Source organism: Pseudoflavonifractor sp. HCP28S3_F10 (assembly GCF_052065415.1).
Taxonomy (GTDB): Bacteria; Bacillota; Clostridia; order Oscillospirales; family Oscillospiraceae; genus Pseudoflavonifractor_A.
In genome coordinates this window covers 1-55183 of record NZ_JBQHUB010000008.1, presented here as the reverse complement: position 1 = coordinate 55183, position 55183 = coordinate 1, and the positions used below count along the sequence as shown (strand labels likewise).

The window sequence follows — 55183 nt, the reverse complement described above, 5'->3', positions numbered from 1 at the left end:
CCTGGCCGGCGCTGTGGCCGCCGCCTCCTCCAAGACCGGCAAGGTCGTCATGCTGGGCGGTGAGGACACTCCCTCCATCGCCGAGCTGGTGGACGCTTTTGAGCCCGGCGCCAAGTACATCAACCCCGACATCGAGGTCGCTACCGCTTATATCGGCACCCTGACCGACGCCGACCGGGCCAAGGAAGTGGCTCTGGGCTACACCAAGCAGGGCTATGACGTTCTGTGCGCCAGCGCCAACAACGCCGGTCTGGGCGTCATCCAGGCCGCCGATGAGGCCGGTGTCTACGCCATCGGCTACAACGCCGACCAGTACAGCCAGGCTCCCGACGCCGTGGTGGTCAGCGTGCTGCGCAACTTCGAGGGCATGTTCGAGAACGTGTTCAAGGAGATCGCCGCCGGCACCTTCGAGGCCAAGATCTACTCTTACGGCCTGAAGGACAACGGTACCGTCCTCTCCGATTGGCACGGCTGGGATGAGAAGATCCCCGAGGCCAAGGCTGCCATGGATCAGCTCTTCGCCGATCTGGAGGCCGGCAAGCTGGACAAGTAAACAAGTGGATGAAAAAAGCGGAGGGCGCGCCCGCCCTCCGCTTTTGCTACCACTAAGAAGCTAGAGAGTAAGATTGGAGCGTGTACTATGCAGAAATTTGACAAGATCAAATTCCGCAACAACATGTCCACGGCGGCCCGGCAGGCGGTCATTTCCGTGTCGGCGGTCGTAGTGGCTCTGGTCATCAGCATGCTGATCATCGCCGCCATGGGCGTGGATCCCTTCAAGGCCATGAGCAAGATCATCAGCGGCGCGCTGGGTGGAAAGAACGCCATCGCTGAGACCCTGGTCAAGATGACTCCCCTGATCTTCACCGGTATCAGCTATGCCCTTGCCAGCCGCTGCGGCCTGACCAACCTGGGCATGGAGGGCCAGCTCTATATGGGCGCCCTGTTCGCCACCATCGCCGGCGTCTATATCCCCGGTCTCCCCATGGCTATCCATCTGCCCCTGACCATGTGCGCCGGCTTCCTGGGCGGCGCCATCTGGGGCTGGATCGTGGGCGTGCTGAAGGTCCGCTTCGACGCCAGTGAGCTCATCACCACTGTTATGCTCAACACCGTTGCCATCCAGCTGGTGCAGTACATGGTCAACGGCCCCATCACCGAGCCTCCCGGAAACGACGCCCAGAGCTCGCCGCTGCTGGAGAGCGCCAGCCTACCGGTGATCCTGAAAGGGACCCGGGCCCATCTGGGCATCATCATCGCGCTGGTGTTTGTCTGGCTGTTCTGGATGTTCCTCTGGTCCAGCAAGAAGGGCTATGAGATCCGGGTCTCCGGACAAAACCCTGACGCTGCCATCTACTCCGGCATCAATACCAAGAAAAATATCGTCCTGGTCATGCTGCTGGCCGGCGGCGTTGCCGGTCTGGCCGGCGCCACCGAGGTCATGGGCGTGCAGGGACGTCTGTTCCCCACAGTCTCTCCCGGATACGGCTTCGACGGTATGGCCGTCGCCCTCATCGGCGCCAATACGCCGCTGGGCATCGTGGCCGGCGCCTTCCTGTTCGGCATCCTGCGCGCAGGCGGCAACTCCATGCAGCGGGCCACCGGCGTCCCCGTGGCCATTATCAAGGTTATCCAGGCCATCGTTATCATCATGGTGGTGGCTACCGCGATCCTGCGCGAGACCAGCTTCAAGCGCAAGAAGCGTAACGCCAAGACGGCCAAAGCGGCGTAAGGAGGAGAGCGTATGGACTTTATCAGTATCGTAGGCGGCCTTCTGGCCTCCGATATCCGTATGGCGACCCCGATCCTTCTGGGCGCTCTGGGCCTGCTGATCATGAACCGGGCGGGCCTTATCAACATCGGCTGCGAGGGCATCATGCTCATCGCCACCTTCGTGGCCATCGCCGCTACCTATTATATGCACAACGTGTGGCTGGGTATGCTCTGTGCCATGCTGGTGGGCGCCCTGTTGGGCCTGCTTTTCGCCTTCCTCACGGTCAGCCTCCGGGCCAACCAGGTGGTGGTGGGCGTGGCGTTCAACACTTTGGGCGCCGGCGTGAGCACCGTGCTCTACCGCATGATCTTCGGCATGGACTTCGTGTCCGTTAAGGAGTATGCCTTCCAGCGCATCTCCATTCCCGTCCTGAAGGGCATCCCCCTCATCGGCGAGGCCCTGTTCGACCAGATGCCCGTGGTGTACATCGCGTTCCTGCTGGTGCCCGTGGTGTCCTACTTCCTGTTCCGCACCCCCACCGGCCTGAATCTGCGCTCGGTGGGTGAGAACCCCAAGGCCGCCGACACGCTGGGCATCGACGTGTACCGGATGCGGTATGCCGCCACTATCGTGGGCTGCATGCTCATGGCCATGGGCGGCGCATTCCTGTCCACCGGCCTGCTCAACTCCTTCCAGGAGGACATGACGGCCAACCGCGGCTTTATCGCCCTGGCCGCCGTCATCTTCGGCCGCTATAAGCCCACCGGCGTCATGCTGGCCACCCTGCTCTTCGCCTTTGGTCTGGCCGTGGCCAACCTGCTGCCCTCCATCAATTCTCCCATCCCCTACAACTTCGTGACCATGATCCCCTATATCCTGACCATCGTGGTCCTGGCTGGCTTTGCCGGTAAGACTGTGGCCCCCGCCGCGGCTGGCAAGCCCTATAAGAAAGGCTGAGGAGGTGCGTACATATGTCTGAAATGATCCTGGAAATGAAGCATATCACCAAGCGCTTCCCCGGCGTGCTGGCCAACGACGACGTGAACCTCAGTGTGGCCAAGGGCGAGGTCCATACCCTGCTGGGCGAGAACGGCGCGGGCAAGTCCACCCTGATGAACGTGCTCTGCGGATTGTACCACCCCACCTCCGGCGAGATCTGGCTGGAAGGGCAGAAAGTCAAATTCAGCTCCGCCAAGGACGCTATGAACCGGGGCATCGGCATGGTGCACCAGCACTTCATGCTCATCCCCACCCTCAGCGTGGTGGAGAACTGCCTCATCGGCGCCAAGTCCAAGAGCCTGCTCAAGCTGGACCTGGAGGGCGCTGCCAGGGAGATCAAGGCCCTGGCCGACGAGTACAACATGGGCGTGGACCCCATGGCCAAGGTGGAGACTCTGCCTGTGGGCGCCCGCCAGCGGGCTGAGATCATCAAGGCCCTGTACCGGGGCGCCAAAATCCTGATCCTGGACGAGCCCACCGCCGTGCTCACTCCCCAGGAGACGGAGGAGCTCTTCAACATGGTGCGCAAGCTGACCAAGAGCGGCTACACTGTCATTTTCATCAGCCACAAGCTCAACGAGGTGCAGGAGATCAGCGACCGTATCACCGTCCTGCGGCAAGGCAAGAGCATCACCACCGTGAACAACGACGGCATCTCGGTCAACGAGCTGGCCCGCCTGATGGTGGGCCGTGAGGTGGATATGACGGTTACCCGCAAGGAGACCGACCAGTCCAAAGCCATGCTCACCGTCTCCCATCTGACTCTGGGCCAGAAGGACGGCAACCGCCTGCTCAACGATGTGTGCTTTGAGGTCCACAAGGGCGAGATCTTCGGCATCGCCGGCGTGGACGGCAACGGCCAGGGCGAGCTGGTGGAGTGCCTCACCGGCCTGAAGAAAGCCACCTCGGGTACTGCCATCTATAAGGACCTGGACCTGGCCAAGGCCACTACCCGTGAGATCATGAAGAGCGGCGTCTCCCACGTACCTCAGGACCGCCAGAAAAGCGGCCTGATCCTCTCCATGAATCTGGCTGAGAACATGATCCTGCAGGATTATTATCAGCCTGAGTTCGGCAAGGGCCCCCTGCTGGACTGGAAGTATATCAACGACTTTACTGACCGCCTGATCCGGGACTTCCAGGTCAAGGCGCCCAGCCGCTTTGAGCTGGCCCAGAACCTGTCCGGCGGCAACCAGCAGAAGGTCATCATCGCCCGGGAGGTGAGCCGGGAGCCCGGCCTCCTCATCGCCATGCACCCCACCCGCGGCGTGGACGTAGGCGCCATCGAGTACATCCACAAGCGCATCGTCCATGAGAGGGACGAGGGCCGTGCGGTCCTGCTGGTCTCCACCGAGCTGGAGGAGGTCATGAAGCTCTCCGACCGGGTGGCCGTCATGTACGAAGGCGAGATCATGGGCATCGTCAAGCCCGGTGAAGTCACCGTGGAAGAGATGGGCCTGATGATGGGCGGAAAGCGGCTGGAAGAGATCCGCGTGAAGGCGTAATAACTCAATATACTGTGGAGCCTCTCCTTTCTGGGAAGCCGGAAAGGAGAGGCTCTTTATCCAGATATATCATTCTCTTTGTAATAAAGGGGCGGACACACATGTGCTCCGCCCCTTTACTTAATCCGGTAGCTGCAAAGTCGCGTCAGCAACCCTTTCGGACAACTGTCTCTTATTCTTCGATGATGGCCCGATGTCCCTCTTCGGGGATCTTTTCCAGCATTTCCAGAGCCCGGAGGACATGGGCCTCCCGGTATGCTTTCTCACTGGGAAGGGGCAAGGAGGGATCTCCGAACACATGCAGGACGCTGTTGCCCCGCAGGATACGGTTGGCGCCAATGCCCTCGGCGATCTTTGTCAGATTGGTCACCTGGATGACCGGGATACCAGCACGCTGGATTTCTTTGGTAATCATGGACCCGCCACGACTGCTGGTCCCTCACGTAGAGGTCTCAATAGCGGCGTCACAGAGGTCATCCTTGAGGGCCTGAGCGATCCCTTCGCCAAACTCCTTGCATTTTTCCATGGGTGTCATGACGCCTGCGGTGGAGTAGAAACAGTCGTTGAGACTGCCGATAACGCCTTCCTTTACCAAGTGGCGCAGGGCATCTACCGGTACCAGGCGATTAGGATCCTGGAGAACAAAGGCATTGTTATAGCCCTGGTGGCTGACCTCCCAATCAGCAGGGTCCAGCGTCTCCATTCCCTCGATGGAGTATCTGCGGAAGAACTTGGAATTTGTGGGGACCTGATGATCAGGATTTCCCTTGGGCACCAGGCCGCCGTCGGTCACAAGACCGATCCTGCACTCGGAGAGAGGCTTGGTAAGCACGGGAATGGGGATCTCCTCATGATTGGGCATCATGACCTCAGTATGGAAAGCCTGCTTGTGGAACTTGGACAGCAGCAAGATTTATGGCAAACGGATCGCCGCGTCAATCGGCGCGAATGGGGTGGACGAGGATATATCGCAAAAATATGTTTGACAAAGCGTTGCGTCTGCTTGATTCGGTCCCCGCCGATAACGCCAGCTTGGTGGTCCGGGGATAAAAAGTAAAACCAGTAGTTTCCGACCGGAAACTGCTGGTTTCTTTAAGTGCGGCGTCAATTCGGAACGAAGTGGAGAATTGTCATAGGCGGAATTCACTTCCGCCGTTAAATGGTGAGATGGTGCTTCGGCCCGCTCCACCGGGCCGAAGCCCAATAAAAATACCACGACATATGTCGTGGTATTTTTATTGTCAGGTGGCTTTAATCTGGATATTTTTGCTTCTTAACCCGAATTGAAGCCCAGCGCAGCGGGTCGCGGCCGAAAGCGAAGAAAAAGCACGTCCGGCGTATGAAAAGGCCCTGAGGCCTTTTCGTCGCCTCAGGGCTTTTTCTGAGCTGGTACGGCTGAAGGGATTCGAACCCCCGACCTACTGGTTCGTAGCCAGTCACTCTATCCAGCTGAGCTACAGCCGCGTACCGAACAAATGATATTATATAATAGAGGAAGCTAAAAGTCAAGGAAAAAATGGAATAATAAAAAAGCGCACCGAATCGGGTGCACGTCACAAGTAGTCTGTACCTCCGGCAGGGAACTGACATCCCTGCCGGAGGACAGGACCAATAAAGAGAGGGAAGAGAGAGGAGGAGTTACAATTGATCTTCTGGTTCCTGACAATGATAGGATATCAGCTTTTTCGGCAAAAAGGATGTACAGATTTCGAACTTGATATGAATTTTCTGTAAACGAAAGTTCAAATCAGGGTAACAAAGTCGGAGCTGGCCCAGCCTACCACACTGCCAAAACGTACCACATACCATCCCTGCCACTGATTCAGGACGGTCAGGGGAGCGCCGTCGTAAGCCCGGGCAATGACGGCGGAGGAGGTATCCGGCCGGTCCCGGATATTGAGATATCCCCAGCTCACATCCACGACGGCCGAACGGGGCGGGCGGGGTTCCAGGAAGGGAAGCCCAAAAAATTCGGTGAGGGCCAGCACAATGCTGCGGGCGGCGGGTTCCAGATTGCTTTTGATCCAGGCGGCATCATCCGGATTGTCGTGGTAGCCCATCTCGATAAAAACAGAGGGCGCGCGTACCAGGCGGACTTCACCTACAGAAGTGGTAGGCTGTGCCCGGACCAGATTGGGCAGCGGGTAAATGGCCTTCAGATTGTCAGCCACCAGATTGGCTGCCTCCTGTCCCTCTGTGCTGCCGGGAAAATAGAAAACCAGGATGCCTCTGACCTGGCCATACCGGCCCTCCGGCGCGGCATTGGAGTGGAGCGCCAGATGCAGGTCATAGTTTCCGGAATTAGAGGCACGGATGGCGGCAGCGGCCGACATATCGGGTGTGTTGCGGGTGTAGCGGATGCCGTTGGCCGAGAGATAGGGTTCCATGGCGTCGGCCAGGCGGTTCATCCATTCCTCCTCGGTACCGCCGTTGACATAGAGGTTGTTTTCCTGCGTAGAAGGGGAGAGATAAATAATGGGCATAGTATAAGACCTCCTTTTGCACCATTCTATGTGAAAGGGCAAAAAGAGTGATTAAAAGGAGCGGATCGTCTGTCAGATGGTAATGTCGATGCGTTCGGGGCAGGTGTAGAGGTTGACCCGTTCTCCCCGGACGAAGCCTGCCAGTGTGACACCGTTCTCCTGGGCAATACGGATGGAACGATCGGTGGGGGCTCCTTTGGAGAGAACGACAGGGATACCGGCGCGGACAGCCTTTTCCATCATATCAGCGGAGAGCCGTCCGCTGACAGCCAATACAGAGCACTCCAGCGGGAGATCATGGAGCAAAGCGTAGCCGATCACCTTATCCACCGCGTTGTGCCGGGCCAGGTCCTCCATGGACAGAATGGGGCTTTCAGGCAAGCTGAGCGAAACGCAGTGCATCCCGCCGGTGCGCCGGAAAAGGGAGGAGGCAGTGAGATTGCGCTCCATCAGGCCGCAGAGATGAGAATACTTCAGCCGCAGCACGCCGGAGCCGGGATGACTCCGGGGAGCCGGAGCTCCTGGGGTCAGTTCTGCCCGGACATACCCCAGATCTTCTGAAAAGGAGAGGGACTTTACATCGGATGCGGCAGAGATCAGGCTGCGGCTGAAGAGTGCGCCGGTTACCAGTTCTTCCAGATGGGCGGGGGAACAGGACAGGGTGAAGGCAGCTTCACCGGCCACATCCACACGGAGAAGATGCTCGGAGACGACCTCTTCCAAAATGGGAGCGGCGGCGCCGGCATCGATCCGCAGGACCGCATGACTGCGGGAGAGAGAAAGATGAGACATAAAACTACTCCATGAAAAACGGAGCCGCGGGAGCCCCAGGACCCCCCGCGGCCGGAGATCAGAGTTTTTCTACCTTGACAGCGCAGACCTTGTATTCCGGAGCGCGGGCGATCCGGTCCAGCGCGGCGTGAGTGAGCCAGTTGCAGCTGCCCTCCAGGTAATGGAAGGGCATCCAGCACTCGCCCGGAGAGGTTTTGCCGCTGACACGGGCGCGCGTGAAGATCGTTCCCCGGCGGGAGGAGACGGATACCATTTCACCGTCCGCTGCGCCCAGGCGGGCCGCGTCCCGGTCGTTGAGCTCGATAAAGGATTCGCCGCCGGCCTCCACCAGACCGGGAGTCTTGTCAGTCATGGCACAGGCGTTATAGTGGTAAAGAATGCGGCCGGTCATCATCAGAAGGGGATACTCTTCATCGGGCAGCTCCACAGAGGGGATATACCGGGCAGGGTAGAACCAGCCCTTTCCGCGGCTGAACCGGCCCACATGGAGAATGGGAGTGCCGGGGTGGTCCCCGGCAGGGCAGGGCCACTGAAGACCCTGTCCGTTTACAGCAGGGCCGTCCAGACGCCGGTGACTGACGCCTGCGTAAATGGGTGCCAGTGAGGCGATCTCGTCCATGATCTGGGCAGGGGTGAGGCAGGGCTGAGAGTAGCCCATACGGTTCATCAGATCCATGAAGATCTCGGCATCCGGACGGGCGGCGCCGGGAATGGTGACGGCCTTGCGGACACGCTGGATCCGGCGCTCACTGTTGGTAAAGGTTCCCTCTTTTTCCGCATAGCTGACGCCGGGGAGCACCACATCGGCCAGTTTGGCGGTCTCGGTCATAAAGAGCTCCTGGACCACCAGAAAATCAAGAGAGCGAAGGGCTTTGAGCACATGGCCGGTATCGGGATCGGTACGGACCGGATCCTCTCCGAAGATAAAGAGGCCGCGAAGCCTGCCCTCCAGCATGGCGGGGAAGCAGTCGGTGGCGAACATGCCGGGTTTGGGGTTGAGGGACACACCCCAGGCCTGCTCAAATTTGGCCCGCACGGCAGGATCGGAGACCTTCTGATAGCCGGGAAGATCGGTGGGGGAGGCGCCCATGTCGCAGGCGCCCTGCACATTGTTCTGACCGCGGATGGGATTGACGCCGCAGCCCTCCCGGCCCAGCTTGCCCACCAGCATGGCCAGGTTGGACAGGGACATGACGCCCTCGGTACCGGTGGAGTGTTCCGTGACGCCCAGACAGTAACAGATGGGGGCGCGCTCCGCCGTGGCGTACAACCGGGCAGCGGCCCGGAGGTCATCGGCGTCGATATGACAGATCTCAGCCACCCGTTCGGGGGTATAATCCTTGACGGCCTCGCGGAGGGCTTCAAAGTTCTCCGTGCGCTCGGCGATGAAGTCCTTGTCCTCCAGACCTTCGGACAGGATAATATTCATCATGCCATTGGCAAAGGCCACGTTGGTGCCGGGCCTGAGCTTGAGATGGATGGCGGCCTGCCTGGACAGGCCGATGTCGCGGGGGTCTACGACGATCAGCCGGGCGCCGCGCTGGACCGCCTGGCGGATCTGCATGCCGAAAACGGGGTGTGCCTCCTCAGGATTGGAACCGACGAGCATGATCACGTCGGAGCACTGGCTCACATCGGCGAAGGTATTGGTCATCGCACCGGAGCCCAAAGTGGTTGCCAGACCGGCAACTGTGGGAGCGTGTCACACACGTGCGCAGTTGTCGGTATTGTTGGTACCGAAACAGGTGCGCACCATTTTCTGCAGCATGTAGATGTCTTCGTTGGTGGAGCGGGAGCAGGCAAAACCGGCCAGTGCATCAGGGCCGTACTCTTTTTTGATGTCCATCATGCGGTTGGCCACCAGGTCCAGGGCCTCGTCCCAGGAGGCCTCCCGGAACTCATTGGTAGCCCGGTCCCGGATCAGGGGAGCCGTGAGGCGGCGGCCGGAGTGGACAAAATCGAAGGAACCCGAGCGGCCTTTGACGCAGAGGAGCCCTTTGTTGGAGGGGCCGTCGGCGGCCCTGGTGTCCACCACACGGCCGTCCTTTACCAGAAGGTCAAACTGACAGCCCACCGCGCAGTGGGGACAGGTGGTGCGGACGGCTTTCTCCACCTGCCAGGGGCGGTAATCCCTCTTACGCTTGGAAGTAAGGGCGCCGGTGGGGCAGGCGGCCACGCAGTTGCCGCAGGACTCGCAGGAGCTCTCGCTCCAGGGCATGCCGAAGGGTGGACTGATGACGGATTCAAAGCCCCGCTCCATAGTGTCGATGGCGCCGCAGCCGGTGAGCTTGTGGCAGACATTTACGCAGCGGTGGCACAGGATACACAGGTTGGGATCGTAGGTAAAGAAGGGATTGGAGTCATCCACCGGCAGATCGGACATCTCACCGGGACAGGAGGTCTCCCTCACGCCGTACTCGTAGCACAGGTCCTGCAGCTTGCAGTCACCGTTGGAGGGACAGGAGAAGCAGTTGGTGGGGTGATTGGAGAGCAGCATATCCAGAATGCCGCGGCGGGCCTTAACTACAGCTTCGCTTCGGGTCTGGATATGGTCGCCCTCAGAGCAATGGGCGGAGCAGGCGGTATCCATTTTGCTGCGGCCCCGGTTTTCGATCTCCACCGTACAGATGCGGCAGGAGCCGTCGGGCATCAGGCCCTTGAGATAGCACAGGGTGGGGATCTTCACACCGATCTGCTCGGCGGCCTCCAGGATGGTGGTGCCCTGTTCCACCTCGATGGGGATACCATCGATGGTAACATGGATCAAATTCATGACAGTGGTTATCCTCCTTTATTCCACGGAAATGGCGTCCACGGGACAGCCCGCCTGGCATGCGCCGCACTTGATGCACTTGGCGGCGTTAATGGTGTGGGGCTGCCTGGCCGCGCCGGAAATGGCCCCCACGGGGCAGTTCCGGGCGCACTTGGTGCAGCCGATACACTTGTGGGGGTCCACCTGATAGATCCGCAGGGCCTCGCAGACATGGGCGGCGCATTTTTTCTCTGTAATATGCTCCTCGTACTCCTTGTGGAACCGCTTGAGGGTGCTGATGACGGGAAGGGGAGCGCTCTTGCCCAGACCGCACAGAGAGTTCTGGCGGACGAACTGGGCGATCTCCTCCAGCTTGTCCAGGTCCTCCATGGTACCCTTGCCGGCCACGATGCGCTCCAGAATCTCCAGCATCCGCTTGGTGCCGATGCGGCAGGGGGAGCACTTGCCGCAGCTCTCCCGCTGGGTAAAGCTCATAAAGAAGCGGGCCACCTCCACCATACAGGTGTGCTCGTCCATGACCACCAGGCCGCCGGAGCCCACGATGGCGTCGTATTTTTTGACTGAATCGAAGTCCAGGCCGACGTCCAGGTGCTCCTGGGTAAGACAGCCGCCGGAGGGACCGCCGATCTGGACGGCCTTGAAGGTTCCGCCGCTCTTGATGCCGCCGCCGATGTCATAGATGATCTCCCGCAGGGTGGTGCCCATGGGGACCTCGATCAGGCCGGTGTTGGCGATCGCGCCGGTGATGGAGAAGGTCTTGGTGCCGGGGCTGTTGTCCGAGCCGATGGTGCGGAACCAGTCCGCGCCCCGCAGGACGATATTGGGCACGTTGGCATAGGTCTCCACGTTGTTGAGAACAGTGGGCTGGCCCCAAAGGCCCTGATCCACGGTGCGGGGCGGCTTGGTGCGGGGCATACCGCGGCAGCCCTCGATGGAGGCGGTGAGGGCGCTGCCCTCGCCGCAGACAAAGGCGCCGGCGCCCCGGTTGACATGGAGGTGGAAGCGGACGCCGCTGCCCATGATGTCGTCGCCCAGCAGGCCGGCCTCCTCGGCCTGGCTGATGGCGTACTGGAGTCGGGCTACCGAGTTGGGGTACTCGGCGCGGACGTAGATGTAGCCCTCGGTGGCGCCTACTGCGTAGCCGGCAATGGTGAGGCCCTCGATGAGCTTGTAGGGATCGCCCTCCATCACCGAGCCGTCCATAAAGGCGCCGGGGTCGCCCTCGTCGCCGTTGCAGACCACATATTTGACGGGCGCGTCCTTGTGGGCGGCCACCTGCTTCCACTTCCGTCCGGTGGGAAAGCCGCCGCCTCCGCGGCCCCGGAGGCCGGAACGGTCCACCTCATCGATTACCTGCTGAGGGGTCATTTCGAAGAGTGCTTTGGACAGGGCGTCATAGCCTCCCACGGCGATATATTCGTCCAGGGAGACCGCATCGATGCTGCCGCAGTGCTCCAGTACCAGCCGGGTCTGGCCGGCCATGAAGGGAATGTCCTCCGGCTTCTGGCAGGACTTGCTGTTCCGATCTTTGTAAAACAGCCGCTCCACGGGCTCGCCCTTGAGAACGGTTTTTTCAAAAATCTCGCGGCAGTCCTCGGGCTGGACTCTGATGTACTGGTAATGATAAGGCTCGATCCGGACCAGGGGGCCCAATTCACAGATGCCCTGGCAGCCGGTATTGGCGATGCCGATATGAGGCACGTGGCCATTGGATTCTACTGAAACATTGGAAAGGCCGGCGCACAGCTCCCGCATAGTCTCATAAATGACCTGAGAACCGGAAGCGAGGCATCCGGTGCCGGAGCAGACCAGGATACGGCAGTGGCAGGCGCTCAGAGCGGCCTGGGCAGCCTCACGGCGGGTCAGGAGGGTTTCTCTGCTTTCAATATTCATCGCGCGGCACCTCTCAATTCCTGCAGCAGTGCGACCGCTTTTTCCGGCGTCATCTTGGGATGCACCTCATCGTTGACGGTCAGGGTGGGAGCCAGCCCACAGGCGCCCAGACAGGATACGGTCTCTATGGTAAAGAGCATATCGTCGGTGGTATGCTGATTGGGGCTCAGGCCCAATTCCTTCTGTATGGCAGCCAGAATGGGGGCGGAATGCCGGACGTGGCAGGCGGTGCCGTCGCATACCTTAATCACATATTTCCCTTTGGGCTCAAAAGAAAAATTTTTATAAAAAGTGGCGATACTGTATGCCTTGGATTCTTTGATCCCCAGTTTATCTGCCGCATAAGTGAGAAGTTCCCGCGGAATGTAGCGGTATTCCTCCTGGATATCCTCCAGAACGGGAATAATGGCGCTGGGCTTTTTACCATATCGGGCGATGAATTCATCTGCCCTGGCAAAATAGGACGGATCTAACATGAATGCTCCTCCTTGCTTGCTGATTTGCACTGGTCGAATGTTCTGTGGATCGGGCAATGCAGCCGGCGTCTGTTTTGTACGTCAGACGGAAATAGAATTATTATGTCTAATAGGATACACCATTTAGCTTCGGTTGGCAATAAAAATTGTCCTGATAAGTTTAAAATTATAAGTCTATATTACAAACGATTTATATCAAAGAAGAAACGTGAGATTATAAAAAGAAAATGTACGGGCTCAAATTATATTTGAGCCCGTACATTTCGATTTGATCTGTATTCAGCAAAGCAGAGAGGAAGTAGATCAGTTGAGACGGCTATCCAGCTCGTCCAGCTCATCAGCCAGCTTCTTGGGCAGCTTGTCGCCGAATTTGCCGTAGAACTCGCGGATAGCGGCGGCTTCCTGCTTCCACAGGTCCACATCCACGCCCAGCATGGCCTTCAGGTCGTCCACGGTGATATTCAGGCCGTCAATATTGATGTCCTCGGGACGGGGCTGATAGCCGATAGCGGTCTCCACAGCGTCCACCTCGTCGAAGGCGCGCTTCATGATCCACTCCAGAACACGCAGGTTGTCGCCGAAGCCGGGCCACACAAAGTTGCCCTGGTCATCGGTGCGGAACCAGTTGACGTTGAAGATCTTGGGAGCCTTGTCGCCCAGCTTCTGGCCCATGTCCAGCCAGTGCTGCCAGTAGTCGGCCATGTGGTAGCCGCAGAAGGGGAGCATGGCCATGGGATCGCGGCGGACCACGCCCACAGCGCCGGCGGCGGCGGCAGTGGTCTCGGAGGCCATGGTGGAGCCTACGAACACGCCATGGTCCCAATCGCGGGACTGATAGACCAGGGGAGCGGTCTTGGCGCGGCGGCCGCCGAAGATGATGGCGGAGATGGGCACGCCCTGGGGATTTTCAAACTCGCTGGACAGGCAGGGGCAGTTGCGGGCGGGAGCGGTGAAGCGGCTGTTGGGGTGAGCGGGCTTCTTCTCGTCGCCGCGGTGCCACTCCAGACCGTTCCAGTCGATCAGGGACTCGGGGATGGCGTCGCCCTTGGTCAGGCCGTCCCACCACACGGTGCCGTCAGCGGGATTATAGGCCACGTTGGTGAAGATGGTGTCCTTCTTGGTGGACTCCAGAGCGTTGAAGTTGGACTTGGCATTGGTGCCGGGGGCCACGCCGAAGAAGCCATACTCGGGGTTCACGGCATACAGGCGACCGTCCGCGCCCACGCGGAGCCAAGCGATATCGTCGCCCACACACCAGACCTTCCAGCCGGCCTTGCGGTAGCCCTCGGGAGGAATGAGCATGGCCAGGTTGGTCTTGCCGCAGGCAGAGGGGAAAGCGGCAGACAGGTAGCGGACCTCGCCCTTGGGATTCTCGATGCCCAGGATCAGCATATGCTCGGCCATCCAGCCCTCGTCACGGCCGAGGTTGGAGGCAATGCGCAGGGCGAAGCACTTCTTGCCCTGAAGCACGTTTCCGCCATAATTGGAGTTGAGGGACACAATGGTGTTGTCCTGGGGGAAATGAACGATGTACTTGCCGTCCTTGTCCAGGTTGAGCTGGCAGTGCAGGCCCTTGATGAAGCCCTCGTCATCACCCAGAGCATCGCAGACGGCCTCGCCGATCCGGGTCATGATGTTCATGTTCAGGACCACATAGATGGAATCGGTAAGCTCAAAGCCGTATTTGGCAAAGGGAGAGCCGATGGGGCCCATGGAGTAGGGGATGATGTAGCAGGTGCGGCCCTTATAGGCGCCGGAAGCCATCTCGTTGATCTTGGCGTACATCTCGGCGGGCGCCATCCAGTGGTTGGTGGGGCCGGCGTCCTCTTCCTTCTCACAGCAGATGAAGGTGCGGTCCTCAACACGGGCCACGTCGTTGGGATCGGTGCGGTGCAGGTAGCAGCCGGGCAGCTTTTCCTGGTTGAGCTCGGTCAGGATGCCCTCCTGAACGGCCTGCTCCCGCAGCTGGGCCAGCTGGCTCTCGCTTCCGTCGATCCAGACGATCTGGTCAGGACAGGTCAGAGCGACCATCTTGTTGATCCACTCCAGAGCCGCCTTGTTATTTGTAAGTTCCAAAGCAATTACCTCCCTGTATCACGATTGGCTTCATTTTACAAGAAACAGCGCCGAAAAGCAAGTAGATTTTCTGTTTCTTGCAAAAAAGAGAAGGGGAAAAGAGGAAAAACCGGGAAATAGGCGAAAATACAAATTATTTTGGGGCCGTTACCGTCATTTGAGACAAAGAGAAAAAGACGAAGCCGTAAGCACCGGCTTAATGCTGCTTCAGCGGGAAGAAGTACTCAAAAAGTGCCTGCAGAATAGAGATAAGCTGCCAGCGCGGCGAATTCCGGGATGCCCAACCGCTCTCCGCGGACCGTTTCCGGCAGCCCGCAGGCGGCAAGAGCGGAGCGTACCATATTTTTGTCATAGCCTGAGCTGCTGAGACTGTTGATCAGGGTCTTGCGCCGCTGTGCAAAGGCGGCCCGGACCACCCGGAAGAAGGTCTGGTCATCCACCAGTGTCTGAGGAGGAGAAGAGCGGGGAATCAGGCGGATCACTGAGGAGGTCACCTTGGGCGCGGGGAGGAAGCACTCGGGGGGCACGTCGAACAGAAGTTCAGGTTCCGCATAGTACTGGCAGAACACAGAAAACGCTCCATAATCCGGAGAACCGGGAGCGGCGCAGATGCGCCGGGCCACCTCCCGCTGGATCATGACGGTAATAGCGGAAAACACATGGGCCTCCAGAAAGGCGGTGATCACCGGAGTAGTAATGTTGTAGGGCAGATTGGCGCACACCATGGGGGTGAGGCCGGGCAGTTTTTCCGCCGCCAGGGCCGCCAGGTCCAGCTTCATCACGTCGCCGGGCACTACCTCCACATTGGGGTGCTCTGCCAGGGTCTCGGCCAGGACGGGGAGCAGGGTACGGTCCAGCTCCACGGCCACCACTTTTTTGGCCCGGCCGGCCAGCTGTACCGTCAGCGGGCCGATGCCGGGGCCCACCTCGATGACGCCGCAGGTCTCATCGGCACCCGACGCCTCGGCAATGTTCCGGGGCACCCAGCTCTCGATGAGGAAATTCTGCCCCATGGATTTGGAAAAATGAAAACCGTGCCGGCCCAGCAGGGCCTTGATATCCCGGATATTGCAGAGATCCATGTCTTTGACCGCCTTTTCGGTGTAATAAATATCAGTATACCATTTCCTGTGCCGTTTGTCATCCCGGGATGGGGAAAAGTCTGCTGTCCCGAAAAAGCTCCGCCCCCACATCATGTGATATGGGGGCGGGCGTCGGTTCAGAACTGCTCAGCGAGGGAGAAAAAGGGCTCCGTATCTCTGGTCGGAGGGAGACTCAGCCCTTCCGCCAGCGCAGCAGCATGGGGAAGAACTGGCGCATCTGGGTTTTTGCCTGCTCGGCGGTCATCTCCGGGTGGCCCTGGACCATGAAGGGTGTGCAGAAGTCAATCATCTCCTCCATGGTCATGTCGCCGGTGAAGGCGCCGTTCTGATAGCAGTACTTGCAGTAGTGGGGGCTGGCGGAGCCATCCTGCTCGGTGCCGTGGAGGTTGGGGTCGGTAATGGGCATGCCGCAGGACTGACAGAAGTCGTTGGGATCGAATGACATGAGAGATTCCTCCTTTTGATTGGATAAGCTCATGATACCATGACAAACCTGACAACTGCTGTCAAGGCCGGAACAGCCCCGCCAGATCTCCCGGGCCAGCAGTCCCAGCCGGGCCTTGAGCGCGGCAGGGGAGAGGACCTCCACCGCCGCGCCGAAGGAGAGCAGATAGCCGTAGAGCCACTGGTCCTCAGGAAAGGTGACGCGCACGAGGAAAGAGCCGTCCTCCTCCGCCGTGATGCAGCTCTCATCAAATTCGTCGTACACCCGGTAGGCCATCCAGGGCGCAAAGCGCAGCGTCACGGAGACCAGAAAAGGGGGCGGGGAGCCGCCCGCCTCGATGGGCGGCGGTTCCGGCATCTGGCGGGACTGCTCCTCCAAAACGGTGAGGCGCAGCATACGGCTGATCTTGAAGGTGCGGTAGTCCTGCCGCTCCAGGCAGAAGGCCTGGAGATACCAGGCCTGCCCCTTGAAGCAGAGACGGGCGGGCAGGGCAAGACGCTGTGTGGTCTGCCCGGCGGAGCTGACGTAGGTGAAGGAAATGACCCGGCGTTCCAGGATGGCGGTACGCAGCTGCCGGAACTTTTCGTGGTCGGGGCCGGACTGCCCCCAGTGGGACAGGTCCACCTGAAGCCAGTCCGGAGGCCGCCGGCGGAAAAGGGCGGAGAGCTTGGACAGGGTGTGCTCCGATTCCGCACGGACCGATTCGGGCAGGCTCTGAAGGGCAGTCATGATCTGAGTCTGTTCCTGTTCGCTGAAGGAGGAGCGCTCCAGAATACAATTATCCAGCAGGGATATCCCGCCGCCGTGGCCGGGGACGGCATATACGGGCACGCCGGCGGCTGAGAGCGCGTCAATGTCCCGGTAGATGGTGCGGACAGATACCTCGAACCGGGCGGCCAGCTCAGGTGCGGTGGCCTGCCCATGGTCCAGCAGGTAATAGAAAATGCCAAAGAGACGGCTGGCAGACATCCCGGCACCTCCCGAAATTTTGTTCGATTCCAGTATAGCACAGGCGAGGGGCCGCTGTAAACAGAAAGAGTCCCTTCCGGGCATGCCCGGAAGGGACCTGGCCAGCGTGGGATTGGGATCAATATGCCGCAATAACGCCGCCGTCGTTGGCGTAGACGGTGGAGATGCCGTGAGTCTCGCAGAGGATGATATCCCGGAAGCGGCAACTCTTGAGCACCATCTCCTTGAGAGAGAAAGCCCGCTCCAGACAGTTGCAGTGAGTGATACAGAGGATGCGGCCCTGGTGCTTCTCATCCGCAGCCATGAGGGATACCATTTTTGAAAGGGCCTGCCTGACGGACAGGGCCTGCCCCCGCTTGCAGATCTCGCCCTCGGGGGTGGCGCCCATGAGCAGCTTGATCTTCAGTGTGCCGGTAACGATGCTCTGGAGCCGGGAGAGACGGCCGTTTTTCCGCAGATTGTCCAGAGTCTCCAGCACGAACAGGGTCTCCATCTCGCTGATGAAGCGGGAGACCTGATCCACCACGGAGGAGAAGTCCATGCCGGACTGGGCCAGCTCCCGGATCTTCAGGGCGGGCAGTACCTCTCCGGAGGAGGCGGAGCAGGAGTTGAAGATGTGGACATTGGCATTGGGATGCTCCTCCAGGAACATGAGCCGCGCCTGGGCGGCGCTGTTGTGGGAACCCGAGAGGAGGGCGGAGAGGGTGACCACATAGATATCGTCCTCCCCGGTGCCGAAAGCCTCCAGATAGGCGGCGGGAGAGGGGCAGGAGGTGGTGGGAGCGTCCTCGCTCTCCTTCATGCGCCAGAGCAGGGTGGCCTGATCAAAGGCGGCGTCATCCACAAAAGAGTGGGGGCCCACCTGGATGGTGAGGGGGACCTTGACGAAGCAGGGATCGGCCAGCATGGCGGGGGTCAGGTCGCAGCAGCTGTCCACGACGATCCTAAAACTCATGAACATCATTCCTTGATATCATATTTAAAATCAGATTCAAATCTTGTGACCATTGTAGCATGCCCGACACAAAAAGTAAAGCAATATGTGAAGCAGTCAGAAAAACAGGAAGCCCCGCGGGTCTGCGCCCTGCGGGGCCTGTCTGGACAGAAACGGATCATTCCCCATCCCGGCGTGCTTTGCGCTCTTCCTCTTCGATCTCCCGCAGCAGTTTCTGGTCGGCCTTGGAGCTCAGGTCCAGTCTGGCGTAGAGGTCGGGGCGGCGGTCCCGGGTGCGGATAATAGACTGCTTGCGCCGCCACTTGGCGATGTTGGCGTGGTGGCCCGAGAGCAGAATGGAGGGAACCTTGCGGCCGTGCCACTCCTCAGGGCGGGAGTACTGGGGATACTCCAGCATGCCGTTCCAGTGGCTCTCGTCCTCAAAGCACTCAGGGTCAGCCAGCACGCCGGGCACCAGCCGGGCCACCGCGTCGGCCACCGCCATGGCCGGGATCTCGCCGCCGGTGAGGACAAAGTCTCCCAAGGAGATCTCCTCGTCCACGCACTCCTCAATGAAGCGCTCGTCGATGCCCTCGTAGTGGCCGCAGACCAGGATCAGATGGTTATAGTCATCCCGCAGGCGGCGGGCGTCGGCCTCGGTAAAAGTCTTGCCGGCGGGGGAAAGGTAGATGGTGCGTACCGGCCCTTCGCCCAGGGACTTCGCGTGCTCCCAGCAGCGGTAAAGGGGATCGGCCTGCATGACCGCCCCCCGTCCGCCGCCGTAGGGGTAGTTGTCCACCTGCTTCTGCTTGTCCACGGTGTAGTCCCGGATCTGGTGGGCCTCGATGCGCAGGATGTCCCGCTCCTGGGCCCGGCCCAGGATGGACTCGCTCATCATATCGCCCACGGTCTCATCAAAGAGGGTGAGGATGTCGATATGGTACATCACAGCTCCATCCCTTCGATGAGGTGGACCCGGACCCAGCCCTCTTCCACACTGGTGCCCCGGAGGAAGGCGTCCACCGCGGGGATCATATAGGATTTCTCCCCGCCCTTCACCACATAGACCTCATGGGCGGGCGGGGTGAGCACGTCGGCGATGACGCCCAGCTCGGCGCCGGTGTCGTCGTCAATGACGGTGAGGCCCATCAGGTCGGCGATGAAGTGCCGGCCGTCGGGCAGCTCCACACCGCTGCGGTCGATGCTGACCACCTTGTTTTTCAGGCGCATGGCGGCGTTCACGTCGTCCACGCCCTCCAGCCGGGCCAGCACATTGCCCTTGTGGGCCCGGGCGGCGCGGACCTTTACCGGCGCGCCGTCGATATACAGCGTATCAAAGCCGCAGAGGAACTCCGGGGAGTCACACCAGGGGACGATCTTGACCTCGCCCTGAATGCCGTGGGTGTTTACGATCTGTCCGGCCTCAAGAAATGGATGTTTCATGGCGTTTTCCTCCTGAACGGTGGATGGTACAAAAAAACAGCGGGGGAGACCCCGCCGTTTTTGTTTAGTCGACGATCTCGACAGAGACCTTGCCGCCCTGGCGCTGGGCCACCGAGCGCATCAGCGCCCGGATCTCCTTGGCGATGCGGCCCTGACGGCCGATTACCTTGCCCATGTCCTCAGAGGCGACCCGGAGCTCCAGGACGGTCTCGCCATCGCCGGCATGCTCGGTGACCTCCACCGCGTCGGGGTGGTCCACCAGATTCCGGGCGATGTAAGTGAGCAGTTCCTTCATGCGGTCAAAGACCTCCATTAAAGGGCGCCGGCTTTTTTCAGCAGGGCCTTGACGGTCTCAGTGGGCTGAGCGCCGGTCTTGATCCAGGCCTGAGCGCGCTCGGCATCCACCTTCAGCTCGGCGGGGTTGGTCAGGGGATTGTAAGTGCCGATCTCCTCGATGAAACGGCCGTCACGGGGATAACGGGAGTCAGCGACCACGATGCGGTAGAAAGGAGCCTTCTTGGCGCCCATACGACGCAGACGGATTTTAACCATGGTAGATTCACCTCCATAATATTGTACATCTCTCTATGGTCAACGCGAAGCGTGTACCAACTTGCTCAGAAGGGGAACCTGCGTCCGCCCTTCATTTTGCCAAACATCCCGGCCCGGCGCTTCATCCGCCCGCCGGAGAACTGCTTGGTCATCTGCTGCATCAGATCAAACTGCTTGAGCAGGCGGTTGATGTCCACCACCTGGGTGCCGGAGCCGGCGGCGATGCGCTTTTTCCGGCTGTTGTTCAGCAGGGATGGGTTCTCCCGCTCCTGGGGGGTCATGGAGAGGATGATGGCCTCGGTACGGGCCAGGGCCTTCTCATCCACAGAGGCCCCCTCCAGGGCCTTGGCGTTGACGCCGGGCAGCATACCGGCGATATCGCTGAGCGAGCCCATGTTCTTGATCTGGGAGAGCTGCTCGTAAAAGTCGGCCAGGGTGAATTTGTTGGTGCGGAGCTTCTGCTCCATCTCCTTGGCCTTCTGAAGATCAAAATTTTCCTGGGCTTTTTCGATGAGGGAGAGCATGTCGCCCATGCCCAGGATGCGGGAGGCCATCCGGTCGGGGTGAAAGACCTCGATCTGGTCCAGCTTCTCGCCCAGGCCCACGAACTTGATGGGCTTTCCGGTGACCGCCTTGATGGAGAGAGCCGCGCCGCCCCGGGCGTCACCGTCCAGCTTGGTGAGCATGACGCCGGTGATGTCCAGCGCCTCGTCAAAGGCCTTGGCGGCGTTCACCGCGTCCTGGCCGATCATGGCGTCCACGATGAGCAGGATCTCGTCGGGCTCGACGGCGGCCTTCATGTCCTTGAGCTGGCCCATCAGTTCTTCATCCACATGGAGCCGGCCGGCGGTGTCGATAAACACCATGTCGTTGCCGTGCTTGCGGGCGTGCTCAATGCCGGCCTTGGCGATGTCGATGGGGTCGTTCTGGCCCATCTGGAAGACGGGCACATCCACCTGGCTGCCCACCACTTCCAATTGGGTGATGGCGGCGGGACGGAAGGTGTCGCAGGCCACCAGCAGGGGGCGCTTGCCGCTGCGGCGCTTCATGTAGCCGGCCAGCTTGGCGCCGTTGGTGGTCTTGCCTGCGCCGTTGAGGCCCACCAGCATGACCACGGTGGGGGGCGCGGGGGAGATATTGAGCTTGGCCGCCTCGCTGCCCATCAGGGCGGTGAGCTCTTCATTGACGATCTTGACAATCATCTGGGCGGGGGTCAGGCTCTCCAGCACGTCGGAGCCGACGGCCCGCTCGGTGACGGTGGCCACGAACTGCTTGACGATCTTGAAGTTGACGTCGGCCTCCAGCAGAGCCACCCGGATCTCCCGCATGGCCTCCTTCACGTCGGCCTCGGTGAGACGGCCCTTGCCCCGCAGCTTTTTAAAGGCGGCGGAGAGCTTTTCGGTTAATCCTTCAAACGCCATTGCTTACTCCTGCTTCAGCTGATCGAGAACGGCCTGGATATCGTTGCAGCGGCTCTCGATGGTGTTGTCGTAATAGCGGCGCTCCTCGTTGACGGAGCGGATGCCGTCCACCGCCTTCTGGATCTCGGAAAACTGCTCCTGCATCTTGTGGAAGCGGCGGATGATGCCGGTCTTGTCCTCCAGCTCGGTGAGGATGGCCTCGGCCCGGACGATCACGTCCCGGACGCCCTGACGGGTGATGCCGTAGTTCTCGGCGATCTCGGCCAGGGAGAGGTCCTCGTTGTAATAGAGGTCGTAGAATTCCTTCTGCCGGTCGGTGAGCATGTCACCGTAGAAGTCGAAGAGCATGGCCATACGGTACGCCTGATTCTTCAATTCCGACGCCTCCTTCCGGGACTGTTTGTAAAGGTGAGCCGCTTTGTAAAGTTTGAGAGCTTTACAACATGATTGATGATACAATATTCTGCCGGGTTTGTCAAGAAAAAATGCGGCATCCGCAATAAAATTTGCGGCCATCCATGGGCGCCTTTTCGTCTAAAACAACAGAGAAAGCCCCGCCCGGCCGTTTTTGCGGCGGGGCGGGGCGAAAGCGCGGTCACTGGCCGGCGCCCTCCTCCGGGGCGGGCGGGGCGTAGCGGTTGACCCACAGCTCCTCCGGCGTATGGCGGCGGAACTTCAGGTTCCAGACCAGCAGCGCGATCCCCACCAGACCGGAGGCGAAGCCCAGAAGCTGGGAGACCCGGATGCCGGTGGAGAAAAGGTAGAGGCTGTCGGTGCGCAGGCCCTCGATCAGGCCCCGGCCGATACCGTACCAGGCCAGATAGCTGAAAAAGATCTGACCGTCGAAGGTCCGCCATTTCCGGGCGATGAGGATGAGAAGGGCCAGTCCCACCAGATTCCAGAGAGATTCGTAGAGGAAGGTGGGGTGGACTTCCCGAAAAACCTCGGCGCTGCCTGCCCACTCGATGATGCCCATGCGCCAGGGAAGCGTGGTGTCTCCGCCATAGGCCTCCACGTTGACGAAATTGCCCCAGCGGCCGATGGCCTGGCCGATGAGCAGACCGTTGACCCCCAGGTCGGCAAAGGCAAGAAAAGAGATTTTCCGGGAGCGGCAGAATACGAACAGGGTCACTGCCGCGGCGATGACGGCGCCGTAGATGGCCAGGCCGCCGTCCCAGATGCGCACCATCTGCATGAAGTCCAGCGAGCCGTCCTCACGGCGGAAGAGGTCCAGGTAAAACACGATGTAGTAGAGCCGGGCCCCCAGAATAGCCAGGGGCGCGGCATAGAGAAGCATATCCAGAATGTCGTCTTCCTTGATGCCAAAGCGCTTGGAGACGCGGGTACAGTAGGCCACCGCCAGCAGGAAGCCGGCGGCGATGATCACGCCGTACCAGTGGATGGGCCAGCCGAAAACCGTAAAAGCGATGGGGTTGAGATGAAATTCCAGGCCCAGGCCCGGAAAGGTGACGGTACGGATCATACGCCCTCCTTGGGCCGGACCACGGCCAGGGCGGCACGCTCCGGGGTGCACCAGCGGCGGATGGCGGACTCCACATCAGACTGGGAGATGGAATCGAACACGGCGGGGAAGTCCAGATAGTCCACGCCCGCGAAATGGGACTGAGCAAGGGTGACGCAGGTGTGCTCAAAGGAGTTGAGGGCCCGTACCTGGCTGCCGTAGGCGGCCTTTTTCAGCCGCCGGAACAGGGCGGGGTCCACGCCCTCCCGGCCCAGGCGTCCGGCCTCGGCGAGCACCGCGTCCCGCACAGCCTCCGGGTCCCGGCTCTCGCCGCCGGCAGCCAGGAAGGCGCAGCCGGGATAGGCCTCGTACCCGCAGCCGAAGTTTTTGTTGATGAGTCCCTCCCGGTAGAGCCGGGCGTACAGGGGACTGGAGGAACCGGCCAGCACCTCGGTGACCAGCTCGCCGATGAGCTCCTGCCGCAGGTGCTCCTGTCCGTGGGGAGCGGGGTCGGCTTTGAATCCCAGCTGGAAGATGGGGGTGGAGACCTCCATCCGCAGCTCCCGCAGGGGCTCGTTGGCGGTCTCGGGCTCGTCCTTGCCGTAGTCCCGGGGGATGGCGGGACGGCCCTGGGCGGGCAGGATCTCCCGGGCCAGGGCGGCTACCCGCTCCGGATCCACGTCGCCGGCCACGCACAGCACCATGTTGGAGGGGTTGTAAAAGGCCTTGTGGCAGGCGTAGAGGGTGTCGGCGGTGATGTGGGAGATGGACTCCCGGCTGCCCGCCACCGATACCCGGACAGGATTGTGTGCATAGAGGGCGGAGAGCAGGTTGGTGAACACCTGCCACTCCGGGTCGTCCTCGATCATCTGGATCTCCTGGCCGATGATGCCCTGCTCCTTGTTCACGCTCTCCGGGGTGAACCAGGGGACGGAGACAAAGGAGAGGAGGATACGCAGGTTCTCCTCGAATTTCTCGGTGCTCTCGAAGTAATAACCGGTAATGGCCGTGCTGGTGAAGGCATTGGGGGAAGCGCCGTTGGCGGCCAGGTCCTGAAGGGCATTTCCGTCCCTAGTGTCAAACATTTTGTGCTCCAGGAAATGGGCTACGCCGGCGGGAGTGTCCTGCCATACGCCGTCCAGCTCAAAGCGCATATCCATGCCGCCGTAGTTGGTGGCGAAGAAGGCGTAGCTCTTCTGAAAGCCGGGCTTCACATCCACGTAGATGGGAAGGCCGTTATCCAGATGGGTGGTCCAGACGGTCTCGCCCACCCGGGAATAGATCTGTTTCTCCATGCGATCAGGCCTCCTTGCCTTTCAGGAAATAGACGGTGTCCAGCTCCAGAGTGTTGAGGGCCCGGACCACCTGCTCACGGGTGACCTGTTCCACCCGGTCGGCCAGGGCGTCAGGCCCCTCGGTGAGACCGGCTACCGCCTGTCCCAGCCAGAAGTCCTCCAGCCGGCCCTGGGCGTCCATGGCGCTCTTCAGCGCGCCCACTACCGAGCGGCGGGCGCCCTCCAGCTCCCAGTCCTCAAAATCCCCCGCCTTGCAGGCGGCCAGCTGAGCCAGGACCTCGTCCCTGGCCGGAGCAAACTGGTCAAACTCCACGCCGGAGGACACCAGCATCACGCCCTTGAACTTCTCCAGCTGAGAGCTGGCGTAGTAGCACAGGGAGAGCTTCTCCCGCACGTTGAGGAAGAGCCTGGAGGTGGTGGTGCCGCCATAGATGGCGTTGGCCAGCACGAGGGCGGGGTACTGCTCGCTCCACACGTCGGCCCCGGCCCGGAAGCCCATGGTCAGCTTGCCCTGGGTCACGTCCAGCGCCTCCTCCACATAGCGGGGCTGGGCGGGGGCCTCCTGCCGGACGGGCCGGGGAGGGACGGCGCGGACGCCGGACCGGGGCAGGTCGGAGAGGGCGGCGCGCAGGGCGCCGGCCACCCGCTGGGGCTGGGCCGAGCCGCAGTAATAGAGCTCCAGGGGGGCGGAGGCGAGCAGGGCGCGGTACTGGTCCCACAGGGTTTGGGCCGTGATGGCGGAGGCGTGGGCCTCGTCGCCCAGGCGGTCCACACCGAAGGGCTCCCCGGCGCACATCTCCTGCTTCAGGCGGGAGAGGGCGTAGCTGCGCTTTTCGTTGACCTGGGCCCGGATGCGGTCCACCAGGTTGTCCCGCTCGCCCCTGGTGTAGTCAGGACAGAAGACGCCGTCCACAGTATAGGGCCGGAGGAGCAGCTCTCCCAGCAGACCGGCGGCAGGCTCCAGAATGGAGGCGCCGTCCAGGGTATAGGCGTCGTCCAGAAAGCTGCCCAGAAAACCCACGCACTGGGTCTCACCCCGGGTGCGGACCATGGGCTCGATGGAGCCGCCGTACAGCTCGTCCAGCGCGGCGGAGAGGGATTCCATATCAGGATGCATCTGTGTGCCCCGGCGGAGCACGGAGGGGATGAGGGCGTTGAGGGAGGCGGTTTCCCGGTCCAGCGGCGAGAGCAGCGTGGCGCCCAGGACACAGGACTTGAATTTTTCGGTATGGACCGCCGTCAGATGGACGCCGGGCGACAGTTCGATTCGGGTCATATCGGCCATAGGCCACCGTTCCTTTCCAATATGTGAGAGGGGAGACGCAAAGCGCCGTCCTCTTATTATGACGATCTTACAGATATTTTATCATACCACATTTTTCATAAGTTGACAGCATGGTCGCAAAAAATTTACAAATTCTCCCCCTGTAGGCGACCCGCGCCGGCAGAGGCCCGGAAAAAAACGGACATGCCCGTCATAAAGCGGGACGTGCCCTCATAGAATGTGCCAGTAATTCCAAAGACAAGGAGCGTGAGCGATATGACCACTGGGCAGGAAGAGAGAGCGGCGGAGCGGTTCCGTCAGGCGGCGGCGCTGCTCCCGGCGTGGCTGCGGGGGCCTCTGGAGCGGCTGCCCCGGGAGGAGCAGGCCATGACCGAGGAGATCCGCCTGCGGGCGGGACGGGCCATGACGGTAGGGAGCCCGGCAGGGGAGAAACAGGTGCCGGGGGCCGGAGAGATCGTCCGCAGCAGCGATCTGTCCCTGGTGCTGGAGGTGGCCACCCGCGCCTCGGCCCATACGGCGCTGGACCGGGTGCAGAATGGGTTTTTCACCGTCCGGGGCGGGCACCGCATCGGCCTGTGCGGTTCCGCGGTGGTGCGGGAGGGCGCGGTACATAATCTGCGGCAGCTCTCCTCACTGTCCATCCGGGTGGCCCGGGAAGTGCCCGGTGCGGCGGAGGCCGTTCTGGATGTGCTGCGGCGTCCCGGCGGCGTCCACAGCACGCTGATCCTCTCGCCCCCCGGCGGCGGAAAGACCACGCTGCTGCGGGACCTGGTGCGCTCCCTGTCCGACGGCGTGGAGGGCCCCGCTCTGCGGGTGGGCCTGGCGGATGAGCGCAGCGAGGTGGCCGCCCTGTGGGAGGGAATGCCCCAGCTGGACGTGGGCGGGCACACGGACATTCTGGACGGATGTCCCAAGGCGGCGGCGCTGATGATGCTGCTGCGGGGGATGAATCCCCAGGTGCTGGCCGCCGACGAGATCACCGCCCCCGAGGATGCGGAGGCGCTGGAGGCCGCCGCCAACTGCGGCGTGGCTCTGCTGGCCACCGCCCACGGTACGGGGCCGGAGGACCTGCGTATCCGCCCCCTCTACCGGCGGTTGCTGGAGCGGAAGGTGTTTCAGCGCCTGGTGGTCATCCGGCGGGTTGGACCGGGCCGGGTATGCGAGGTGCGAAGTCTGGAGGGAGAGAGATGCTGAAGCTCCTGGGGGCGGTGCTTCTCACCGCAGGGGCGGCCGCCATGGGCTTTTCCGCCTCGGCCCAACTGGGGCGGAGAGTGAAGAGTCTGCGCGCGCTGCTGGGCGCACTGGAGCTGGCCGAGCGGGAGCTCTCCTTTCGCCTGACCCCTATCCCGGAGCTGCTGGACGAGCTTTCCCGCCGCAGCCAGTCCCCGGCATGCGGCTTCTTCGGCCGCTGCCTGGACGGACTGGACCGCTTGGGGGAGCGGAGCCTGGGGCAGCTCTGGGAGGAGGCCCTGGCTGACTGGCCCATGGATCTGGCGGAGGAGGACCGGGAAGCATTGGCGGAATTGGGACAGGTCCTGGGCCGCTACGACGGGGAGGGGCAGCGGGAGGCCATCGCCCTGACCCGGGCCCGGCTGGAGGGGAACCTGACCGCCGCTGAGGCCGACCGTGACGGACGGGGGCGGCTCTATCAGGCCCTGGGCATGGCCGCCGGCAGCTTTTTCGTCATCCTTCTCCTGTAGGAGAGCGGAGGAAGTGGGAACATGATGGATGTGGATTTGATCTTCAAGATTGCCGCCATTGGCATTCTGGTCTCGGTGCTCAATCAGGTCCTGGCCCGGTCGGGGCGGGATGAGCAGGCCACTATGGTGACCCTGGCCGGGCTGGTGGTGGTGCTCATGCTGGTGGTGCGGGAGATCAGCGCCCTGTTCGACCTGGTAAAGGAACTGTTTGGGCTGTGATGGACTATGACGGATATCATAAAGGCCGCCGCGCTGGCGGTGACCGCGGCGCTGTGCGCCGTGGTGGTCAAAAAGCAGGCCCGGGAGCTGGGGCTGGTCCTGGCGCTGGCCGCCGCGGCCATGGTTCTGGGCGCCGCGCTCAGGACTGTGGACGGTCTGCGTACCGTTCTGGATGCACTGGCCGAGACGGCCGGACTGTCACCGGCGGTGCTCTCGCCGGTGCTCAAGACGGTGGGGATATCCATCGTCACCCGCGTTGCGGCGGAGCTGTGCCGGGACGCGGGAGAGGGAGGCATCGGCGCGGCGATGGAGACCGCCGGGGCGGCGGCCGCCCTTTGGGTGGCGGCCCCTCTGCTCCGGGCGGTGCTGGACACCCTGAACGCTATGGTATGAGCAGGACGCGGCGGTGGGCATGGGTCCTTCTGGTATGCCTGGTCCTGCTCCCGGCGCTGTGTCCGCCGGCCGGCGCCGCCGGACCGGAGGAGGTGGAGGCTGCCCAGGCCGAGGCGCTGGATCTGGACGGTTTGCGGCGGGCGGCGGAGGGAGAGCTGTCCGGGCTGGAGATCGGCAGCGGACTGGATCTGGATTATGGGATAGAACAAATATTCGATAAAGGGAGGGACGAGCTCCCGGGCGTCCTGCGCCGGGCGGTGCGCAGCGCCGTGGTGCTGCTGAGCGTGGTGCTGCTGTGCGCTCTGGCGGGAGAGGTGTCCGGCAGTCTGGGCGCGCCGGCAGAGGTGGACGTGACCGCGCTGGCCGGCGCGCTGGCAGTGACGGCGGCGTCGGTGGCGGACATCCATGCCCTGATCGGTCTGGGGCGGGAGGCGCTGGACAGGATGAGCCAGTTTTCAAAGGTGCTGCTGCCCACCATGACGGCGGCTGCTGCCGCCGCCGGAGCACCGTCGGGCGCCGCCGCCCGGCAGCTTGCCACCATGCTGTTTTCCGACGTTCTGCTCACCCTTATTAACAGCCTGCTGCTGCCGCTGGTGTACCTCTATGTGGCAGCCTGTACTGCCTACGCGGCGCTGGGGAATGAAGGGCTCAAACGGGTGGGAGAGCTGCTGAAATGGGCGGTGACCTCCATCCTCACCGCCGTTGTGCTGGCCTTTGTGGGGTATCTGACGGTGAGCGGCGTCATTGCAGGCAGCGCCGACGCCGTGACGCTGAAGGCAGCCAAAATGACCATCTCCGGCATGGTCCCGGTGGTGGGCGGCATCCTATCCGACGCGGCCGGGACCGTACTGGCGGGGGCGGGTATTCTGCGGGGCGCGGTGGGCGTGTTCGGTATGCTGGGGGTGCTGGCCATCTGTGTGGCCCCATTCCTGCAGCTGGGGGTCCATTATCTGGTCTATAAGCTGACGGCGGCCCTGTCGGCCACGGTGGCCGGCGGCCGGATGGCGGGCCTCATTGATGCCATCGGCGGTGCCTTTGGACTGGTGCTGGGCATGACGGGCGCCAGTGCTCTGCTGCTGCTGGTATCCATGGTGTCGGCCATTACCATGGCCGTGGGAGGCGTATGATGCTGGATGTGGTGAAGCAGTGGATCATGGGAGTCACCGCTGCCGCTGTTCTGGTGGCCGCCGCCGGGAGCCTGATGCCCAGGGGCACGGTACAGCGGATCGGGAAGCTCACGGGCGCGCTGGTATTGATGCTCTCGGTGCTCTCCCCTATATGGAAGGTGGACGGGATGCAGCTCTCCCGGGCGCTGACGGAATACCGCCTTCCCGAGGAGGACCGGGCGGTTATGGCAGACGCCAGCCTGGAGGTCATGAAAGAACTCATAGAAGAACAGTCCGACGCATATATATCGGACAAGGCGGAGGACCTTGGCATCCGCTGCACCGTGGCTGTGGAGACCCGGGAGCAGGACGGCTATCCGGTGCCCTGGGCAGTGACTGTGCGCGGTAGTCTCACTGCGGAGCAGCGGGAGGTGCTGACCCGGAGGATCGAGGCCGATTTCGCCATTCCGGCGGAGCGGCAGACGTATCATATGGAGGAAGTGGAATGAAAGGCTTGGATATGGCCGGCCTGACGGAGCGGCTGCGGTCCTGGGCCGGGAAATACCGTTATGTGCTCCTGGTCATTCTGGCAGGTGTGGTCCTGCTGCTTCTGCCCACAGGCGGAAAAGAGCAGGAGAGCGGAACAGCGGAGACGGCAGCGGCGTCGGCACAGGCTCTGGATGCCGGCGCGCTGGAGGAGAAGCTGGAACGGGCCCTGAGCCGGGTCCGGGGGGCCGGGGAGGTAGACGTGGTCCTGTCGGTGGAGGCCGGTCCACGCCAGATCTGGGCCATGGACCGGAAACGGGAGCGGGAGGCGGACGCCGTGCGGGAGGAGGAATCGGCGGTGATTTTGTCCCGGGGATCGGGACAGGAGGAGACGGTCCCGGTCCAGCAGATTTCGCCCCGATTCCGGGGGGCGCTGGTGGTATGCTCGGGGGGAGACGATCCCTCGGTGCGTCTGGCCATGACGGAAGCGGTATCCGCCATCACCGGCCTGAGCACCGACAAGATCTCGATATGTAAAGGAAAGTGAGGAAATCAGGTATGAAACTCTGGAAACGGAACGCGGTGGTGGCCGCCATCGTCCTCTTTGTGTGCGTGGCGGTCTATCTCAACTGGTCGTATAATCAGGAGGCGGCAGATGCCGGAAAGGTCCTGGGCCAGGCGGCGCTGGTGGGCGGGCAGACCACCGATCCTCTCATCGCCGGAGACGTGACAAAGACCACCGCCTCCCCTGCGCCCAGCGCCACGCCGTCTCCCTCCGGCGGCAGCGGGTACTTTGACTCGGCCCGGCTCAACCGGAAGCAGGCCAGGGACAGCGCCCTGTCCATCCTTCAGCAGTCGGCTGAGAGCGACACGGCGGACGAAGCCATGAAGGAGCAGATGACCGCTGCCATCGAGACCATGGCCAGCACCACGGTGTCGGAGGCTCAGATCGAAAATCTCGTCACCGCCAAAGGTTACAGTGACTGCGTGGCCTTCGTCAACGACGGCAGTGCCAGCGTGGTGGTGGCCGCCGCGGGAGAGGGGCTGTCCGACGCGGATATCGCCCGGATCACGGAGATCGTCACCGGGGAGACCGGGCTCACGGCGGGCCAGATCAAGATCATCGAGGCAGAGCCCTGAGAAACGAGCGGGTATATACGGGAAACAGCGGCTGTGGACGGGACACGGCAGGCGGAAAAATCTAGTGGTATTTTCCCGCCTGATGTGGTACAATGTAGGTCAGTAAGCAAATCCTGCTGTACGACAAAAAGGAGCGTGACCTGAAATGGCCGATGCAAGAGAATACGTTTCCCGTCCTGACGAGCTGGGGAACATCCATATATCCGAGGAGGTCCTGGCCGTGATCGCCGCCGCCGCCGCCCTGGAGGTGGAGGGCGTTGGCAGCCTGTCCCCCAACCTGGGGAGCGACCTGGCCGAGCTGCTGGGCAAGAAGAGCGCCCTGGCCAAGGGTGTGCACATTGCGGTGAACGAGGGCAGCGTCAGCGTGGAGCTGTCCATCTGCATCAAATACGGCTACACGATCCCCGAGGTGGCCAAGGCCGTGCAGGACGCGGTGTTCGGCGCCATCAGCAATACCAGCGGCCTGACGGTGGAGTGCGTGAACATCCACGTGGCCGGTGTGACCTTCGAGCGGGAGAGCAGGAAGGCCTGAGCGAAAGAAACGGCATGGAGCGGACGGCTGGGTCCGCTCCATGTTTTTGTGTTTTTATTGAAATTGGTGGTTCCATTTTTGTATATGATTCTGTATAATAAACTGGATAATGGATATTAATAATGCCGGGCTTTTGCCCGGACTGGAGGAATACGAATGACAAGGACCAATGCCCGGGAGATCGCGGTTCACTTCTCCTTTGAACTTGGTTTTTCCAACGAAACAGCAGATGAACTGCTGGAGCACATGCTCACGCGGGAGGTGTTTGCCCAGATCGGTCAGGAGGAGCCGCTTTACGCCGAGTTCCCCAATGAGAAGCAGCGTGACTACATAGGTACGCTGGTGAGGGGCGTTTATGCCCACTGCCCGGAGCTGGACGAATATATTTCCCGCTACGCCATCGGCTGGAAGTTTGCCCGCATCCCCCGGGTGGCTGTCTCCATCATGCGGGTGGCCATGTATGAGATCCTCTATATGCAGGATATCCCCAATGCCGCTGCCATCAACGAGGCGGTGGAGCTGGCCAAGCACTACGAGGGCCCGGAGGTGGTCTCCTTTATCAACGGCATCCTGGGCTCCTTTGTCCGCAGCGAGTGCCCGCCGGAGCGGGCCGTGTGCGCAGAGCCGGCGGAGACGGCCGGGGAGGACGGCGGCGCGGAATGAGGACCGAGGTCTGCCTGGGGCTGGATACCAGCAACTACACCACCTCGGCCGCGGTCTTTGACGGGACGGAGGGGATCAACGCCGGCAGGCTGCTGGAGGTGCCCCAGGGCGCCCTGGGCCTGCGGCAGAGCGACGCCCTGTTCCAGCATGTGAAGCGGCTGCCCGAGCTGTTCAGCCGCCTGCGGGAAGCGGATTGCCTGGGAAATATCCGGGCCGTAGCGGCCAGCACCCGCCCCCGGGCGGTGGAGGGCTCCTATATGCCCTGCTTCCTGGCCGGCGAGGGCCAGGGACGCGCTCTGGCCGACGTGTTGGGCGTACCCTTTTTCGCGGTGTCCCATCAGCAGGGACACATCGCGGCGGCCGCATGGTCGGCGGGCCGGATGGACCTGCTGGACAGGCCCTTTCTGGCCTGGCACCTGTCCGGCGGCACCACGGAGCTGCTGAAAGTGACGCCGGATGGGGTCAACGTTCGGGCGGAGAAGATCGGCGGGACCAGCGATATCTCGGCGGGGCAGCTCATTGACCGCACCGGCGTGCTCCTGGGCCTTGCTTTCCCGGCGGGAAAAGCGCTGGACGGCCTGGCCGCCTCGTCCCAGTCCAGGGACAAATTTACTGTAAAGCTGAATGACCTTACGTTCTCGCTTTCCGGGATGGAGAATAAAGCCGCCGCCATGGCGGAGCGGGGAGAGGAGCCGGCTGATATCGCCCGCTTCGTGCTCAATACCGTGTCCGACACGGTCCGCCGATGCACCGCCGCGGCGCTGGAGCAGTATCCCGGAGTGCCGGTGCTTTGCTCGGGCGGCGTGGCCTCCAACCGCCGGCTGCGGGAAGTGATGGGAAGCGCGTTCTGTGCTGTTTTTGCCGAGCCGTGCTATTCCACCGACAACGCCATGGGCGTGGCCATCCTGGCCAGCCGCCTGCTGGAAGCGGAGGGGCGGAAATGAGCGGCAGAAATACCGTATACACGGTTTCCCAGGTCAATCAGCATATCAAAGGCCTGCTGGACGGCGACGCGATCCTGTCCGGTATTTTTATTCGCGGAGAGATCTCAAACTACAAGGTTTATCCATCAGGACACCACTATTTTTCCCTCAAAGACGCGGAGGGGGTCATCCGCTGCGTGTTTTTCCGGCGGGAGGCGGCAAGTCTCCGCTTCCGCCCTCAGAACGGCATGAAGGTCATCGCCTTCGGGCGGATCGCGGTCTTTCCCCGGGACGGGCAGTATCAGCTCTACTGCAGCAATATGACCCCCGACGGCGTGGGGGACCTGCATCTGGCCTTTGAGCAGCTCAAGGACAAGCTGTACCGGGAGGGACTCTTTGACCCCGCCTGCAAAAAGCCCATTCCCAAATTCCCGGAGCGGATCGCCCTGATCACTTCACCGGCGGGGGCGGCGGTGCGGGACATGCTGCGCATCCTGGGCGCCCGCTGGCCCATGGCCCAGGTGGCTGTGATCCCGGTGCGGGTCCAGGGGGCCGAGGCCCCCGGCGAGCTGTGCGCCGCCATTCACTGGGCCAACCGTTACCGGGTGGCTGACCTGATCATCACCGGCCGGGGCGGCGGGTCCATGGAGGACCTGTGGGCCTTTAACGACGAGAGTGTGGCCCGGGCTATTTTTGCCTCAGAGATCCCGGTGATCTCAGCGGTGGGGCATGAGCCGGACGTGACGATCGCCGATTTTGTGGCCGACCTGCGGGCGGCTACGCCCTCCAACGGCGCAGAGCTGGCCGTCCCCGACCAGAATGACGTCTATGCCGGCCTTTTCCAGATGGAGAGGCGGATGGCCAGGGCCATGGAGCGCCGCCTGGAGCAGGCCCGGACCCGGATGGACCGGATAGGGGAGCGGCGGGTGCTGAGGGACCCCATGGCGGCGGTGGAGGACCGCCGCGCCGCGCTGGACCATCAGCGCACCCGCCTGGCCGGCGGCATGTCCGCCGTGCTGAGCGGGGAGAAAGAGCGGCTGGCCCGCCTTGCGGCGGGGCTGGACGCCATGAGCCCGCTCAAGGTGCTGGGCCGGGGATATGCCATCGCCCGGAAAGAGGATGGCGGCGTGGTCCGTTTCCGGAGCGACACGGCTCCGGGGGACCGGCTGGAGCTGCGGGTATCAGACGGCTCCATCCGCTGCCGGGTGGAATAGCCGCCGCGGCACAGGAAAGGAAGAGAGACAATGGCTGAGAAAAAGCTGACATTTGAACAGGCTACCGCCCGGCTGGAGGAGATCGTCCGCCGCCTGGAGCAGGGGGACGCCCCGCTGGAGGAGTCCATGGCCCTTTTTGAAGAGGGAACGGCCCTGATGAAAAAATGCACCGCCATGCTGGACAAGGCGGAGCAGAAGGTGCGGAAGCTGACTGCCGGCCCGGACGGAGCGCCGGTGGAACAGCCCATGGACAAGGAGGAGAGCGTATGACCCATAGTGAGCGCCTGCAGCAGGACTGCGCGGCGGTAGAGGAATGGCTCCGTCACTGCTTTGACGGCCGGGACGGCCGCGCCGACCTCTATGACGCCATGCGGTACAGCCTGCTGGCGGGGGGGAAGCGGCTGCGCCCCGTGCTGCTGCTGGAGACCTGCCGTATGTGCGGCGGCGACACGGAGGCGGCGCTGCCCTTTGCCTGCGCAGTGGAGATGCTGCATACCTATTCCCTGATCCACGATGACCTGCCCTGTATGGACGATGATGATCTGCGCCGGGGCCGGCCCACCAATCATAAGGTATACGGGGAGGCAACAGCGGTTCTGGCCGGCGACGCGCTGCTCACCGCCGCCTTTGAGACCATGCTGGAAAACGGAAAAAGCCTTCCCGCTGAACGGGTCCTGGCCGCGGCGGCCTGCCTGGGACAGGCGGCCGGCGCCCGGGGCATGGTGGGCGGACAGGCCCTGGACATGGCGGGAGAGGGCCACGCCCTGACCTTGGGCGAAGTGGAGGAGCTCCAGCGGCTCAAGACCGGCGCGCTCATCTCAGCCGCCGCCGAGATGGGCTGTATCCTGGCCGGCGGCAGCGAAGAACAGCGCGCCGCCGTGCGCCGCTACGCTCAGAAGCTGGGGCTGGCGTTCCAGATCCAGGACGATATGCTGGATGTGACTGGGGACGAGGCTACGCTGGGCAAGCCCGTGGGCTCGGATACCGAGAATGAAAAGACCACCTTTGTGACGCTCAAAGGGCTGGAGGAGTGTGCCCGTCTGGTGGAGCAGCTGACCCGGGAGGGCGAAGAGGCTCTGTCGCTCTTTGAGGACGCCTCCTTCCTGTGCTGGCTGGCCGATTCTCTGGTGGGACGAAAGAAATAAGAACGGGGGCCGGAGGATGAACGTAAGTGACATTCTGACGGGGAATAAGATATTGGACCTGTCCATCATGGCCTGGGCTGCGGCTCAGATCCTGAAGGTCCTGCTGACACTTATCACCAAGGGGCGCTGGGACTGGCGGCACATCCTGTCCAGCGGCGGGATGCCCAGCTCCCATTCGGCCTTTGTGTGCGCCTGCGCGTCCGCGGTGGGGATGATGCAGGGGTTTGGATCGGTCAGCTTTTCCATCGCGGCGGTGGTGGCCATCGTGGTCATGTACGACGCATCCAATGTTCGCCGGGCGGCGGGAGAACAGGCCAAGATCCTCAATTACATGATGGAACACTGGAAGGAAATGAAGCCGGAATTCTTCAGCAAGGAGCTGAAAGAGCTTCTGGGACATACGCCGATCCAGGTGCTGATGGGAGCCCTGCTGGGGATCGCCATCGGCGCGGGCGGCATGTATCTCTGGCGCTGACAGGCACCAGCCCACCAAATGGGAGGCGGTACTATCATTCATCTGGACAAAACATGCCCCGACCTGCACGGGCTCACCGACCGGGAGGCGGAAGCTCTGTGCGGCCAACTGCGGGAGGAGCTGATCGACACGGTCTCCCGCACCGGAGGACACCTGGGTTCCAACCTGGGAGCCGTGGAGATTACGGTGGCCATCCACCGGGTCTTTGACACCAGCCGGGACCGGGTGGTATTTGACGTGGGGCATCAATGCTATATCCATAAAATGCTCACCGGACGGGCGGACCGGATGGACACACTGCGTACCTTCGGCGGCTTGGCGGGCTTTCCCAAGCCCGCCGAGAGCATTCACGACGCCTTCATTGCCGGTCACGCCTCCGACTCGGTATCGGTGGCGGTGGGCATGGCCCGGGCCCGGACCCGGATGGGGGAGGACTACCATGTGATAGCCCTCATCGGAGACGGCGCCCTGACTGGCGGACTGGCCTATGAGGGCCTGTCCGATGCCGGAAACAGCCGGGAGCCCCTTATCGTGATCCTCAATGACAACGGCATGTCCATCACGAAAAATGTGGGCGGCGTGGCTCAGCTCCTGGCCCGCCAGCGGCTCAAGCCACAGTATCTTCGCTTCAAGAAGGGATACCGGAAGGTGATGGGGGTCCTGCCGGGGGGCAGGCATATTTATCGTGTGACGCACAAGGTAAAAACAGCCATCAAAGGCACTCTGCTGCCCTGCAGCATGTTCGAGGATATGGGCTTCACCTACCTGGGCCCGGTGGACGGCCACGATGTAAAGCACCTGACCCAACTGCTGCAATATGCCAGGGATCTCAGATGCCCGGTCCTGCTCCATGTGAGAACTGTAAAGGGAAAAGGCTATTCACCGGCAGAGCGCAATCCGGACCGGTTCCACGGTGTGGGTAAGTTCTGTATTGAGAGCGGAGAGCCGCTCCGGCCCTCAGACAGAGATTTTTCAAAGGCCTTTGGGGAGGCCATGTGTGAGCTGGCGGAGGAAGATCCGCGGGTATGCGCCATCTCGGCGGCCATGGTGCCCGGCACCGGACTGACCGAGTTTTTCCGGCGCTATCCGGAGCGGAGCTTCGATGTAGGCATCGCCGAGGGCCATGCCGCCGCCATGGCCGCCGGCATGGCCAAGCAGGGGATGACGCCGGTATTTGCGGTGTACTCCTCCTTTTTGCAGAGAAGCTATGATATGCTGGTCCACGACGTGGGCATCCAGCGTCTCCACGTGGTGTTCGGAGTGGACCGGTCCGGACTGGTAGGAGCGGACGGCGAGACCCATCACGGTGTGTTTGACCAGGCATTTCTGGATACCATTCCGGGGATGACGGTGCTTTGTCCCGCCAGCTTCCGGGAGCTGCGCACCATGCTGCGCCACGCGGTGCTTCAGTGCGACGGACCGGTGGCTGTCCGCTACCCACGGGGCGGCGAGGGACGATACCGGGAAGATGCCGGAACAGCTGACGTGGTGCTGCGGCAGGGAAGTGACATCACTCTGGTGGGATATGGTACATTTATCAACGTTCTGCTGGACACGGCGGATCGACTGGCCGAAAAAGGAATATCTGCTGAGGTAGTAAAGCTGGGAAGGATAACACCTTTACAGCTTGAGACAGCGGCGGCGTCGGTCCGGCGTACCGGAGCACTGCTGGCGGCAGAGGAGAGCATCAGCAGCAACAGCGTGGGCCGGCGCCTGGCAGCCGGATTGGCGCTTCAGGGTGTACCTGTAAAGAAAATTGCTTTACAGGATCTGGGGGAGCGGTATGTCCCCCACGGCTCAGTGGAGCAGCTGAGAGAGCTGTGCGGCCTGAGCGCGGAAGATTTGACAAAACGAGCGGAGGAGGTCCTGCGGCATGCCTAAGAAGCGGCTGGATGTGCTGCTGACGGAGCAGGGATATTTTGAGAGCCGCCAGAAAGCCCAGGCGACCATCATGAGCGGACTGGTATTCGTCAACGGGCAGCGGGTGGACAAATCCGGAACCGCTGTGGCGGAGGACGCCCGGATCGAGGTACGGGGCCGGGCCATCCCCTATGTGAGCCGGGGCGGCCTGAAGCTGGAAAAGGCGATGAAAGTCTTTCCCATCCAGCTGGAGGGGAAGATCTGCGCCGACATCGGCGCCTCCACCGGGGGCTTTTCCGACTGTATGCTGCAAAACGGCGCGGCAAAGGTATATGCGGTGGACACGGGCTACGGAAAGCTGGACTGGAAGATCCGAAGCGATGAGAGGGTCGTGGCTCTGGAGCGGACCAACGCCCGCTATCTGACCCACGAGCAGATCCCGGAGGAGCTGGACTTCGCCTCGGTGGATGTGTCCTTCATTTCTCTGCGGCTTATCCTGCCCGCCCTGCGGGGGGTGCTGAAGGAGAGCGGAGAGGTAGTCTGCCTGGTTAAGCCCCAGTTTGAAGCAGGCCGGGAAAAGGTGGGCAAGAAGGGCGTGGTCCGGGACCCCAAGGTCCATCAGGAGGTGCTGGAGCACTTCCTGGAGCACGCCAGAGAGGCAGATTTCCTTGTAAAGGATATGACCTTTTCACCCATCAAGGGACCGGAGGGGAATATTGAATATCTGGGCCACCTCTCAGTGGGCGCGGGCGGACCCGGCGCGCCATGGGAAGGCGATATCAGGGCGCTGGTGGCCCAATCCCACGAGACATTGGAGGAAAGCGGACAGTGAAGATCATACTTAGTCCCAATCCGTACCGGGACAAGGGCCTCAAGGCGGCCCAGGCCGCGGAGCGTATTTTGAAAAACGCGGGGGTGGAGACCCGGATCTGCCTCCCCTTTACTACAGAGGGGAGTGATATCAAATTTCCGCGGCAGGTGACCTTCTCCAATATGGAGGAGGAGCTGAAGGACGCGGACATTCTGATCTGCTTCGGCGGTGACGGCACCATTCTCCACGCCGCCAAGGACGCCAATGCCCATGGGGTGCCCATTCTGGGAGTGAACCTGGGCAGCGTGGGCTTCATGGCCGAGGTGGAGCAGGGGGAGCTCTCCCTGCTCTCCAGGCTGGCGGTGGGAAAATACACGGTGGAGTCCCGGATGATGCTGTCAGTGGCCATCCGGCGGGACGGAAAGACCATTTTCTCTGATATCGCCCTCAACGATGCGGTTATCACCAAGGGCGCGGTGGCCCGGGTGGTGGAGATGGAGGTGCGCAGTGACGGGGTGCCCATCACCGCCTTTTCCGGCGACGGCGTCATCATCAGCACACCCACCGGTTCCACTGCCTATTCCATGTCGGCGGGCGGCCCCATCGTGGAGCCCACTGCCGAGAATATCATCGTGACGCCCATCTGTCCCCACGCCGTCAACGCCAAGTCCTTTGTGCTGGACCACCGCCGGACGGTGACGGTAAAGATGCGCTGCATGAGCCGCAAGACCGCCTATCTCTCGGTGGACGGCGGCAAGGCGTTCAAGCTCAACGGCGGGGACGTGATGGAGATCCGGCAGGCCGAGTCCAAGACCCACCTGGTACGGCTGACCGGCCGCAGCTTTTATGAGATCATGACGCAGAAACTGGGGAGGATGTAGCCATGAAGGCCAAGCGACAGCAGGAGATACTGCGTATCATCGGGGAGCGCGACGTGGAGACCCAGGACCAGCTGCTGGCCGAGCTCCGGGCCAGAGGGGTCCAGTCCACCCAAGCCACCATTTCCCGGGACATCAAGGAGCTCCATCTCATCAAGGAGCTCACCGGCTACGGCACCTACCGCTACGCGGTGTCGGAGCGCAAGGCGTCCCTCAATCTGGCGGGGCGGCTGCGTACTATTTTCAAGGAGAGCGTCACCTCCTTCGATGTGGCGCAGAACATCGTGGTGCTCAAGACCATGCCCGGTCTGGCCAATGCAGCCGGCGCGGCGATCGACGGCATGGAGATCGAGGATCTGGTAGGGAGCCTTGCGGGGGATGACACCGCTATCCTCATTATGCGGACCAACGAGGCAGCGGTGGAGTTCTGCGACGAGATCCACAAGATGCTGAAATAAGCGGAACGGCGCTCCGGATCGAATGGGAGGTGTACCATGCTCTCTCTGCTCCATATCGAAAATATCGCAGTCATCGAGTCGGCGGATATTCAATTTGACAGCGGCTTCAATGTACTGACCGGCGAGACCGGCGCGGGCAAGTCCATCGTTATCGACGCCATCGGCGCCATCATCGGCGCCCGCACCAGCCGGGACCTGATCCGCACCGGCGCCCGCAGCGCCCGGGTGGAGGCCCAGTTCATCCGTCTGCCGGAGCTGGCGTGGTTCGGGGAGAACGGCGTGGCGCCGGACGAGGACGGGAACCTCCTGATCCAGCGTGAGATCCAGGCAGACGGCAAGAACATCTGCCGGGTCAACGGCCGGCTGCTGAACGTGAGCCAGCTGCGGGAGCTGGGCCGTCAGCTGGTGAACATCCACGGCCAGCACGACGGGCAGCAGCTCCTGGACGAGAACTGCCATCTGGCCTATCTGGACAGCTTCGGCGAGACCGGGGCGCTGCTGGAGGACTACCAGCAGTCCTTCCGGGAGCTGACTGCCCTGCGGAAGGAGATCGCCTCTCTCCAGATGGATGACGCGGTCAAATCCCGGCGGATCGACAGCCTGAATTTCCAGATCGGCGAGCTGGAACGGGCCGGCCTGAAGGAGGGTGAGGAGGAGACGCTCACCCAGCGGCGGACTCTGCTGCGCAACGCTGAAAAGCTCATCGGCGCGGTGGAGGCGGCCCATTTTGCCCTCTCCGGCGACGATGACCGGGAGGGGGCGGCGTCCCTCATCGCCCAGGCGGAGGGGGAGCTCTCCGCCGTGTCCCGCATGAGCGGCGGGATCGGCGCGGTGGCTGAGCGCCTTGTGGAGCTGCGCTCGGCGGCCGACGACGCGGCCGAGCTGGTACGGGACCTGCGGGATCAGTTTGACTTTGAGCCGGGAGAGCTGGACGAGATCGAGGGCCGGCTGGACGTGCTCTACCGGCTGAAGAAGAAATACGGCGGCACGGTGGGGGAGATGCTGGCCTATCTGGAGCGCTGCCGTGCCGAGCTGGAGGAGATCCGGTACTCCAGCGATACCATCGCCAGGCTGGAGAAAAAGCAGGCCCAGGTTTTGAAGGAGGTCCGGGAAAAGGGTGCCGCCCTGACGGCTGCCCGGCTCCGTGCGGGAGAGACCCTGCAGGTGCGCATCCAATCCGAGCTGCGGCAGCTGGATATGCCAAAAGTCCGCTTCCAGGCGGACTTCAAGCCCAAGGGCGGCGAGCTGGGCATGGATGAGACCGGTATGGACGAGGTGCAGTTCCTCATGTCGGCCAACGTGGGCGAGGATCTGAAACCCATCCAGCGCATCGCCTCGGGCGGCGAGCTCTCCCGCATCATGCTGGCCCTGAAGAACGTGCTGGCCGAAAACGAGGCGGTGGGCACCCTCATCTTCGACGAGGTGGACACCGGTGTGTCCGGCCGGGCGGCCCAGAAGGTGGCCGAGAAGATGTCCGACGTGGCCGGGCACAAGCAGGTGCTCTGCGTGACCCACCTGCCCCAGATCGCCGCCATGGCGGACACCCATTTCACGGTGGTCAAGGGGGAGCGGAACGAGCGGACCTTTACTGAGGTGGAGCGGCTGAGCCGCGCCCGCCGGACGGAGGAGCTGGCCCGGCTCACCGGCGGCGAGCACATCACGACGGCCATCCTGGCCGGGGCAGACGAGCTGCTCTCGGCCGCGGAGGCCTATAAGAAGAGACGCTAGGACGGCGGAAAATTTGACCAACGGATTGGAATGGTGAGGTCGGTCTATGTTCAATTGCGCGAAGAACGGGTGTATTCCGCTTTTGGGCACAACCATGGATTACGTTTCGTTTGGAAACGGGAAAAGGGCTCTCGTTCTGATTCCCGGGTTGGGAGCGGCCTGAAAACGGTCAGAGGAATGGCGCTGCCCGTCTCGGTCATGTACAGGGACTTTGCCAGAGAGTATAGAGTGTACGTTTTCAGCAGGAAAAACCAGATGGAGCCGGGCTGTTCCACAGAGAATATGGCGGCTGATGTCAAGGCGGCCATGACTGTCATGAGCGGCTGCATCTGATCAAGGCGGACACGCTGGTCATCGGCGGCGAAAAAGACCAGGTGGTGGGCGGGCAGGCCTCCCACGAGCTTGCGGAGGGGATACCGGGGAGCCGGCTGATAATGTATCCTCAATACGGCCATGCCGTGTATGAGGAAGCGAAGGATTTTAACCAAACAGTCCTGGACTTCCTGACCCGGCAGATCCGACCCTGTTCAGCCGCGGAGATCTGATCGGGATGATCGGATTGACAAAAGCGGAGGAGTAGGCTATAATACAGACCAATATCGCAATGATGGGGAGGAGTATCGGCCCATCCGCTGCAAAGAGAGCCTCTGGTTTGGTGGGAAGAGGAGAGCGGACGCCGTGAATACACCCCGGAGCGGCCTTCCGAACGAGCGATTCAGTAGGGGGAGCCGGGTGCGCCCGTTACAGCGCGGGAGTGTGATAGCACTCGACGAGGCCCATGCCGTGAGGGATGGGCAAAACCAGAGGTGGTACCGCGATCATGTCGCCCTCTGTCCCGCGGGACAGAGGGCGTTTCTATTGCCCGGTACAGACAGGGAGGTCTTATGGAACAAGAGATCACGGCAGCACAGCGGCGGCGGGGGACCCGGTTCGTATTCTTCGCCGCCCTGCTGTACAGTATCGGGGGGCTGTGCATCAAGCTCATCCCCTGGAACGCCATGAGCATCAACAGCGCCCGGAACATGGTGGCCCTGGTAGTGGTGGGGGGATACATGCTGCTCAGCAGGCACCGCCTGCGCATGAGCCGGTGGATCGCCCTGGGCGCCCTCAGCGTCTGCGGGACCACGGTGCTCTACTCCCTCTCCAACAAGCTCACCACCGCCGCCAACGCCATCGTGCTGCAGTTCACGGCACCCATCTTCGTTATTTTGCTCAACGCTGTGTTCTGGCGGAAGCGGCCGGGAAAGCTGGACCTGGCGGCCTGCGCCGTGGTAGTGTCCGGCGTGGTGTGCTTCTTCCTGGACGGCCTCGCCATGGGCGGAATGCTGGGCAATGCCCTGGCGCTGCTCTCCGGGCTGTGTTATGCGGGGGTGTTCCTGCTCAACGACCTGCCCGACGCTGACCCGGTGTGTTCGGTGTTCTGGGCCGAGGTCATCAGTATTATCATCGGGCTGCCTTTCCTGGTGCGTGAGACCTGCTTTACCACCACGGCCATCGTCAGTGTGGTGGTTCTGGGCGCCTTCCAGGTGGGCCTGGGCTACGTGATGATGTGTATCGGCCTGCGTACCACTCCGGCGGTGACGGCCGCCCTTATCACTGGCATCGAGCCCATCCTCAATCCCATCTGGGTGGCCCTGTTCTACGGGGAGAGAGTAGGCCCCCTGGCCCTGGTGGGCGCGGTGATCGTGGTGGCCGGCGTGGTGGGGTACAATGTACTTAAGAGCCGCCGGGAGCAGCACGCCAGGAGCGTTTGAACACGCTGGACGCGGCGCCGCATTTTAATGTACAAAACACGATAAAGATAAAAGGAGCAAAATGAGTATGACTTGTTACGAGGAACTGAAGGCCCGCGGGCTGGTGGCCCAGGTCACCAATGAGGAAGAGATTTCCAAAATGATCAACGAGGGCAAGGCGACCTTCTATATCGGCTTCGACTGCACCGCCGACAGCCTGACCGCCGGTCACTTCATGGCCCTGACCCTGATGAAGCGGCTGCAGATGGCGGGCAACCGGCCCATCGCCCTCATCGGCGGCGGCACCACCATGATCGGCGACCCCTCCGGCCGCACCGACATGCGCAAGATGCTGACCAAAGAGGATATCGACCACAATGCCGAGTGCTTCAAGCGCCAGATGGAGCGCTTCATCGACTTCGGCGAAGGCAAGGCCATGATGCTCAACAATGCCGAGTGGCTGCTGAGCCTGAATTATGTGGAGCTGCTGCGGGAGGTGGGCGCCTGCTTCAGCGTGAACAACATGCTGCGGGCCGAGTGCTACAAGCAGCGGATGGAGAAAGGCCTGTCCTTCCTGGAGTTCAACTACATGATCATGCAGTCCTACGATTTCTACTATATGTTCCAGCACTACGGCTGCAACATGCAGTTCGGCGGCGATGACCAGTGGTCCAACATGCTGGGTGGCACCGAGCTCATCCGCCGCAAGCTGGGCAAGGACGCCCACGCCATGACCATCACTCTGCTCACCGACTCCCAGGGCAAGAAGATGGGCAAGACCGCCGGAAATGCCGTCTGGCTGGACCCCAACAAGACTTCGCCCTACGACTTCTACCAGTACTGGCGCAACGTGGACGACGCGGACGTGCTCAAGTGTATCCGCATGCTGACCTTCCTGCCCATCGAGCAGATCAATGAGATGGACCAGTGGGAGGGCTCTCAGCTCAATACCGCCAAGGAGATCCTGGCCTATGAGCTGACCAAGATGGTCCACGGCGAGGAGGAGGCCCAGAAGGCCCAGAGCGCCGCCCGGGCCCTCTTTGTGGGCGGCGGCGATATGAGCAACACCCCGTCCACCACGCTGAGCGCCGGCGACCTGACCGACGGCGCCATCGGTATCCTGGACCTGATGGTCAAGTGCGGTCTGGCGCCCTCCAAGAAGGAGGCCCGCCGTCTGGTGGAGCAGGGCGGCGTATCCGCCAACGGCGAAAAGGTGAGCGATGTGAACGCCGCCTTTACCGCCGGCCAGATGAGCGGTGACGGCCTGATGATCAAAAAGGGCAAAAAGGTGTTCCACCGCGTGCTGGTGGAGTAAAAAGAAAAACAGGGACCATATCCTGACGGGATATGGTCCTTGCCGCAGTGGAGGCCTGTATGCTACAATAATCTTTACTGGGGGCACATTTTGCGGCGATGTCCCACGGAGGGAGTAAAGCCGCAAGAAAGGGATCCGGGAAAGGCAGGGAAGTGCTGTGAGTGGGAAAAAGAAATGGTTCATGCTGGATGAACAGGCGATCTCCAACTTGTTGGTGGTCCTGATCGGGATCGCGTTCTATCTGGTTTTTACCCATCTGGGGATCGTGCGGCAGTTTGTGGCCATGGTGCTCAATGTGCTCATGCCCTTCATCGTGGGCTTTGCCTTTGCCTATCTGCTCAATGGGCCGGCCAATTATTTTGAACGGACGGTGTTCCGGCGGCTCAGATGCCGGCGGGGTCTGGCGGTGTTGGTCACCTATATCATCGCAATTGCACTGATGGCTATCCTTGTCAAGCTGGTGCTGCCCCAGGTTGCCGACAGCGTGGTGTCTCTCTATGGCATCGTACAGGGGTTTGTTCTGAACCTGAACGAGATCATCCGGAAGATGTCCGCGGACTTCAATATCGACCAGGCGGTAGTCAATCAGATCCTGAATCAGTTTATGATGTCTTATACGGATATTGTGAGCAAACTCTCCGACCTGGCCTCGAAAGCCATCCCCTATGTGCTGAGCATGGGCCTGGCGGTAGGTACCGGGCTGGTATCTGTCCTGATCTCGGCGATCACAACGGTGATCTCTTCCATTTATATGCTGCTGGAAAAAGCCACCATTGCAACACAGTGCAAGAAGCTGGTCTATGCGATCCTTCCGACAGGGAGAGCCAACCGTATGATCAATATCTGCAGCCGGGCGAACAATATTTTTTCGGGCTTTATCAATGGTAAAATACTGGACAGCGCCATCATCGGTGTGCTCTGCTTTTTCCTGACCAATATACTCCGCATCGACTTTGCGGTACTCATCAGCGTGATCATCGGCGTGACCAATGTGATTCCCTTCTTCGGACCCATCGTAGGCGCGGTGCCCTGTGTGCTGATTCTGCTCATCGTGGACCCCTGGCAGGCGCTGCGGTTTGGTATTCTGGCCCTTGCGCTGCAGCAGTTTGACGGAAACATTCTGGGACCCAAGATTCTGGGCAACAGCACCGGCATTTCTGCGTTCTGGGTGCTGGTCTCCATCGTGGTGGGCGGCGGACTGTTCGGGTTTGCAGGCATGGTGCTGGGCGTGCCCACATTTGCGGTGATTTACTCCCTGGTAGGGGAGTGGGTCCACTTCAGATTGGAGCAGAAAGGGATCGAATCTCTGGAGCATAAGCCGGAATAGGTATGGGACACACACCCTCCCGGAAGGCACAGGTACATTCCGGGAGGGTATTTTTTTACTCCGGGGCCAGAAAAACGGTCTCGGCGCCCACCCGGGTACAGCCCTCCGGGGCGTAGCGCCAGTGGGTCAGCTGCCCTCCGGTGATGAAATAGGACAGGGGAGCGGGGGGCTCCGGCGGAAGCAGGTCGATGATCAGCAGCTTGATCTTCATCTTCTCCGGTACGATGGATTTGATAAAGACCGACACACGCTGGCCCTCCTGCAGGCCGTCCCGCATTTCCGCCAGGCCTGAGAGATTGGGGGCCAGCTCTATAAAGGCCCCGTACTCCTTGATCCCGCGCACGATGCCGGGTACCGTCATACCGGGCCGGAAGGGGGCGGCGTTCTCACTCCAGGTGCCCAGCAGCTCCCGGTGGGTGAGGTAGATCCGCTCCTGCTCCGGGTCCAGGTCCAGTACCACGACAAAGATGGCCTGCCCGGGATAAAAGCGCTGTCCGGGGTGGGAGATGCGGGAGACCGAGATATGCTCAATGCCGATCATGGAGGTCACGCCGCAGCCCAGGTCCACAAAGGCGCCGAAGGGTTCCAGATGGGACACGACGGCGGGGAGCACAGTGCCCGGCCTGGCGTGGGAGAGCAGGGCGTCCAGCGCCAGCCGCTGGGCCCTGCGCCGGGAGAGAATGGGGTGGAGCGTACCTTCCCGAAGCCCTATATCCTCGACCAGGAAGGCTACAGGCCGCCCCACCCGGGAAAGGATGGCGATGTCCCGGGTGGTGCCCTCCGCGATGCCCAGGGCGGCCTCTTCCCGGGGAATGGTACCCAGAATACCATTTCCAAGAGATACCGTCAGATTGTGCTCCTGGTCGCAGAGAAGCGCGGTGCCCTCCAGAACGGTCCCTGCCGCCATGGCCTGAAGCAGTCCGCCGGAGGAGGCGCAGGCAGCGCGGTTTTCGGGCGTATGTAACAGTTGGCCCTCAGGTGGGAAAAAAGGTGTCAAGTCAACCATATCCTTTCTCATGGAACTCAGGGGTGCCGGGGATAGCCGCGGCACAAACGTTTCCACGTTACTATATGCGTGGGACATCCTTGAATTGACAGAGGAAGATCGGGAATCTATAATATAGTATCAGAGTAAAGTGTGACAGCGGGAAAGGATGGATTACCATGGACGTACAGGTGGGCGACGTTCTGGAACTGAAAAAGCAGCATCCCTGCGGCAGCCGGGAATGGCTGGTGCTGCGGGTGGGCATGGATTTCCGCCTGCGCTGCCAGGGCTGCGGGCATGAGCTGATGCTCCCCCGGAGCAAGGCGGAGAAAAGTATCAAAAAAATCAAGCGGAGCGAGGAGCCGAAGGCATGAAAGAGTTTTGGAGCAGCAGGATCCGGGACATGGTCCCCTACACCCCCGGCGAGCAGCCGAAGGACCGCAAATTCATCAAGCTGAACACCAACGAGAACCCCTATCCACCTTCTCCCGGGGCCCTGGCGGCCATCCGGGAGCTGGCGGGCGAAAGCCTGCGGCTCTATCCCGATCCGGAGGCCGGTAAGCTGCGCGGCGCCCTTGCACGGTTCCACGGCGTGAGGGAGGACCAGGTCTTTGTGGGCAACGGCTCCGACGAGGTGCTGGGTTTTTGCTTCCAGGCGTTTTTCGGCCCGGAGCGGGCCATCCGCTTCCCCGATATCTCCTACAGCTTTTACCCGGTCTACGCCGGGCTGTTCGACGTACCCTATGAGGAAGTGCCCCTGAACGGGGATTTCTCGGTCCCGGTGGAGGAGTTCATCGGGAACAACGGCGGCGTCATCCTGCCCAATCCCAACGCCCCGACGGGCATCGCCCTCCCGCTGAGCGACATCGAGCGGCTGGCCGCCGGCAACCCGGACGCGGCGGTCATTATCGACGAGGCCTACGTGGATTTCGGTACCGACTCCGCCCTGTCCCTGCTGGACCGGTATCCCAACCTGCTGGTGGTGCGTACCATGTCCAAGTCCCGGTCCCTGGCGGGAATGCGGGTGGGCTACGCCATCGGCAGCGCCAACCTGATCGCCGCGCTGAACTGCGTGAAGAATTCCTTTAACTCCTATACCCTGGACCGGGTGGCCCTGGCCGCCGCCGAGGGCTCCGTGGCCGACAATGACTATTTTGAGGAGACCCGCAGCCGCATCATGGCTACCCGGGAGCGGACGGCGGAGCGGCTGACCGCCATGGGCTTTCAGGTCTGCCCCTCCAGGGCCAATTTCCTCTTTGTATCCTATCCCGGCGTCAGCGGCAAGGAGCTGCTGGACGGCCTGCGGGAGAAAGGCATCCTGGTCCGCTGGTGGGGCAGGCCCCGGATCTCCGACCATCTGCGCATCACCATCGGCACCGACGGGGAGATGGACGCCCTCATCGCCGCGCTGGCCCAGCTCACCGGGCAGAGCTGAGAAAACACAGACAGAAAAAGAGCGTACCTGCATGCAGGTACGCTCTTTTTTATATGGCGCGTGGTTCAGGAATTGGCTACCAGGTCGCTCATGGAGTACAGGCCCGGCTCCTGAACGCCGGAGAGGAAGCAGGCGGCCTTGACGGCGCCGGAGGCAAAGACCTCCCGACTCATGGCGGAGTGCTTGAGTTCAATGACCTCGTCCCGGCCGGCAAAGATGATCTCGTGGTCGCCCACGATATTGCCGCCCCGGACAGCGGAGATGCCGATCTCGTGGGGATCCCGCTTCTGGCGGACCGACTGCCGGTCATAGACATAGCGGGCCTCGTAGGGAAGGGCGGAGGCCGCCGCGTCGGCGATCATCAGGGCGGTGCCGCTGGGAGCGTCCACCTTGCGGTTGTGGTGGCGCTCCACGATCTCCACGTCATAGCTCTCCCCCAGGATGGAGGCGGCCCGGCGCACCAGATCCAGCAGGACATTGACGCCCAGGGACATATTGGCGGAGCGGAAAATGGGCACCGACTTGGCGGCCTCATCGATCTGGGCGAGCTGTTCGGCGGAGTAGCCCGTGGTGGCCAGCACCAGCGGGACCTTCCGCCGGACGCCGAACTCCAGCAGACCGTCCAGCGCGGCGGGGCTGGAAAAGTCGATGACCGCGTCGGCCTCGGCCGTGCAGGCGGCGGGGGAGGACCAGACGGGGAAATCCCCGCCGCTCTGTCCCAGGATGTCAAAGCCGCCCACCACCTCCACGCCGGCGGTACCGGCGCAGATGTCGGCCACCACCCGGCCCATATGGCCGCAGCAGCCGGAAATCAGGATTCGGACCATCGTTCAACGTCCTCTCTTGCTCAGTGGAGCAGGTTCATGCGCTTCATGGAGGCGCGGAGGACCTCCAGATGGGCGTCGGAGATATCGCACAGGGGCAGGCGCAGGCCGCCCATCTCGTAGCCGGCCAGATTCATGGCGGCCTTGATGGGGATGGGGTTGACCTCGATGAAGAGGGCGTCGATAAGGTCCATGTACTGGATCTGGAGCTTGGAGGCGTCCTCGAAATCGTTCTCCAGGCAGAGGTGGCTCATCTTGACCATCACCTCGGGCACCAGGTTGGAGGCAACCGAGATGACGCCCTTGGCGCCCAGGGCCATCATGGGCACCACCTGGTCGTCGTTGCCCGACCAGACATAGAAGTCGTCGCCGCAGAGGTAGCGGGTATGGGCCAGCAGGGAGAAGTTGCCGCTGGCCTCCTTGACGCCGTTGATTTTGGGATGCTGGGAGAGGATCTTATAAGTCTCGGCGGTAAAGGACACGCCGGTACGGCCGGGGACGTTGTAGAGAAGGATGGGCAGCTCCACCCGGTCGGCGATGTACTCATAGTGCTTGATGAGGCCGGTCTGGCTGGCCTTGTTGTAGTAGGGAGTCACATGGAGCAGGGCGTCGGCTCCCGAATCCTGGGCGTGCTGGGACAGGTAGACGGCGGCGGAGGTATCATTGCTGCCCGCGCCGGCGATGACCTTGACCCGATGATCCACCTTCTTGACACAGAACTCCACGGCGGCGATGTGCTCCCGGATGGACATGGTGGCGCTCTCGCCGGTGGTGCCGCAGACGCAGATGGCGTCGATGCCCCGGGCGATCTGCTCGTCGATGAGCTTGCCGAAGGCGTCATAGTTGATGGCGCCGCTCTGGTCGAAGGGAGTGACGATAGCGGTGCAGGCGCCGGTGAAGATAGGCTCTCTCATACTGATTACCTCCTGGTAATGTAACCCTCGGCGCAGAGCAGCTCGGCCAGCAGGACCGCGCCGCCGGCAGCGCCCCGGAGGGTGTTGTGGGACAGGCAGACGAACTTGTAGTCATACTGCGTATCGGGACGGAGGCGGCCCAGGCACACGGCCATGCCGTTCTCGGTCATGCGGTCCAGTCTGGTCTGGGGGCGGGAGGGGTCCTCGAAATAGTGGAGGAACTGCTTCGGGGCGGAGGGGAGCTCCAGCTCCTGGGCGCGGCCGCGGAAGCTGGCCCAGGCCTCCTTCATCTCCTCCATGGAGGGCTTCTTGTCGAAGCTGGCGAACACGGCGGCCATGTGGCCGTTGGAAGCGGCCACCCGGAAGCACTGGGCGGTGATGGAGGGAGTCTCGGCGTTGACGATGACGCCGTTCTCCACATGGCCCCACAGCTTCAGGGGCTCCCGCTCGCTCTTCTCCTCCTCGCCGCCGATGTAGGGGATCACGTTGTCCACCATCTCGGGCCAGGTCTCAAAGGTCTTGCCGGCGCCGGAGATGGCCTGATAGGTACACACCAGGGCTTTGCTCAGGCCGAATCTGTCCTTCAGGGGGTGCAGGGCGGGCACATAGCTCTGCAGGGAGCAGTTGGACTTGACGGCGATGAAGCCCCGCTGGGTGCCCAGGCGCTTGCGCTGGGCGGGGATGACCTCGATATGCTCGGGGTTGATCTCGGGCACCACCATGGGCACGTCGGCCGTCCAGCGATGGGCGGAGTTATTGGAGACCACAGGGCACTCGTGTTTGGCGTACTCCTCCTCCAGGGCCTGGATCTCCTCCTTCTTCATATCAACGGCGGAAAAGACGAAATCCACCATGGAGGCGATCTTCTCCACGTCGGCCTCGGCGTTGAGGACCACCATCTTCTTCGCCTCTTCCGGCATGGGAGTGTCCATGGCCCAGCGGCTGCCGATGGCCTCCTCATAGGTCTTGCCCGCGGAGCGGGGGCTTGCAGCGATGGCAGTGAGCTGGAACCAGGGGTGGTTCTCCATCAGAGTGACGAAACGCTGGCCCACCATGCCGGTGCCGCCGATCACGCCTACTTTGTACTTTTCCATTTCAATGACCTCCCGTGTTTCTATCCTGATTCTATGCGTTTTTTCCAGGAAATGAGCTTGTCCGGCCTGAAAAATACAGATTTTATCAATCGGCTCAGGGACAATCGATAAAAAAAGAAATCAGCGGGTTTACACACCGGCTGATTTTGTACTATAATGTCAGAGACGCACGAATACGCTCCGACACCATATTCCAAATACAGACAGCGCTCCACCGGTCCCGCCGGTGACAGCCGCGGGGCTGTTCACCCACGCGTCCAGAGGACCGTCCTCCGGGGGAGGGCCCTCTTCGGCGGCGTCCCCTTTCACAGCAGGTCACAAGGCCCTCGGAGCCCTCGCCGCTTGCTACTGATGGAAACCGCAACCTCTATCCTGTAATCGCTAAAAATAGTATCACAAGTATAGTTCAGTGTCAATATACTTTTCTAAGTTAAATTGTAAAACAGGGGCAAAAAATGAAAAAGAAATGGATGAAACTTGCAGCAGCCTGCCTTGCGGCTGCGCTGCTCCTTCCGGGGACCGTCCCCGTTCAGGCGGCGCCGGCCGGGGAACCGGTCCTGCGGGTGGGACTGGCCTACGGCAGCTCGGCACTGGCTGCCGCCAATCTGGAAAACAGCGTGGGCTCCGGCTACCGGCTGGGGTATTTTGACGGGGACCTGTCCTTTGTGGAACTGGCACAGACCGGGACTGCCAGAATCTCCATGCTCAAGACCCAGAACATCTACCTCTCCGGCGGGAGCTACAGCGCCGTCCAGAGTGCAGGAGCCCAGGTCGTCGGCTGCTACCACATCCGGCTGGGCATATATGCCGACCTGACCTCCGCCCAGGCGGCGGCCGGGGCGGTGAGCGGCGGCTTCCCGGCCTGGATCGACGGGAATTACGAAGCCCGGACGGGGGCCTACGCCACCCGTGAGGAGGCCCAGGCCGCCTGTACGGCGATGGGGCTCGCCGGGGAGATCGTGGGGACCAGTTCCTATGGCGTCAGCGTGGTGGAGACGGGGAGCACCCGGATCCTGTTCCAATATGACGGCGGCAGCGCACAGCCTTTTGGCGTCATGCCCGATGTGACAGGGGAGAGCGAGCCGGTCACCTGGTTCAAAGGATACAAATATTACGGCGGTTTCCGCTATGAGCGCATCGGCGGCGGAGACCTGACGGTGGTCAATGTGGTGAACATGGAGGACTATGTCCGCTGCGTCATTACCTGGGAAATGGGAGCGTCCTGGCCCAAGGAGGCATTAAAAGCCCAGGCCTGCTGCGCCCGCACCTATGCCGCGCGCAATCAGGACAGGCACGCCGCCTACCATTTCGACGTCTGCTCCGAGGTCCACTGTCAGGCCTATCACGGCACGCAGAACCTGACCGCCAACAGCATCCAGGCCGCATCCGAGTGCGAGGGCGTGTATATCCGCTACGGCGGCGCCCTAGCCGAGACGGTCTACTCCTCCAGCAACGGCGGCGCGTCCGAGAGTGCGGAGAACGTGTGGAACAGCGCCGTGCCCTATCTGGTGGGGAAGCTGGACCCCTATGAGGCACTGGTATCCTCCCGGATCCCCAATTACAGCTGGAGCGTGACCTTTACCGCGGAGGAGCTGGCGACAAAGCTGCGGGCCAAGGGCTATATCTGCGGCAGCATCGTGGACTTCCGGGTGTCCGAGACTACGCCCACAGGGAATGTGAAGGCGATCACCTTTACGGATTCGGCGGGGAAGAGCTGGACCTTCCGGAAGGAGAGCGCCCGCACGCTTTTGGGCCTGCGCTCCCAGCGTTACTCGGTCACCGGCGGCGGCTCCGGCGGCGGTTTCTATGTGGACGGCGGAGACAAGCTGGATACCATCGGCGGATGCTACGCCATCAGCGGGGACGGGACCGTGGGGCAGATCAGTTCCGTGAGCAGCCCCTATGTGATCACCAGTTCCGGCGTTTCCCAGCTCACCGCCCGGAGCGGCGGCGGAGATACTTATGTCATCAGCGGCACGGGCTATGGACATAATGTGGGCATGAGCCAGTACGGCGCCATGGCCATGGCCGAGGCCGGCTATACCTACGATCAGATCCTGAAATTCTATTTCACAGGAGTGGAACTGTCCTAGATGAAAACATCCGATTTTGATTTTCAGCTCCCGGAGGAGCTCATCGCACAGACCCCGCTGGAGAAGCGGGACGCCTCCCGCCTGCTGGTGCTGGACAAGCACACCGGCGAGACGGAGCATATGCATTTCTATGACCTGCCCATGCTGCTCCGGCCGGGAGACTGTCTGGTCCTCAACGATTCCCGGGTGCTGCCCGCCCGTCTGCTGGGCCACCGTGAGCCGGGCGGCGGCGCGGTAGAGGTGCTGCTGCTGGTGGACCGGGGCGGCAAAGTGTGGGAGTGCCTGGTACGGCCAGGCCGGAAGGTGCGCACCGGGGCCCGGCTCTCTTTTGGAGACGGTCTGCTTACCGCCGAGGTGACGCAGGTGCTGGACAACGGCAACCGGCTCATCCACTTCGAGTATGAGGGCATTTTCCTGGAGCTGCTGGAGCAGCTGGGCAAAATGCCGTTGCCGCCCTACATCAAGGCGGAGCTCAATGACCCCGAGCGCTACCAGACGGTATATTCCCGGGAGGTAGGTTCCGCCGCCGCTCCCACCGCCGGGCTCCACTTTACCAAAGAGCTCCTGAAGCAGGTGGAGGACATGGGGGTGCGTCTGGCCTATGTGACCCTTCACGTGGGACTGGGTACCTTCCGTCCGGTGAAGGAAGAGGACATTCTGGACCACGAGATGCACTCGGAGTACTGCATGATCCCGGCTGAGACGGCGGAGACCATCAACCGTACCAAGCGGGAGGGAGGCCGCGTCATCTGCGTGGGCACCACCTCCTGCCGCACCATCGAGAGCTGGGCCGCCGAGGACGGCACCATGAAGGAGTCGGCGGGCTGGACCAATATCTTCATTTACCCCGGCTACCGCTTCAAGGTGCTGGACGGCCTGATCACCAATTTCCATCTGCCCCAGTCCACTCTGGTAATGCTGGTATCCGCCCTGGCCGGACGGGAGCACATCCTCAGCGCCTATCAGGAGGCCATTGAGCGGAAGTACCGCTTTTTCTCCTTTGGCGATGCCATGTTCATCCATTAAAAAATATTTCTTCAGCCCGGAGGCGCGCCGCGTCTCCGGGCTGTTTGCCGGGAACGGAAGAAGAGATTGACATATGCCGGCAATGTGCTATACTGATAAACGACATATGTCAGATATGAGGTGAAGATATGCCAAGACCCCAGAAATGCAGATGCGTGTGCGCCGCGCCCCGGTGTGCCGGATTTCTTCCGGCGGAGGAACAGAGCGGGAAGGACGCCGTGGTGCTGGCTGTGGACGAGTATGAGGCCATCCGGCTCATTGATCTGGTGGGCCTGACCCAGGAGGAATGCGCCGTGCGGATGGAGATCGCCAGGACCACGGTCACGGGGATCTATGATTCTGCCCGGCGGAAGCTGGCCGACGCCCTGGTTAACGGGCGGGGGCTGGTGATCCGGGGCGGAAACTACCGGTTGTGCGAGGGCGCGGGCCCCGGCTGCGGCGGACGCAGGTGCCACAAGGGCGGTCGGCGGCATATTGGCTTCAAGGGCACGGACGGTCCCTGACGGAATACCATGGAAAGACGGAAAGGAAGCATTGAAATGAAAATCGCTGCAACTTATGAGAACGGACAGATCTTTCAGCACTTCGGTCACACAGCCCAGTTCAAGGTATACGAGGTAGAGAACAGCACCGTGAAGAGCGCCCGGGTGCTGGATACCAACGGAAGCGGCCACGGCGCGCTGGCGGGCTTTTTGCGGCAGGCCGACGTGGACGCACTGATCTGCGGCGGCATCGGCGGCGGTGCCCAGATGGCTCTGGCCCAGGCCGGGATCAAGTTGTACGCAGGTGTGGCGGGGGACGCCGATCAGGCGGTGGCGGAGCTGTTGGCGGGAACGCTCCAATTCAGCTCCAGCGCCAACTGCAGCCACCATGACCATGAGCACGGCGGCTCCTGCGGTGAGCACGAGCACACCTGCGGCGGCCGTTGCCATGGGTAAAAGCAAATCTATGGTTTAAATAAACTCCCCCGGACGGTGAAGTGACCCCGAAAAGTTAGACAATATTTCGAAGCAAAAATTGTTCAAGCAACCGAAAGGGCTTGTTGTCTGTGAAGAGCAGGCGGCAAGCCCTTTAGCTTCGCCTTGA

The 55183-nt window shown here is 61.9% G+C and carries 58 protein-coding genes, 1 tRNA gene, 1 riboswitch and 1 other annotated feature (1 of these 61 cut by a window edge); of the genes, 34 read left to right on the top strand and 25 right to left on the bottom strand.

The window, feature by feature from the left end:
• The 4 genes from ACTNBZ_RS05535 to ACTNBZ_RS05520 all read left to right on the top strand — a co-directional run.
• Positions 1 to 553: the 3' portion of a BMP family protein gene (locus ACTNBZ_RS05535; protein ID WP_441208678.1), read on the top strand. It extends 497 nt beyond the left edge of the window; 553 of the gene's 1050 nt are visible here — the last part of the coding sequence; its start codon lies beyond the left edge, outside the window; it ends in the stop codon at positions 551 to 553.
• 87 nt (positions 554 to 640) lie between these two features.
• Positions 641 to 1732, top strand: a complete 1092-nt coding sequence (locus ACTNBZ_RS05530) for an ABC transporter permease (RefSeq protein WP_441208677.1) — start codon at positions 641 to 643, stop codon at positions 1730 to 1732.
• A gap of 12 nt (positions 1733 to 1744) precedes the next feature.
• Entirely contained in the window at positions 1745 to 2671 is a 927-nt protein-coding gene (locus ACTNBZ_RS05525) for an ABC transporter permease (protein WP_441208676.1), read from the top strand.
• Between the two features lie 14 nt (positions 2672 to 2685).
• Complete coding sequence (locus ACTNBZ_RS05520; protein ID WP_441208675.1) at positions 2686 to 4218, top strand: ABC transporter ATP-binding protein; 1533 nt, start codon at positions 2686 to 2688, stop codon at positions 4216 to 4218.
• A 172-nt stretch (positions 4219 to 4390) separates the two neighbouring features.
• Here the strand turns inward: ACTNBZ_RS05520 and ACTNBZ_RS05515 are convergent, their stop codons facing one another.
• The 21 genes from ACTNBZ_RS05515 to yfmF all read right to left on the bottom strand — a co-directional run bounded on the left by ACTNBZ_RS05515 (position 4391) and on the right by yfmF (position 25620).
• On the bottom strand, positions 4391 to 4633 hold the full coding sequence (locus ACTNBZ_RS05515; protein WP_441208674.1) for a hypothetical protein: 243 nt from the start codon (positions 4631 to 4633) through the stop codon (positions 4391 to 4393).
• Positions 4634 to 4657: 24 nt separating this feature from the next.
• Entirely contained in the window at positions 4658 to 5128 is a 471-nt protein-coding gene (locus tag ACTNBZ_RS05510; RefSeq protein ID WP_441208673.1) for a glycine/betaine/sarcosine/D-proline family reductase selenoprotein B, read from the bottom strand.
• Between the two features lie 477 nt (positions 5129 to 5605).
• Positions 5606 to 5682: transfer RNA gene (locus tag ACTNBZ_RS05505), tRNA-Arg, on the bottom strand.
• Positions 5683 to 5960: 278 nt separating this feature from the next.
• Positions 5961 to 6701: an N-acetylmuramoyl-L-alanine amidase gene (locus ACTNBZ_RS05500; protein WP_441208672.1), complete on the bottom strand. Its 741-nt coding sequence runs from the start codon at positions 6699 to 6701 to the stop codon at positions 5961 to 5963.
• Between the two features lie 72 nt (positions 6702 to 6773).
• Positions 6774 to 7493 (bottom strand): formate dehydrogenase accessory sulfurtransferase FdhD, encoded by a 720-nt coding sequence (locus ACTNBZ_RS05495; RefSeq protein WP_441208671.1) that lies wholly within the window; start codon positions 7491 to 7493, stop codon positions 6774 to 6776.
• Between the two features lie 58 nt (positions 7494 to 7551).
• On the bottom strand, positions 7552 to 10266 hold the full coding sequence (gene fdhF / locus ACTNBZ_RS05490; protein ID WP_441208670.1) for a formate dehydrogenase subunit alpha: 2715 nt from the start codon (positions 10264 to 10266) through the stop codon (positions 7552 to 7554).
• Positions 10267 to 10284: 18 nt separating this feature from the next.
• A complete protein-coding gene (locus ACTNBZ_RS05485) occupies positions 10285 to 12159 on the bottom strand; it encodes an NADH-ubiquinone oxidoreductase-F iron-sulfur binding region domain-containing protein (RefSeq protein ID WP_441208669.1) in 1875 nt (624 codons plus the stop codon).
• Complete coding sequence (locus ACTNBZ_RS05480; RefSeq protein ID WP_441208668.1) at positions 12156 to 12635, bottom strand: NADH-quinone oxidoreductase subunit NuoE family protein; 480 nt, start codon at positions 12633 to 12635, stop codon at positions 12156 to 12158. Before ACTNBZ_RS05480 ends, ACTNBZ_RS05485 begins: the two co-directional genes overlap by 4 nt.
• Positions 12636 to 12938: 303 nt before the next feature.
• Entirely contained in the window at positions 12939 to 14666 is a 1728-nt protein-coding gene (locus ACTNBZ_RS05475; protein WP_441208705.1) for a phosphoenolpyruvate carboxykinase (GTP), read from the bottom strand.
• A gap of 269 nt (positions 14667 to 14935) precedes the next feature.
• Positions 14936 to 15793, bottom strand: coding sequence for a 16S rRNA (adenine(1518)-N(6)/adenine(1519)-N(6))-dimethyltransferase RsmA (gene rsmA, locus ACTNBZ_RS05470; protein ID WP_441208667.1), 858 nt, complete (start codon positions 15791 to 15793; stop codon positions 14936 to 14938).
• A 193-nt stretch (positions 15794 to 15986) separates the two neighbouring features.
• Entirely contained in the window at positions 15987 to 17228 is a 1242-nt protein-coding gene (locus tag ACTNBZ_RS05465; protein WP_441208666.1) for a WYL domain-containing protein, read from the bottom strand.
• A 118-nt stretch (positions 17229 to 17346) separates the two neighbouring features.
• Complete coding sequence (locus ACTNBZ_RS05460; RefSeq protein ID WP_441208665.1) at positions 17347 to 18183, bottom strand: DegV family protein; 837 nt, start codon at positions 18181 to 18183, stop codon at positions 17347 to 17349.
• 157 nt (positions 18184 to 18340) lie between these two features.
• Positions 18341 to 19108, bottom strand: a complete 768-nt coding sequence (gene trmD / locus ACTNBZ_RS05455) for a tRNA (guanosine(37)-N1)-methyltransferase TrmD (RefSeq protein ID WP_441208664.1) — start codon at positions 19106 to 19108, stop codon at positions 18341 to 18343.
• On the bottom strand, positions 19108 to 19605 hold the full coding sequence (rimM, locus tag ACTNBZ_RS05450; protein ID WP_441208663.1) for a ribosome maturation factor RimM: 498 nt from the start codon (positions 19603 to 19605) through the stop codon (positions 19108 to 19110). The genes trmD and rimM overlap by 1 nt, the downstream gene beginning before the upstream one ends.
• 64 nt (positions 19606 to 19669) lie before the next feature.
• Positions 19670 to 19900, bottom strand: coding sequence for a KH domain-containing protein (locus tag ACTNBZ_RS05445; RefSeq protein ID WP_441208662.1), 231 nt, complete (start codon positions 19898 to 19900; stop codon positions 19670 to 19672).
• A 17-nt stretch (positions 19901 to 19917) separates the two neighbouring features.
• A complete protein-coding gene (gene rpsP, locus ACTNBZ_RS05440; protein ID WP_441208661.1) occupies positions 19918 to 20157 on the bottom strand; it encodes a 30S ribosomal protein S16 in 240 nt (79 codons plus the stop codon).
• Positions 20158 to 20222: 65 nt separating this feature from the next.
• Entirely contained in the window at positions 20223 to 21578 is a 1356-nt protein-coding gene (gene ffh, locus ACTNBZ_RS05435) for a signal recognition particle protein (protein ID WP_441208660.1), read from the bottom strand.
• A gap of 3 nt (positions 21579 to 21581) precedes the next feature.
• Positions 21582 to 21953 carry a YlxM family DNA-binding protein gene (gene ylxM / locus ACTNBZ_RS05430; protein ID WP_441208659.1) on the bottom strand — a complete coding sequence of 124 codons (372 nt, stop codon included), beginning with the start codon at positions 21951 to 21953 and terminating at the stop codon, positions 21582 to 21584.
• Positions 21954 to 22173: 220 nt separating this feature from the next.
• The gene (gene lgt / locus ACTNBZ_RS05425; RefSeq protein ID WP_441208658.1) at positions 22174 to 23061 is read right to left on the bottom strand and encodes a prolipoprotein diacylglyceryl transferase; all 888 of its coding nucleotides are present in this window, start codon (positions 23059 to 23061) and stop codon (positions 22174 to 22176) included.
• Positions 23058 to 24335, bottom strand: coding sequence for an EF-P 5-aminopentanol modification-associated protein YfmH (yfmH, locus tag ACTNBZ_RS05420; protein ID WP_441208657.1), 1278 nt, complete (start codon positions 24333 to 24335; stop codon positions 23058 to 23060). The genes lgt and yfmH overlap by 4 nt, the downstream gene beginning before the upstream one ends.
• 4 nt (positions 24336 to 24339) lie before the next feature.
• Positions 24340 to 25620 (bottom strand): EF-P 5-aminopentanol modification-associated protein YfmF, encoded by a 1281-nt coding sequence (gene yfmF, locus ACTNBZ_RS05415; protein WP_441208656.1) that lies wholly within the window; start codon positions 25618 to 25620, stop codon positions 24340 to 24342.
• 255 nt (positions 25621 to 25875) lie between these two features.
• On the opposite strand from yfmF, the gene ACTNBZ_RS05410 reads away from it, so the two are divergent.
• The 24 genes from ACTNBZ_RS05410 to ACTNBZ_RS05295 all read left to right on the top strand — a co-directional run bounded on the left by ACTNBZ_RS05410 (position 25876) and on the right by ACTNBZ_RS05295 (position 45726).
• The gene (locus tag ACTNBZ_RS05410) at positions 25876 to 26814 is read left to right on the top strand and encodes a stage III sporulation protein AB (RefSeq protein ID WP_441208655.1); all 939 of its coding nucleotides are present in this window, start codon (positions 25876 to 25878) and stop codon (positions 26812 to 26814) included.
• A complete protein-coding gene (locus ACTNBZ_RS05405; RefSeq protein ID WP_441208654.1) occupies positions 26808 to 27320 on the top strand; it encodes a stage III sporulation protein AB in 513 nt (170 codons plus the stop codon). Before ACTNBZ_RS05410 ends, ACTNBZ_RS05405 begins: the two co-directional genes overlap by 7 nt.
• Positions 27321 to 27344: 24 nt before the next feature.
• Positions 27345 to 27539, top strand: coding sequence for a stage III sporulation protein AC (gene spoIIIAC, locus ACTNBZ_RS05400; protein ID WP_441208704.1), 195 nt, complete (start codon positions 27345 to 27347; stop codon positions 27537 to 27539).
• 6 nt (positions 27540 to 27545) lie between these two features.
• On the top strand, positions 27546 to 27932 hold the full coding sequence (locus tag ACTNBZ_RS05395; protein WP_441208653.1) for a SpoIIIAC/SpoIIIAD family protein: 387 nt from the start codon (positions 27546 to 27548) through the stop codon (positions 27930 to 27932).
• Positions 27929 to 29059: a stage III sporulation protein AE gene (locus tag ACTNBZ_RS05390; RefSeq protein ID WP_441208652.1), complete on the top strand. Its 1131-nt coding sequence runs from the start codon at positions 27929 to 27931 to the stop codon at positions 29057 to 29059. Before ACTNBZ_RS05395 ends, ACTNBZ_RS05390 begins: the two co-directional genes overlap by 4 nt.
• Positions 29059 to 29547 (top strand): stage III sporulation protein AF, encoded by a 489-nt coding sequence (locus ACTNBZ_RS05385; protein ID WP_441208651.1) that lies wholly within the window; start codon positions 29059 to 29061, stop codon positions 29545 to 29547. The genes ACTNBZ_RS05390 and ACTNBZ_RS05385 overlap by 1 nt, the downstream gene beginning before the upstream one ends.
• Positions 29544 to 30071: a stage III sporulation protein AG gene (locus tag ACTNBZ_RS05380; RefSeq protein ID WP_441208650.1), complete on the top strand. Its 528-nt coding sequence runs from the start codon at positions 29544 to 29546 to the stop codon at positions 30069 to 30071. The genes ACTNBZ_RS05385 and ACTNBZ_RS05380 overlap by 4 nt, the downstream gene beginning before the upstream one ends.
• Before the next feature lie 11 nt (positions 30072 to 30082).
• Positions 30083 to 30664 (top strand): SpoIIIAH-like family protein, encoded by a 582-nt coding sequence (locus ACTNBZ_RS05375; RefSeq protein WP_441208649.1) that lies wholly within the window; start codon positions 30083 to 30085, stop codon positions 30662 to 30664.
• Between the two features lie 145 nt (positions 30665 to 30809).
• Positions 30810 to 31196 carry an Asp23/Gls24 family envelope stress response protein gene (locus ACTNBZ_RS05370; RefSeq protein WP_441208648.1) on the top strand — a complete coding sequence of 129 codons (387 nt, stop codon included), beginning with the start codon at positions 30810 to 30812 and terminating at the stop codon, positions 31194 to 31196.
• Between the two features lie 156 nt (positions 31197 to 31352).
• Entirely contained in the window at positions 31353 to 31859 is a 507-nt protein-coding gene (gene nusB, locus ACTNBZ_RS05365) for a transcription antitermination factor NusB (protein WP_441208647.1), read from the top strand.
• Positions 31856 to 32803, top strand: a complete 948-nt coding sequence (locus tag ACTNBZ_RS05360; protein WP_441208646.1) for a Kae1-like domain-containing protein — start codon at positions 31856 to 31858, stop codon at positions 32801 to 32803. The genes nusB and ACTNBZ_RS05360 overlap by 4 nt, the downstream gene beginning before the upstream one ends.
• A complete protein-coding gene (gene xseA / locus ACTNBZ_RS05355; protein WP_441208645.1) occupies positions 32800 to 33996 on the top strand; it encodes an exodeoxyribonuclease VII large subunit in 1197 nt (398 codons plus the stop codon). Before ACTNBZ_RS05360 ends, xseA begins: the two co-directional genes overlap by 4 nt.
• A 30-nt stretch (positions 33997 to 34026) precedes the next feature.
• Positions 34027 to 34266: an exodeoxyribonuclease VII small subunit gene (gene xseB, locus ACTNBZ_RS05350; protein ID WP_441208644.1), complete on the top strand. Its 240-nt coding sequence runs from the start codon at positions 34027 to 34029 to the stop codon at positions 34264 to 34266.
• The gene (locus ACTNBZ_RS05345; protein ID WP_441208643.1) at positions 34263 to 35141 is read left to right on the top strand and encodes a polyprenyl synthetase family protein; all 879 of its coding nucleotides are present in this window, start codon (positions 34263 to 34265) and stop codon (positions 35139 to 35141) included. Before xseB ends, ACTNBZ_RS05345 begins: the two co-directional genes overlap by 4 nt.
• A gap of 16 nt (positions 35142 to 35157) precedes the next feature.
• Positions 35158 to 35616: a divergent PAP2 family protein gene (locus tag ACTNBZ_RS05340; protein WP_278895822.1), complete on the top strand. Its 459-nt coding sequence runs from the start codon at positions 35158 to 35160 to the stop codon at positions 35614 to 35616.
• Positions 35617 to 35634: 18 nt separating this feature from the next.
• Positions 35635 to 37497: a 1-deoxy-D-xylulose-5-phosphate synthase gene (dxs, locus tag ACTNBZ_RS05335; protein ID WP_441208642.1), complete on the top strand. Its 1863-nt coding sequence runs from the start codon at positions 35635 to 35637 to the stop codon at positions 37495 to 37497.
• Entirely contained in the window at positions 37490 to 38308 is an 819-nt protein-coding gene (locus ACTNBZ_RS05330; protein ID WP_441208641.1) for a TlyA family RNA methyltransferase, read from the top strand. Before dxs ends, ACTNBZ_RS05330 begins: the two co-directional genes overlap by 8 nt.
• Positions 38305 to 39168: an NAD(+)/NADH kinase gene (locus ACTNBZ_RS05325; protein ID WP_278895819.1), complete on the top strand. Its 864-nt coding sequence runs from the start codon at positions 38305 to 38307 to the stop codon at positions 39166 to 39168. The genes ACTNBZ_RS05330 and ACTNBZ_RS05325 overlap by 4 nt, the downstream gene beginning before the upstream one ends.
• 2 nt (positions 39169 to 39170) lie before the next feature.
• Positions 39171 to 39623, top strand: a complete 453-nt coding sequence (locus tag ACTNBZ_RS05320; RefSeq protein WP_278895817.1) for an arginine repressor — start codon at positions 39171 to 39173, stop codon at positions 39621 to 39623.
• Positions 39624 to 39659: 36 nt separating this feature from the next.
• The gene (gene recN, locus ACTNBZ_RS05315) at positions 39660 to 41351 is read left to right on the top strand and encodes a DNA repair protein RecN (protein ID WP_441208640.1); all 1692 of its coding nucleotides are present in this window, start codon (positions 39660 to 39662) and stop codon (positions 41349 to 41351) included.
• 374 nt (positions 41352 to 41725) lie between these two features.
• Positions 41726 to 41896 (top strand): alpha/beta fold hydrolase, encoded by a 171-nt coding sequence (locus tag ACTNBZ_RS05310; RefSeq protein ID WP_441208639.1) that lies wholly within the window; start codon positions 41726 to 41728, stop codon positions 41894 to 41896.
• A 50-nt stretch (positions 41897 to 41946) separates the two neighbouring features.
• Positions 41947 to 42185: a binding site (T-box leader), on the top strand.
• Between the two features lie 50 nt (positions 42186 to 42235).
• On the top strand, positions 42236 to 43105 hold the full coding sequence (locus ACTNBZ_RS05305; protein ID WP_441208638.1) for a DMT family transporter: 870 nt from the start codon (positions 42236 to 42238) through the stop codon (positions 43103 to 43105).
• Between the two features lie 67 nt (positions 43106 to 43172).
• On the top strand, positions 43173 to 44399 hold the full coding sequence (gene tyrS, locus ACTNBZ_RS05300; RefSeq protein WP_441208703.1) for a tyrosine--tRNA ligase: 1227 nt from the start codon (positions 43173 to 43175) through the stop codon (positions 44397 to 44399).
• 181 nt (positions 44400 to 44580) lie between these two features.
• Positions 44581 to 45726 carry an AI-2E family transporter gene (locus tag ACTNBZ_RS05295; RefSeq protein WP_441208637.1) on the top strand — a complete coding sequence of 382 codons (1146 nt, stop codon included), beginning with the start codon at positions 44581 to 44583 and terminating at the stop codon, positions 45724 to 45726.
• Positions 45727 to 45781: 55 nt separating this feature from the next.
• Here the strand turns inward: ACTNBZ_RS05295 and ACTNBZ_RS05290 are convergent, their stop codons facing one another.
• Positions 45782 to 46732 (bottom strand): S1 RNA-binding domain-containing protein, encoded by a 951-nt coding sequence (locus ACTNBZ_RS05290; RefSeq protein WP_441208636.1) that lies wholly within the window; start codon positions 46730 to 46732, stop codon positions 45782 to 45784.
• Positions 46733 to 46890: 158 nt separating this feature from the next.
• On the opposite strand from ACTNBZ_RS05290, the gene ACTNBZ_RS05285 reads away from it, so the two are divergent.
• Positions 46891 to 47085: a DUF951 domain-containing protein gene (locus tag ACTNBZ_RS05285; protein ID WP_278895806.1), complete on the top strand. Its 195-nt coding sequence runs from the start codon at positions 46891 to 46893 to the stop codon at positions 47083 to 47085.
• Positions 47082 to 48146, top strand: coding sequence for a histidinol-phosphate transaminase (hisC, locus tag ACTNBZ_RS05280; protein ID WP_441208635.1), 1065 nt, complete (start codon positions 47082 to 47084; stop codon positions 48144 to 48146). Before ACTNBZ_RS05285 ends, hisC begins: the two co-directional genes overlap by 4 nt.
• Positions 48147 to 48211: 65 nt before the next feature.
• Here the strand turns inward: hisC and dapB are convergent, their stop codons facing one another.
• The 3 genes from dapB to asd are packed head-to-tail and all read right to left on the bottom strand — an operon-like array spanning position 48212 to position 50978.
• A complete protein-coding gene (gene dapB, locus ACTNBZ_RS05275; protein ID WP_441208634.1) occupies positions 48212 to 48973 on the bottom strand; it encodes a 4-hydroxy-tetrahydrodipicolinate reductase in 762 nt (253 codons plus the stop codon).
• A 20-nt stretch (positions 48974 to 48993) separates the two neighbouring features.
• Positions 48994 to 49884, bottom strand: a complete 891-nt coding sequence (gene dapA / locus ACTNBZ_RS05270) for a 4-hydroxy-tetrahydrodipicolinate synthase (RefSeq protein ID WP_441208633.1) — start codon at positions 49882 to 49884, stop codon at positions 48994 to 48996.
• 5 nt (positions 49885 to 49889) lie between these two features.
• On the bottom strand, positions 49890 to 50978 hold the full coding sequence (gene asd, locus ACTNBZ_RS05265; RefSeq protein WP_441208632.1) for an aspartate-semialdehyde dehydrogenase: 1089 nt from the start codon (positions 50976 to 50978) through the stop codon (positions 49890 to 49892).
• A gap of 196 nt (positions 50979 to 51174) precedes the next feature.
• Positions 51175 to 51356: riboswitch (Lysine riboswitch) on the bottom strand.
• A 92-nt stretch (positions 51357 to 51448) separates the two neighbouring features.
• On the opposite strand from asd, the gene ACTNBZ_RS05260 reads away from it, so the two are divergent.
• The 4 genes from ACTNBZ_RS05260 (at position 51449) to ACTNBZ_RS05245 (ending at position 55035) form a co-directional block, all read left to right on the top strand.
• Complete coding sequence (locus ACTNBZ_RS05260) at positions 51449 to 53071, top strand: SpoIID/LytB domain-containing protein (RefSeq protein ID WP_441208631.1); 1623 nt, start codon at positions 51449 to 51451, stop codon at positions 53069 to 53071.
• The gene (gene queA / locus ACTNBZ_RS05255) at positions 53072 to 54097 is read left to right on the top strand and encodes a tRNA preQ1(34) S-adenosylmethionine ribosyltransferase-isomerase QueA (RefSeq protein WP_441208630.1); all 1026 of its coding nucleotides are present in this window, start codon (positions 53072 to 53074) and stop codon (positions 54095 to 54097) included.
• A 128-nt stretch (positions 54098 to 54225) separates the two neighbouring features.
• The gene (locus ACTNBZ_RS05250) at positions 54226 to 54600 is read left to right on the top strand and encodes a DUF134 domain-containing protein (RefSeq protein ID WP_441208629.1); all 375 of its coding nucleotides are present in this window, start codon (positions 54226 to 54228) and stop codon (positions 54598 to 54600) included.
• A 36-nt stretch (positions 54601 to 54636) separates the two neighbouring features.
• Complete coding sequence (locus tag ACTNBZ_RS05245) at positions 54637 to 55035, top strand: NifB/NifX family molybdenum-iron cluster-binding protein (protein ID WP_441208628.1); 399 nt, start codon at positions 54637 to 54639, stop codon at positions 55033 to 55035.
• The last annotated feature ends 148 nt before the right edge of the window (positions 55036 to 55183 follow it).

Bases quoted from the DNA above. Each gene is read 5' to 3' on its own strand.
- dapA (WP_441208633.1), bottom strand. From the start codon at position 49,884: ATGAGAGAGCCTATCTTCACCGGCGCCTGCACCGCTATCGTCACTCCC.
- rsmA (WP_441208667.1), bottom strand. From the start codon at position 15,793: ATGGATCTCTGCAATATCCGGGATATCAAGGCCCTGCTGGGCCGGCAC.
- ACTNBZ_RS05375 (WP_441208649.1), top strand. From the start codon at position 30,083: ATGAAACTCTGGAAACGGAACGCGGTGGTGGCCGCCATCGTCCTCTTT.
- ACTNBZ_RS05390 (WP_441208652.1), top strand. From the start codon at position 27,929: ATGAGCAGGACGCGGCGGTGGGCATGGGTCCTTCTGGTATGCCTGGTC.
- ACTNBZ_RS05395 (WP_441208653.1), top strand. From the start codon at position 27,546: ATGACGGATATCATAAAGGCCGCCGCGCTGGCGGTGACCGCGGCGCTG.
- ACTNBZ_RS05290 (WP_441208636.1), bottom strand. From the start codon at position 46,732: ATGGTTGACTTGACACCTTTTTTCCCACCTGAGGGCCAACTGTTACAT.
- ACTNBZ_RS05405 (WP_441208654.1), top strand. From the start codon at position 26,808: ATGCTGAAGCTCCTGGGGGCGGTGCTTCTCACCGCAGGGGCGGCCGCC.
- ACTNBZ_RS05305 (WP_441208638.1), top strand. From the start codon at position 42,236: ATGGAACAAGAGATCACGGCAGCACAGCGGCGGCGGGGGACCCGGTTC.
- trmD (WP_441208664.1), bottom strand. From the start codon at position 19,108: ATGTACCATATCGACATCCTCACCCTCTTTGATGAGACCGTGGGCGAT.
- ACTNBZ_RS05445 (WP_441208662.1), bottom strand. From the start codon at position 19,900: ATGAAGGAACTGCTCACTTACATCGCCCGGAATCTGGTGGACCACCCC.
- ACTNBZ_RS05475 (WP_441208705.1), bottom strand. From the start codon at position 14,666: ATGGTCGCTCTGACCTGTCCTGACCAGATCGTCTGGATCGACGGAAGC.
- rpsP (WP_441208661.1), bottom strand. From the start codon at position 20,157: ATGGTTAAAATCCGTCTGCGTCGTATGGGCGCCAAGAAGGCTCCTTTC.
- ffh (WP_441208660.1), bottom strand. From the start codon at position 21,578: ATGGCGTTTGAAGGATTAACCGAAAAGCTCTCCGCCGCCTTTAAAAAG.
- ACTNBZ_RS05410 (WP_441208655.1), top strand. From the start codon at position 25,876: ATGACCACTGGGCAGGAAGAGAGAGCGGCGGAGCGGTTCCGTCAGGCG.
- xseA (WP_441208645.1), top strand. From the start codon at position 32,800: ATGAGCGGCAGAAATACCGTATACACGGTTTCCCAGGTCAATCAGCAT.
- ACTNBZ_RS05345 (WP_441208643.1), top strand. From the start codon at position 34,263: ATGACCCATAGTGAGCGCCTGCAGCAGGACTGCGCGGCGGTAGAGGAA.
- ACTNBZ_RS05525 (WP_441208676.1), top strand. From the start codon at position 1,745: ATGGACTTTATCAGTATCGTAGGCGGCCTTCTGGCCTCCGATATCCGT.
- ACTNBZ_RS05245 (WP_441208628.1), top strand. From the start codon at position 54,637: ATGAAAATCGCTGCAACTTATGAGAACGGACAGATCTTTCAGCACTTC.
- tyrS (WP_441208703.1), top strand. From the start codon at position 43,173: ATGACTTGTTACGAGGAACTGAAGGCCCGCGGGCTGGTGGCCCAGGTC.
- ACTNBZ_RS05495 (WP_441208671.1), bottom strand. From the start codon at position 7,493: ATGTCTCATCTTTCTCTCTCCCGCAGTCATGCGGTCCTGCGGATCGAT.
- yfmH (WP_441208657.1), bottom strand. From the start codon at position 24,335: ATGGAGAAACAGATCTATTCCCGGGTGGGCGAGACCGTCTGGACCACC.
- queA (WP_441208630.1), top strand. From the start codon at position 53,072: ATGAAAACATCCGATTTTGATTTTCAGCTCCCGGAGGAGCTCATCGCA.
- ACTNBZ_RS05330 (WP_441208641.1), top strand. From the start codon at position 37,490: ATGCCTAAGAAGCGGCTGGATGTGCTGCTGACGGAGCAGGGATATTTT.
- ACTNBZ_RS05320 (WP_278895817.1), top strand. From the start codon at position 39,171: ATGAAGGCCAAGCGACAGCAGGAGATACTGCGTATCATCGGGGAGCGC.
- ACTNBZ_RS05515 (WP_441208674.1), bottom strand. From the start codon at position 4,633: ATGATTACCAAAGAAATCCAGCGTGCTGGTATCCCGGTCATCCAGGTG.
- dapB (WP_441208634.1), bottom strand. From the start codon at position 48,973: ATGGTCCGAATCCTGATTTCCGGCTGCTGCGGCCATATGGGCCGGGTG.
- ACTNBZ_RS05370 (WP_441208648.1), top strand. From the start codon at position 30,810: ATGGCCGATGCAAGAGAATACGTTTCCCGTCCTGACGAGCTGGGGAAC.
- spoIIIAC (WP_441208704.1), top strand. From the start codon at position 27,345: ATGGATGTGGATTTGATCTTCAAGATTGCCGCCATTGGCATTCTGGTC.
- ACTNBZ_RS05360 (WP_441208646.1), top strand. From the start codon at position 31,856: ATGAGGACCGAGGTCTGCCTGGGGCTGGATACCAGCAACTACACCACC.
- rimM (WP_441208663.1), bottom strand. From the start codon at position 19,605: ATGAAACATCCATTTCTTGAGGCCGGACAGATCGTAAACACCCACGGC.
- ACTNBZ_RS05500 (WP_441208672.1), bottom strand. From the start codon at position 6,701: ATGCCCATTATTTATCTCTCCCCTTCTACGCAGGAAAACAACCTCTAT.
- hisC (WP_441208635.1), top strand. From the start codon at position 47,082: ATGAAAGAGTTTTGGAGCAGCAGGATCCGGGACATGGTCCCCTACACC.
- nusB (WP_441208647.1), top strand. From the start codon at position 31,353: ATGACAAGGACCAATGCCCGGGAGATCGCGGTTCACTTCTCCTTTGAA.
- ACTNBZ_RS05530 (WP_441208677.1), top strand. From the start codon at position 641: ATGCAGAAATTTGACAAGATCAAATTCCGCAACAACATGTCCACGGCG.
- ACTNBZ_RS05460 (WP_441208665.1), bottom strand. From the start codon at position 18,183: ATGAGTTTTAGGATCGTCGTGGACAGCTGCTGCGACCTGACCCCCGCC.
- ACTNBZ_RS05340 (WP_278895822.1), top strand. From the start codon at position 35,158: ATGAACGTAAGTGACATTCTGACGGGGAATAAGATATTGGACCTGTCC.
- yfmF (WP_441208656.1), bottom strand. From the start codon at position 25,620: ATGGCCGATATGACCCGAATCGAACTGTCGCCCGGCGTCCATCTGACG.
- recN (WP_441208640.1), top strand. From the start codon at position 39,660: ATGCTCTCTCTGCTCCATATCGAAAATATCGCAGTCATCGAGTCGGCG.
- ACTNBZ_RS05250 (WP_441208629.1), top strand. From the start codon at position 54,226: ATGCCAAGACCCCAGAAATGCAGATGCGTGTGCGCCGCGCCCCGGTGT.
- lgt (WP_441208658.1), bottom strand. From the start codon at position 23,061: ATGATCCGTACCGTCACCTTTCCGGGCCTGGGCCTGGAATTTCATCTC.
- ACTNBZ_RS05285 (WP_278895806.1), top strand. From the start codon at position 46,891: ATGGACGTACAGGTGGGCGACGTTCTGGAACTGAAAAAGCAGCATCCC.
- ACTNBZ_RS05485 (WP_441208669.1), bottom strand. From the start codon at position 12,159: ATGAATATTGAAAGCAGAGAAACCCTCCTGACCCGCCGTGAGGCTGCC.
- asd (WP_441208632.1), bottom strand. From the start codon at position 50,978: ATGGAAAAGTACAAAGTAGGCGTGATCGGCGGCACCGGCATGGTGGGC.
- ACTNBZ_RS05385 (WP_441208651.1), top strand. From the start codon at position 29,059: ATGCTGGATGTGGTGAAGCAGTGGATCATGGGAGTCACCGCTGCCGCT.
- ACTNBZ_RS05380 (WP_441208650.1), top strand. From the start codon at position 29,544: ATGAAAGGCTTGGATATGGCCGGCCTGACGGAGCGGCTGCGGTCCTGG.
- ACTNBZ_RS05480 (WP_441208668.1), bottom strand. From the start codon at position 12,635: ATGTTAGATCCGTCCTATTTTGCCAGGGCAGATGAATTCATCGCCCGA.
- ACTNBZ_RS05465 (WP_441208666.1), bottom strand. From the start codon at position 17,228: ATGTCTGCCAGCCGTCTCTTTGGCATTTTCTATTACCTGCTGGACCAT.
- ACTNBZ_RS05295 (WP_441208637.1), top strand. From the start codon at position 44,581: ATGCTGGATGAACAGGCGATCTCCAACTTGTTGGTGGTCCTGATCGGG.
- ACTNBZ_RS05520 (WP_441208675.1), top strand. From the start codon at position 2,686: ATGTCTGAAATGATCCTGGAAATGAAGCATATCACCAAGCGCTTCCCC.
- xseB (WP_441208644.1), top strand. From the start codon at position 34,027: ATGGCTGAGAAAAAGCTGACATTTGAACAGGCTACCGCCCGGCTGGAG.
- ACTNBZ_RS05260 (WP_441208631.1), top strand. From the start codon at position 51,449: ATGAAACTTGCAGCAGCCTGCCTTGCGGCTGCGCTGCTCCTTCCGGGG.
- dxs (WP_441208642.1), top strand. From the start codon at position 35,635: ATGGGAGGCGGTACTATCATTCATCTGGACAAAACATGCCCCGACCTG.